This window comes from Caulobacter sp. AVps16, assembly GCF_058681455.1.
The window spans coordinates 2,610,001-2,665,104 of sequence record NZ_CM178739.1 but is presented as its reverse complement, the minus strand read 5'-3'; the positions used below and the strand labels follow the sequence as shown (position 1 = coordinate 2,665,104).

The window sequence follows — 55,104 nt, the reverse complement described above, 5'->3', positions numbered from 1 at the left end:
CAAGCGACGCCGGCCGTCGAAGCTGCAGGACAACCTGGTCTATGGCCTGGTCTGGCTGGCCTGTTTTGCGCCCCTGGCCTGGCTGGCCTGGAAGGGCTTTCAGGGCGACCTCGGGGCCAATCCGATCGAGAAGCTGATCCGGCAACTGGGCGTCTGGGGCCTGCGTCTGCTGCTGGTCGGGTTGGCCATTACGCCCCTGGCCCGGGTTCTGAACTGGCCTCGCCTGGTGCGGTTCCGGCGCACGGTGGGCCTGTTCGCCTTCAGCTACATCCTGCTTCATCTGTTCAGCTATGTCGGGGTCGACCTGTTCTTCGACCTTGGCCAGCTGTGGAAGGACATCCTGAAGCGGCCCTTCATCACCCTGGGCATGGCCGCCTTCGTGCTGCTGATCCCCCTGGCCGTGACCTCGACGAACGGCTGGATCCTCCGGCTGGGCCGGGCCACCTGGCAGAGGCTGCACTGGCTGGTCTATCTGATCGTGCCGCTGGGCGTCGCCCACTACTATCTGCTGGTCAAGGCCGACCATCGCCCGCCGCTGGTCTATGCGGCGGTGTTCGCGGTGCTGATGGCCTGGCGGGTATGGGATCGGGTCAAGAAAACCTCCCCCTGATGGGGGAGGATTTTCTACTTCGCCACACTCTTCGCATAGGCCTGGGCCTGTCCGATCAGGCGCAGCACATTGCCGCTCCAGATCGCCGCGATGTCGGCGTCCGTATAGCCCTTGGCCTTCAGCCGCGCCGTGATCTTGGGCAGGTCGGCCACGTCTTCCAGGCCCTCGACGCCGCCGCCGCCATCCCAGTCGGCCCCGACGCAGACGCCCTTGGGCCCGGTGATCTTCAGGACGTGCAGCATGCTGGCCATGAAGATCTCGAAATTGGCCCGGACCGGCGGATGGAGCTTGTCGACGGCGGCGATCTTGTCGGCCCAGGCCTTCACCTCTGTGGGTGACAGGGTGTCAAAGTCCGGCTGCTTGCCCAGCGCCTCCAGGGCCGCCTTGCGTTCTGGGCTGGTGGGGGTCGCGGCCAGATAGACCGAGTTGATGCAGATCGCGCCGCCGCTTTCGCCGATCCTGCGGATCAGGGCATCATTGAGATTGCGCGGGTGATCATAGATCGCCCGCGCCCCGCTGTGCGAGGCGACGACCGGGCTCTTCGACAGGGCGATCGACTGGCTGACGACCTCGTCGGAGGCGTGGCTGACATCGACCAGTATGCCCAGCCGGTTGGCTTCCGCCAGCCAGCGCAGGCCAAGGGGTGAATAGCCGTTCCAGATCTTGCCCCGGGGATCGGTTGAGCTGTCGGCGAACTGGTTGTTGCGGAAGTGAACCGGACCGGCCATCCGCACGCCGGCCTGGTAGAAGGTCTGCATCAGGGTCAGATCTTCACCGATGGGCCAGCTGTTCTCAATGCTCTGATAGACGAAGGACTTGCCGGCCTTGTTGATCCGGACCGCGTCGTCAGCGGTATAGGCCAGCTCGAACCGGTCGGAATGGGCGGCGACCATTTCCCGGATCTCGACCGCCCGCCGGAGCGCAAAGTCGCGGGCGAAGCGATAGCCTTCGGCCGTCAGCTCGCCCTGGCCCGTATAGATGACATAGAACCCGCCATCGAGGCCGCCCTCGGTCATGCGCGGCAGGTCCACCTGGGTGAAGTCGCTCGATACGGCGTGGCGGTCCAGCATGCTCCAGCCCGGCCGGGCGAAATGTTCCGGCGTATCCAGATGGGTGTCCAGGGTCAGGATCGACTGATGGAGGGCCATGTCGGCCCTGGAGACGCCCGGATTGAGTGCCGGGGCCTTCGTTGGCGGAGCCTTGGGCGCTGCCGTGGCCGGACCGACGGCGGTGAGCAGGAGTGCCGAGCCCAGCAAGGCGGTCAGAAGGCGAGGGGACATGCGGGCTCCGGGGTCAGGCACTGGCGGTGGCTGCGACGGTCAGGGATGGGCTGGGGCGCGTCAAGGCGAAGTCGTCGACCGGCCCTCACATCAGCCCCAGCGCCTTGAAGCTGGCCACGCCGTCCCGACCGACCACCAGATGGTCGTGGACATTGATCTTCAGCGCCCGACCAGCGTCGATGACCTGTTTGGTCATGTCGATATCCGGCCGCGAGGGGGTGGGATCACCTGAGGGGTGGTTGTGCAGCAGGATGATGTTGCTGCTCGACAGCTCAAGCGCTCGCCGCATGACTTCACGGGGATAGACCGGCGCGTGGTCGACGGTGCCGCGGTTCAGCACCTCGTCGGCGATCAGCTGGTTCTTCTTGTCGAGGAACAGTACTCGGAACTGTTCGCGGGGCTCATTGGCCAGGGCGACGCGGACATAACCCAGCAGGGCGCTCCAGGATGAGATCACCGGGCGCTTGACGATCTTGTCGCGACCGGCCCGCAGGGCGGCCTCGTGCAGCAGCTTGATGTCGAGGGCGGCGGTTTCGCCGATCCCCGGCACGGTCATCAGCTCCTCGATACTGGCGGCGATCACCGCGCCGAACGAACCAAACCGGGCCAGCAGGGCCTTGGCCCTGGGCTTGACGTCGCCGCGCGCAAAGGTCCGGAAGAGATAGAGTTCGAGCAGTTCATAGTCGGGCAGGGCGACCAGGCCGCCGGCCCTGGCCCTGGCCCGCAGCCTTTCGCGATGGCCGGCATTCGGATCGCTGGTCGCGGCGCGCCCCGGCTTGCCAAGCCGCTCGACCTCGGGGTCCGGCGGCGAAGGGCTGAGCGAGGCGGCCTGAACCATGATCGCGCGCCCTAGGCCTGCCGGTTCAGGGCAGGCGCAACCCAGATCGGAAGGCAACACCACCCGATGCACCTGCGAAAATGCGCGAGTTTTTCAGCTTCGGTCATGGCGAAAGCTTCGCCAATTCCGTCTGGATTGTCTATCGGAATAATGCGCGCTATGCGCGATCAGCCGCCCAGGATTGCTGGCTGGAACAGGCCGGCCGGCGAGGCGGTAAAGGCCTCATAACCGTCCTCCGTCACGCCGATCGAGTGTTCGCACTGGGCCGACAGCGACTTGTCCCGGGTCACGGCGGTCCAGCCGTCGCCCAGCACCTTCACGGCCGGCTTGCCCAGATTCACCATCGGCTCAATGGTGAAGAACATGCCGGGCTTCAGCACCGCGCCCTGGCCGGGACGGCCGAAGTGCAGGATGTTGGGGGCGTCGTGGAACACCCGGCCCAGGCCATGGCCGCAGAAGTCGCGGACGACGCTGCACCGCTGGGCCTCGACATAGGACTGGATGGCGTGACCGATGTCGCCCAGGGTCGCACCGGGCTTCACGGCGGCCAGGCCGCGGGCCATGCCTTCATAGGTGATTTCGATCAGCCGCCGCGCTCGGGGGCCGACCTCGCCGACGCCATACATGCGCGAGGTGTCGCCGTGCCAGCCGTCGACGATCACCGTGACGTCGATATTGACGATGTCGCCGTCACGCAGGGCCCAGTCGCCCGGAATGCCGTGGCAGACCACGTGATTGCGCGAGATGCAGACCGTCTTGGGATAGCCGCGATAGAACAGGCAGGCCGGGATAGCCTTGTGGTCGAGAATGAACTCGCGGGCCAGGGTGTCGAGATGGTCGGACGAGACACCCGGCACCACGTGCGGGATCAGCATGTCCAGGCACTCTGCCGCCAGCTTGCCGGCGCGGCGCATGCCTTCGAAATCTTCGGCCTTGTGAATCTTGATCGCACCCGTGCGGGTCTCGGCTTCGATCTCAAGGGCGTCGTCAAGGGTCATGGCGTACTCGGGCAGGGCAGGCGGCGTTAAACCGTATCTCGCCATCCTAGCATGAAACTTCAATGGCCGCCTCTGCCAGATCATCGCGCCGGCACGATGCCTTGACAAAGATGACGCGGGCGTCATTTTTGTTCCCGCGCTGGCGTTCAGACCGGCGGCAGCGGGAAGGCGAGCCAGCCATGCAGCAACTACTGACCGGCCTGTTCAGGGTCATGCCCCTGCTGTTCGGACTGGGTTTCCTGGCTCCCCTGCTGGCGCAGATCATCGAACGCTTCGGCTGGACGCTGCCCAATGGCTTCTCGCCGCTGGTACTGGGTCTGCTGGTCGGCGGGCTTTGGGGCGGTTTCGCCACCGTGAAGGGCCGCTGGATATGAGCGCGCCGACCCTCACCGAGGCCGAGGTCGCCGGCCTCGACGAGCGGGCCCTCATCAAGCTCGAGAAGACCGTCGCCGAGGCCTATCTGGGCGGGGTGCCCTGGGGCTCGGTGACCTGGGCCCTGGTCAACACTGCGGTCTGGTTCTCGCTCTGGCCCCTGACCCTGTCAGGGCTTCTGCCGCTCTGGGCGGCCTTCCCGATCGCGACCGTCAGTATCGCCCTGAGCTATCTGCCCTCGCATGAGGCCCAGCACCGCATCATCGCCCGCGAGGGTCAGCCGCTGTTCTGGTTGAACGAGCTGGTCGGCCATATCTCGACCCTGTCTCTGGTGCTGCCCTATGACGTAGCCCGCCTGACCCACTACGAGCACCACAAGCACGCCAATCATCCGGACCTCGATCCGGACTACAGCACCCACGCCGACGGAACCCTGGATTTCCTGCGCCGGACCATCGCCAACCGCCAGCCGTCGGGGGCCGGCGACAAGGCCTATGGCGAGACGCTGATGCGTCTGGGTACCGACGAAGCCCGCCGCGCGATGATTATCGCCGCCGTCTATCGGCTAGGCCATTTTTCGATCCTGTTCGCCCTGGCCTGGAGCGGCCATGCGATCGAGGCGGCCCTGATCTGGTGGCTGCCGCGCCAGCTGGCGGCCACCTACATCCAGTACTTCCTGAGCTTCGCCCCGCATCACCCGGCCAAGGCGATCGGCCGCTATCGCGACACCCGGGCCTTCAGAAGTCCGCTGGGCAATATCCTGACCATGGGGATGCAGTTCCACATCATCCACCATCTCTATCCGCGCATCCCGCTGATGCGGACCCCGGCGGCCTATTGGGCGATGCGGCCGATCCTCAAGGTCCGGGGCTGTGATTTGGGCGCGCTCTAGGAAGAAGGTTGCCGGATCCGCCGCGCCTCTCCTGGCGTGGCGGCGGGCTTGACCTCTTCCAGGAAGCGCGCGTCCAGGCTCGTCGGCCGGTCGCGGCGAACCCGGCAGACGCCCTTGTAGCGGGTCACCCGGCCTGAGGCTTTTTCGGTGACATCGGCGGTAAAGGTCACGTCCCACTCACCGGGCCTGCCGAGCGCCACCGGGTGCATGTCGTTGGACGTGACGTTATTGATCGGCCCCAGCTTGAACTGCTCTTCCAGCTTGGTTGTGCAGGCCTTGAAGGCGAAGACGGCGCGCAGGGCGGTCATCATGCCGCCCTCCTTGCCGCCCTCGGAGGCGCCACAGCCCGACAGGGCCAGGACGGCGCACAGCGCCGTCAGGGTCGAGAATTTCATGTGCTGCACATCCCCCAAGCTCGCGGCGGGAGGTTAGTGAGGGCGGCCGCGAATGCAGCTTAATTCGCCGTCATGTCCGTTAAGGGAGCAGGGTCAGGCGGCGGGCAATGCGGACCGCCTGCGGGCTGAGATCGCAGCCATAGACCAGCACCTCGACACCGGCCTCCACTGCCTGGGCGAGGCCCCGCGCGAAGGCGGGGTCCAGGTCTTCACAGGCCTTGAAGCCCTCACAGTCGGCGCGCTGGACCACGAACAGGGCGACCGCCCGATGCCCTTCGGCGACCTGGGCGGCGAGATCGGCAAGATGCCGGGTCGACCGGGCCGCCTTGCAGTCCGGAAACTCGGCCAGGCCCGGGGTGCGTGACAGGTGCACGTTCTTGACCTCCAGCCAGCAGGGCGGCCGGGCGGGATCGGTCAGCAGGAAGTCGACGCGGCTGGCCTCGCGATACTTCACCTCCGGCTTGACGGTCGCATAGCCCGACAGCTCGGGAATGACGTCGGCCGCCAGGGCCTCGGCGACCAGTCGGTTGGGCAGCAGGGTGTTGACGCCGACCAGGCTGGTCTCGGTCTCCACCAGTTGCAGGGTCCAGGCCAGCTTGCGCTTGGGATCGTCCGACCACGACACCCAGGCGCCCTGTCCGGGCAGGTTGACCCCCAGCATCGCACCGGGATTGGGGCAGTGGGCCGTGATGGCCCGCCCGTCATCCAGCACCAGATCGGCGAAGAAGCGCTTGTAGCGCTGGACGAGTCGGCCGCGAACGAGCGGTTGCGGGAGCAGCATGGCGGCCCTAAGTCGGGTGGGACAAAGATGATGCGAAGTAGGGGAGCGCGACGATGACGGCCAGTACGGATCGGGTGACGGCGGCGGTGCTGATCATCGGCGACGAGATTCTCTCGGGGCGCACCCAGGACGTCAATCTCAGCGCCATCGCCCGCTATCTGGCCACCTACGGCGTCGACCTGGCCGAGGCGCGCGTCGTGCCGGACATCGAGCAGGAGATCGTCGACGCGGTCAACGCCCTGCGCGCCCGCTATGACTATGTCATCACCACGGGCGGCATCGGCCCGACCCATGATGACATCACCGCCGATTCCGTGGCCAAGGCCTTCGGGGTGACCGCTCCCGAACATCCCGAGATCATGGCCCTGCTGCGCGAGCGCTGGGGCGAGCCCAATGCCGCCCGCCGCCGCATGGCCCATGTGCCCGAGGGCGGCGTGCTGGTGAAGAACCCCGTCCAGGGACCGCCCGGCTTCCAGATCGAGAACGTCTTTGTCCTCGCCGGGGTGCCGGCGATCATGCGCGGCATGCTGGGCGATGTCGGCCCGCGGCTGCGCACCGGAGCGGTGGTGATCAGCCGGACCGTTCGCGTCACCGGCTCGGGCGAAGGCCTGATCGCCGCCCCGCTCGAGGCCGTGGCCAAGGCCCATCCGGACATGTCGCTGGGCAGCTATCCGTTCTTTTCGCCGCCGGACATCTATGGGGCCAATCTGGTCGTGCGCGGGCGCGATCCGGCCGAGGTCGATGCCGCAGTCGAGGAGCTGGTGGTAGCGCTGACGGAGGCCGGAGCGGCCCAGATCGAACGGATCGCGCCGGAGGCGTGACCCGACACCGGACTGGTAGGGACAGTGGGACTCGAACCCACACGGATTGCTCCAACGGATTTTAAGTCCGGCGCGTCTACCATTCCGCCATGTCCCCAGGTAGCCGGACGGCCTTACGCCAAGGGGTTTGCGCCGTCGAGAGCGCAGGCAGGCTCTGCCCCGCAAAAACGGGGCGTGACCGCAATGATCGTCGGCGATCCCATCCCAAAACCCTCGTGGGTCATGCTAGTCAGGCTGCATCCCTGGCCGCGCCGCAATACCTGGCGTCGCGTCTGTCCTGTTCCGGAGTCCCACCTTGCGCGGTCTATCCCTTCTGACGGCCCTTCTGGTTGCCGGTTGCGCCGCATCGGGGCCATCGGAACTGCCGCCCGCTGCCCAGATCGCCGGCGCTGACCCCGTGGTGCGGGGCAAGGTTCTGGTCGAGGCCAATTGCTCGGCCTGCCATGCCGTGGGGCCGGTCGGCGACAGTCCACTGCCGAAGGCACCGCCCTTTCGGGTGCTCGGCCAGCGCTATCCCGTGGCCAATCTGCAGGAAGCCTTTGCGGAAGGGATTTCGACAGGCCATCCCCAGATGCCGCAGGTTGTTCTGGAGGCGGAACAGGTCAAGGACCTGATCGCCTATCTGGAAAGCGTCCAGACCCCGGCCGGGACACGCTGATCGGCATTAGACGGACGGGTCTCACATGTTAGCGTCACGGTTCTGAATCAGGGACGGGGACGGAACATGCAGGTTGGACTTAAGGCACTGGCGGTCGCCGGATCGCTTCTGGCGGCGACAGCGGCCCAGGCGGCGCAGGTCGAGGCGCTCAGCGCCGCGCGGATGCTGGATGTGGCGTCGGGCAAATATGTTGAAAACCCGGTGGTCATCATCACCGATGGCCGGATCACGGCCGTCGGCAAAAAGGGCGAGATCGCCGTGCCGGCCGGGGCCAAGCTCATCGACCTGCCGGGCGCAACCCTGCTGCCGGGCCTGATCGACATGCACGTGCACCTCGATAGTCTGGCCGAGGTCGGGGGCTATAACAGCCTGCAATACAGCGACGCCTTCTGGAGCGTGATCCAGACCGCCAATGCCAAGGCCACGCTCGAGGCCGGTTTCACCACCGTGCGCAATGTCGGGTCTGACCGTTTCAACGATGTGGGCCTGCGCGAAGCCATCGATGGCGGTTATGTGCCAGGGCCCCGTGTGGTGACGGCCGGCTATGCCATCGGCGCGACCGGCGGACACTGCGACTCGACCTATTTCCCGCCCTCGATGGCGCAGAAGGGGCCCTATGTCGCCGACGGTGCGGAAGAGGGTCGCAAGCAGGTGCGGGCGGTACGCAAGTACGGTGCCCAGGTGATCAAGATCTGCGCCACCGGCGGGGTGTTCTCGCGCAATACCGAGCCTGGCCAGCAGCAACTGTCCCTGGCCGAGATGAGCGCCATCGTCGATGAAGCCCATATGTGGGGCCTCAAGGTCGCGGCCCACGCCCATGGCGCGGCCGGCATCAAGGACGCCATCCGCGCCGGCGTCGATACGATCGAGCATGTCAGCCTCGTCGACGACGAAGGCATCAAGCTGGCCGTCCAGAAGGGCGCCTGGTTCTCGATGGATATCTACAACACCGACTACACCCAGTCCGAAGGCAAGAAGAACGGCGTGCTGGAAGACAATCTGCGCAAGGACCGCGAAATCGGCGATGTGCAGCGCGAGAACTTCCGCAAGGCGATCAAGGCCGGGGTCAAGATGGTGCTGGGCACCGACGCCGGCATCTATCCGCACGGCCAGAACGCCAAGCAGTTCGCCGTCATGGTCCGCTACGGAGCCTCCCCGCTGCAGGCCATCCAGTCCGCCACGGTCAATGCCGCCCAGGCCCTGGGGCAGGAAAAGGATGTCGGTCAGGTCGCCGTCGGGCGCTATGCCGACATCATTGCCGTTTCGGGCGATCCGCTGGCCGATGTGACGACGCTGGAAAAGCCGGTTTTCGTCATGAAGGGCGGGGCGGTGGTGCGCCAACCCTGAGGGCTTCCGGCGTGAGCGCACGAAAACGCTCACGCCGACCTTCCGGGGACGAATTTTCGTTTCCTTGCCGGCACTCACTGCCTAATCCTGCCGCCCTTCGTCACCGGTGCCCTGGCCAAATGCGGCGGGCGCGACGTCACCGAGAGGGGCCCTGCATGTTTGAGAACACTGTCCGCCGCCGCGCACTGACCCTGGCGGCTTCGGTCGCCCTGGTGGCCCTGTCAGCCGGGATGAGCCTGGCCGCCGGCGCTGAAGTCTATCAAACCCCGCCCGCGCCGATCGCCCAGATCCTCGATGCGCCCCAGACGCCGGGCGTCAGCCTGAGCCCCGAGCGCAAGACCATGGCCCTGCTGGGCCGGGAAAACCTGCCCTCCATCGCGGCGGTGTCCGAGCCCATCCTCCGCCTCGGCGGCTTCCGCATCAATCCGCGCAGCAACGGCCCGATCGAAGCCCGCACCAACTGGCTCAACAGCCTGAGCTTCCAGGACGTCGCCAGCGGCAAGACCCAGGTCGTCGCCCTGCCGGAGGGGGCCCGCTATACCGAGGCCCGCTGGTCGGCGGACGGATCCAAGCTGGCCTTTGTTCTCGACGGCAAACAGGGACTGGAGCTCTGGATTGCTGATCGCCGTTCGGCGACGGCCCGCAAGGTCGAAGGGTTTCTGCTGAATGCGGCCTTCGGGACCAGCTATTACTGGCTGCCCGACGGTCAGTCGCTTCTGGTCGCCGCCATTCCTGCCGGGCGCGGCCCCGCGCCGGTGGCGGATGACTCTCCCAAAGGTCCGATCGTTCAGGAGTCTGCCGGCCGCACGGCCGCGATCCGCACCTTCCAGGATCTGCTGGCCTCCGAGCATGATGAGGCCCTGTTCGACCACTATTTCACCCGCCAACTGGTCCGGGTGAACCTGGCGGACGGCTCCCTGGTGCCCTTGGGTGCGCCCGGCCTCTATTCGGCGGTGACGCCCTCGCCGGACGGTCAGTTCATTCTGACCAACCGGCTGAAGCGCCCCTATAGCTATCTGGTTCCGGCCAGCCGCTTCCCGACCGAGATTAACGTGCTCGACGCCCAGGGAAAGCTGGTCAAGGCTCTGGCCGACCGTCCCCTGGCCGACAATCTGCCGGCGGCCTTCGATGCTGTTTCGGTGGGGCCACGGTCCGTGTCCTGGCGCGAGGATGCGCCGGCCACCCTGGTCTGGGCCGAGGCCCAGGATGGCGGTGATCCGCGCAAGAAGGTGGCGATCCATGACCGGGTCCTGAGCCTGGCGGCACCGTTCACTGCCGCCCCGACCACCGTTGTGGATCTTGACCAGCGCTATGCCGGCATCGACTGGGGCCGCGCCGACTTCGCCATCCTGGCCAGCCGCTGGTGGGAGACGCGCAAGGAAAAGCGCTTCGCCATTGACCCGTCCAAGCCGGGTTCGAGCCGTCTGATCCTCGAGCGCAACTATCAGGACCGCTACAACGATCCCGGCGCGCCGGTCACCCGCACCAATGCCAAGGGCGAGGAAGTTCTCCACTTCACGCCGGACGGCAAGGGCCTGTTCGTTGCCGGGGCCGGGGCGAGCGCCAAGGGCGAGTTCCCGTTCGTCGGCGTGATGGATATCGCGACCGGCAAGACCAGCCGGCAGTGGCAGTCCGCAGCCCCCTATTACGAAGTGCCGGTTGCCTTGGCTGACGAGGCCGGCAAGACCGTGATCACCCGTCGCGAAAGCAAGGACGAGCCGCCGAACTATGTCCTTCGGTCCGTCAAGGGCGGCAAGGCCGTGCCCCTGACCAAGTTTGCCGACCGCGCGCCGCAGTTCGCCGGGGTCAGCAAGCAGACCATCACCTATAGCCGCGCCGACGGGGTGAAGCTGTCGGGAACCCTCTATCTGCCGGCCGGCTACGACAAGGCCAAGGACGGGCCGCTGCCCTTGCTGATGTGGGCCTATCCGGAAGAGTTCACCGACGCCTCGGTGGCCGGCCAGACCGTGGATGCCGGAAACCGTTTCGTTCGCCCTGGCGGGACCAGCCACCTCTTCCTGCTGACCCAGGGCTATGCCGTTCTGGACGGGCCTTCCATGCCGATCATCGGCGTGAATGGGGCAGAGCCGAACGACACCTATGTCGAGCAGCTCACCGCCAGCGCCAAGGCCGCCGTCGATGCGGTGGTGGCCCTGGGCGTGGCCGACAAGGACCGGATCGCCGTCGGCGGGCACAGCTACGGTGCCTTCATGACCGCCAATCTGCTGGCCCACACCAATCTGTTCCGGGCCGGCATCGCCCGCTCGGGGGCCTATAATCGCACCCTGACGCCGTTCGGCTTCCAGGCCGAGCAGCGCACCTACTGGGAGGCGACGGACACCTATACGAAGATGAGCCCCTTCACCTACGCGACCAAGGTCAATGAGCCGATCCTGCTGATCCACGGTCAGGCCGATGACAACAGCGGCACCTTCCCGGTGCAGAGCGAGCGGTTCTATGCGGCCCTGAAGGGGGCCGGCGCCACGGTGCGTTATGTCGTCCTGCCCAATGAGGCGCATGGCTACCGCGCCCGGGAATCGACCATGCACACGCTCTGGGAAATGACCCGCTGGCTGGACCAGTATGTGAAGACCGCACCGCCGCGCGCCGCCGGCAAATAGGGACAGCTCAGACGTGATCGCCTTTGAGGCCGTTTCCAAGACCTATGCCGCCCAGGGACCGGCCAAGACGGGCGGTCACGCCGCCCTGACCGGGGTCTCGCTGTCGGTGAAGGCCGGTGAGGTGTTCGGCGTGATCGGGGCCTCCGGCGCCGGCAAGTCGACCCTGATCCGGCTGATCAATGGTCTGGAACTCCCCAGCGGGGGGCGGGTTGTGGTGGATGGTGACGACGTCGCCGCGCTCGGGGTCGAGGGGCTTCGCAGCCTGCGCCGCCGGGTCGGCATGATCTTCCAGCACTTCAACCTGCTGTCGGGCCGGACCGTGGCGCAGAACGTCGCCTTTCCCCTGAAACTGGCTGGCCGTCCGGCCGGCGAGGTCAAGGCGCGGACGGCCGAGCTGCTGGCCCGGGTCGGTCTTTCCGACCAGGCCCAGAAGTATCCGGCCCAGCTCTCGGGCGGCCAGAAGCAAAGGGTCGGGATCGCCCGGGCCCTGGCCACGGGACCCAAGATCCTGCTCTGCGACGAGGCGACCAGTGCGCTCGACCCCGAAACGACCGAGCAGATCCTCGACCTGATCTCGGGCCTCAATCGCGAGCTGGGCCTGACCATCGTTCTGATCACCCACGAGATGGACGTGGTCCGCCGCGTCTGCGACCGGGTGGCGGTGCTGGAAGCCGGGCAGGTGGTCGAGAGTGGACCGGTCGAGGATGTCTTCCTGCATCCGGTCAGCGCCACGGCCCGGCGCTTCGTCCGGGAAGCCGACGGAGAGCCGGCTGCGGGGGCCATGCTGGCGGGGCGGGTGGTGCGCCTGACCTTCCGGGGCGAAGCGACCTACAGGCCGGTGCTGGGCGAGGTGGCCCGGGCGACGGGGGTCGACTATTCAATCCTCGGCGGGCGGATCCACCGTCTGCGGGAAACGCCCTATGGCCAGTTGACCCTGACCCTGACCGGCGGTGACGTCGAGGCCGCCATCGCCCGCTTCCAGGCCGCAGGCGTACGGGTTGATCCTGTTCTGAGCCAGGGGGCTGATCAATGACCGCATCGAACATCGACTGGTCCGAGATCGGGCAGGCGACCTTCGATACCCTGACCATGCTGGGGGGCTCGATGGTGCTCACCGTGCTGTTGGGCCTGCCCCTGGGGGTGATCCTGTTCCTGACCGGCAAGGGACAGATGCTGGAGAACCGCCTGGCCAACAGCCTGCTGTCCCTGATGGTCAATATCCTGCGGTCCGTCCCGTTCGTGATCCTGCTGATCGTGATGATCCCGCTGACCGTGCTTCTGGTCGGCACCTCCCTGGGGGTCCAGGGCGCGATCCCGCCCCTGGTGGCCGGGGCGGCACCGTTTTTCGCCCGTCTGGTCGAGACCGCCCTGCGCGAGGTCGACAAGGGGGTGATCGAGGCCAGCTTCGCCATGGGGGCCAAGCGCCGGCAGGTGGTGCTGGGGGCCTTGCTCCCGGAGGCCATGCCCGGGATCATCGCCGCAGCCACGGTCACCGCCATCGCCCTGGTGTCCTACACCGCCATGGCCGGCGTGGTCGGGGCCGGGGGGCTGGGCGACCTGGCCATCCGCTTTGGCTACCAGCGCTTCCAGACCGATGTGATGGTGGTGACGGTCGTGTTGCTGCTGGTGCTGGTCCAGTGTCTGCAAATGGTCGGCGACACGGTGGTGCGACGGGTGTCACATCGCTAGAAGGCGGGCATGACCGAAGAAGCGAAGATCTTCACCGCCCCGCCGCGCGAGCACTGGGATCCTGACCTTGCCCACTCTCTGATCGGCAAGACCCTGATGCTGGGCCTGACCTTTCTCGATGACGAGGGAGAGGTCCTTGAGCGACAGCAGTTCTTCGGGGTGGTGATCGAGGCCAATGACCAGACGGGCATAGCCTTGGACCTGCTGGGTGAGCAGGATGGTGACATCTACACTCTGCCGCCCCAGACCTCCGCGATCATCCCGACTCCGCAGGGCGTGACCACCCTGTCCGGCGAGACCCCGGACTTTGTCGTCAACTGGTTCATTCACGGCGCGCCGGATGAGGCCGAGTCCGAGTCCGAGTCCGATTCCGAAGCCTAGGCCTGGTCGAACGGAAACGGCAGCCGTCCGGCCTTGAACAGGATCTCGGGGTTTTCGTCATAGTCGCCCAGCTCGACATCGGCTGAGGCGGCAAAGGCGACGACACCCTCCCGGAGCGGGGCCAGGCGTTCGGCCTTGCGCAGCGCCTCGGCGGCGTCCTTGCAGCCGATCTGCTGCTCGGCCTTCAGGCCCTTGCCGCGCCCGGCGACATAGGCTTGCACGATATAGACGGTTTCCTTGGCCATCCCCACTCAGGCGGCCTGTTCGGCGGCGGGGTCAAGGGACATCCTTGCGGGCTGCTTCAGCCTTCGATTTTCCTGGCCAACGAAATCGCTCAGGCATGTATCCAAAGCGATTCTGACAGGGATCGCCTTTGGTAAGGCCAAGCCAGACGGTGAAAGCAAACTGCACCAAGACACTTCCGCCGGTCGCCACATAAAACCAACGCCAGCCCGACTTGGTGGCCTGGTTGGATTCTCCGACTAGAAGTGGACCCACTTCATCACCAGCGAAGTAAAACGCCAATACAATGGGTCCAAAGGATAGCGCCAAAGCGGCGACACCCCACCAAGCGGTCCTATCGATGTCATGTAAACGGCGTGCATAGACGTACTGCCAAATGCCTAGAATACCGAGGCCCGGTCCAGGCCGGTTGAAAACATAGACACTGATCAAGTGGGCGAAGACGAGAAAGGTAACAGAAAGCCAGTACTCGGGACGTCCCGACCGGTCGCTCCAGCTGTTCCAGAATCGCATGCGACACCTCCCTCTCAGTGCCCGTTTTAGTTGTATTGAGGACGGAGTCAACGAACGGGGTGGTGTACTGTCGCCTCGATCAGGAAAACTGATTTCGCTGCATCGCGGAAACCGGGCAAAACCCGACTTGGTCTATCGCCTTCTGGAGCCGTTCATGGTCGCTCGCCGCGCTATCGTCGCCCTCAGCCTCGCCGCCCTGGCCTTGTCCGCCTGCGGTCAGAAGCCCGACGCTTCGTCGAGCGCCAGCGACACTCTCACCGTTGCGGCCACGGCCATTCCGCATGCCGAGGTGCTGGAGTTCATCAAGCCCAAGCTCGCCGAGCAGGGCCTGAAGATCGAGATCAAGGTCTTCAACGACTACGTCCAGCCCAATACCCAGGTGGCCGAGAAGCGCATCGACGTCAGCTATTTCCAGACGCTTCCGTACCTGGAGACGTTCAACAAGGACCGGGGCACCAATCTGATCGCGATCAAGGGCGTGCATATCGAGCCGATCGGGGCCTATTCGGCCCGGTTCAAGTCGATCGCAGACCTGCCCCAGGGCGCGACCGTGGCCCTCCCCAACGATGCCAGCACCGAGGGCCGGGCCCTGCTGCTGCTGTCACGCAACAATGTCATTACCCTGAAGGATCCAGCCAATCCGCTCGCGAGCCTGAAGGATATCGCCGCCAATCCGAAGGGCCTGAAGTTCAAGGAACTGGAGGGCGCGACCCTGCCGCGGGTGCTGAACCAGGTGGATCTGGCGATCATCAACACCAACTATGCCCTCGACGCCAAGCTGAACCCGTCCAAGGACGCTCTGCTGATCGAGGACAGCAAGAGCCCCTATGTGAACTACCTGGTCGGCCGTCCGGACAACAAGGACGATCCCCGGGTTCAGAAGCTGGCGGCGGCATTGACCACACCGGAGGTCGCTGCGTTCATGGCTCGCAAGTATGAGGGCGCGGTGGTCCCGGCGTTCTGATCGAAGACGAGCGCGAGCCTCGCCTGCCGCATACCCATTTTGGGCAGAAAATCCTTGCAACGCCAAGGGCCTGTGGCACCACTGCATCCTGGCTGAGCTGGGCGATTCTGCGTGCATTGGCCACGATCGGACACAGAGCCGATGGGGACTGGCATGGGCGAGGTGATCTTCCGGAAAACGGCGAGACCTGTTCCGGGCGGTCGACTGGCGATGGCCAGCCGTCGTTGGGGACTGGCCGCCCTGATCACCAGCCTGCTCTGGCTCGCCCTGGTCGAACTGGTTCTGATCCTGCTGGATTGATCCGCCTGGCCCGCGCTGGCCCTAGTCTATCCTGACATTTCAGACTACCTATCAGGCTTCATGCTGAGGGAGGCTTGCCGTGTCCATACCCGCCCAGGACGCTCGGTCGCGGATGCTGGTGCTCGACGTCTGCTCGTCATCGGGTCTGGAAGACTGGTCGCCGGACCTGCAGAAAGCCAAGGTCTATGAGCGGATCCTGCTGGACCTGATCCTGGGCGAGCTGGCCCCCGGTGCCCGACTGGACGAACAGTCCTTGGCGGCACGCTATGAGGCTGGACTGGCGGGTGTGCGCGATGCCCTGGGCCGGCTGGCCCTGGAGGGGCTGGTGATCCGTCGCGCCCGTTCGGGCACCCTGGTCGCGCCGCTGGACCTGGTGGAACTGCGTCAGGGCTATGAAGCCCGGGCCCTGATCGAACCCCATTGCGCGGGGCTGGCGGCCCGCCATGCCTCAAAGGCCGAGGCCCAGGCGATCCTCGACGCCTTCGAGGGCGGAGAAGAGGCGGCACGCAACCGTGACCTGCCGCTGCTGGTGGCGATGGATCAGCGGTTCCATGCCGCTGTGGCCCGCGCCAGCCAGAACCTGTCCCTGGCCCGCATCCTAATCCCCTTGCAGCACAAGGCGGCGCGCTTCTGGGTGTTTTCGTTCAATGGCGCGACCGAAGCCGAGTTGCTGGCGGATATCGAACAGCATCGCGATGTCGCCCGGGTCATTGCCCGCAAGGACGTCGAAGGCGCGCGGGCGGCCATGATGCGGGTCCTGAACGTCACGCCCGAGGCCGTGCAGCGGCCCTCCGTAGACGCCTGATCCACCGCCTTGATCCAGAACAAATGATGCCCGGAAAGGTGAGGCGTTCCGGCAACAGGCGTTCAAAATTCAAACTGAAATGTTAGAAGGCGTTTTGACCGACGTCGCGTAATTCCCAAAAGGTACCGGTCGTCGCCTGGAACGTCCCTCCAGAACGGGACTGGAGCCGCCTGTCATGTCTTTCCGCCGCCTGTTGCTGTCGGTCACGGCCTTCACCCTGCTGGCAGGACCCGTCGCTCATGCCGAAGCCCAGGCGGACGCCCGGGGTGCAGACGCGGTCGACACGGTCCTGGTCCTGGCCCGCGATAAGGCTGGCCTGCTCGAGAAGCAGCCGTCCGACACGGTGTTCGGCATCGACAAGCCCCTGATCGAGACCCCGCGCTCGGCCAGCCTGGTCAGCGATCTGACCCTGGAGCGCTTCGGCGTCGAGACGCTGGATGGCCTGAGTGCTGTGTCGCCGGGCACTCACACGGCCAGCTTCTATGGCGTTCCCGGATCGCTCAACATCCGTGGCACCCTGGCGGAGAACTATTTCCGCGGTTTCAAGCGGGTCGAGAACCGCGGCACCTATTCCACCCCGATCGGTGGCGCGGCCCGGATCGAGGTCCTGCGCGGACCGCCCACCCCGGTCTATGGCTCTGGCAAGGTGGGAGGCCTGGTCAATTTCATCCCCAAGTCGGCGCGGAACGAGGGGCGTTTTCTGGCCCAGGCCGAGGGTGAATTCACCGCCACCTTCGGCAGCTACAACAAGAAGCTCGTCACCGGCCAGTTCGGGGCACCGGTCAGCCTGGGCGCAGCCGAGGGCGGGGTTTATGTCTATGGCGAGGCGGAGGACAGCCACAGCTATTACCGGGGTCTCTATCCGCGCCGGCACCTGATCGAGGCCTCGGCCGATTTCGATCTGGGTCAGGGCTGGAGCACCGCCTTTGGCGGCATGGGCTTCCAGTCAGACGGCGACGTCCAGACCCCGGGCTGGAACCGCCTGACCCAGGAGCTGGTGGATAATCGGCTTTACATCACCGGCCGCGACACCAGCCTTAAGGACAGCGACGGCAACGGCCGCCTGACCCCCAACGAGGTCGGCTACTATCCCTATGCCAGCGCGCTCTACATTCCCTATTACGGCTTCGGGAGCAGTGATCCCGTCCATACGCTCGATACGGGCGTCGGCAAGACCACGCTGAACCGCCGGACGGTCTATATCAGCCCCGCCGACTTCTCGAAGACCACGACCGGCACCCTGTACTTCGATCTGGCCAAGGATCTGGGCGCTGACCGGTCCCTGAAGCTGCAGCTGTTCCATGACCGTCAGGACAATGAGCGGTTCGTCTCCTACGGCTATCCGTCGGCCATCGACGCCAGGGTCAGCGAAGCGCGCCTGACCCTGGCCCTGCCGACGACGGTCGCCCGGATCAGCGGCCAGACCCTGGTCGGCGCTTCGCATCGCAGCTTTGAAGGCCGGCGTCGCGAAAGCTTCAACAGCGGCCTGATTGCCCTCGATCGCCGCGATCTCGCCTTCGGCGCCACGGCAACCGACACCATCGACAGTCCCTTCACGGACGAGCCGGGCGGCGTGGGTCTGCGCTGGGAGAACGACAACCGGTCCGAGTGGACACAGTCGGGTATCTTCTTCACCTCTGACCTTGAGGCCGGGCGCTGGAACCTGATCGTGGGCGGCCGCTATGACCGCTACGAGGTCGAGAGCCAGGATACAGGCTTCCTCAGCTATACGGTCACCGGACGGCAGTCCGCCGGGCGCAACAAGGCCACCTGGAACGCCAGCCTGACCTACAAGACCGCCCTGGGGCTGATGCCCTATGCCAGCTATGCCAAGGCTTCGGCGCTGGAGATGAGCCAGGCCGGTGATATCGCTCCATCCCTGGTGCGCGACGGGTCCTGGCTTTCCAATTCCGACCTGGCCGAGGCCGGGGTGAAGTTCCAGCTGCTCGACGGAACCCTGGTCGGCTCCCTGGCGGCCTACCGCCAGAACCGCACCCAGTTGACCAACAGCTCGCCTCCGACCGTGCAGGGCACGCGCGCCAAGGGCGTCGAGCTTGAGCTCCGCTGGCTCGCGTCCGAACAGCTCAGCTTCACCCTCGCGGGCAACAGTCAGCGGACCACCATGAAGGGTCCAGATCGCTCGTTCCAGTATATCCCGGCCTATACCGCCGGGGTGCCTGGCCCCAGCGCCTATGGCGGGTCCTATGTGGTCTGGAGCTTTGCCAGCCTGCCGGGCCGGGGCGGCGACTATGCCTATACGCTGGTCCCCAAGTCCGTGGTCAGCCTCTATGGAGCCTATACCAGCAAGGGCTATGACTGGGGGCAGGCGGGGGCGACCCTGGGCGTGTCCCATGTCAGCCAGACGGCCGGAACGGTGCAGAATGCGGTGCGCTATCCAGCCTATTCCGTGGTCAACGGGTCGGCCTATGTGACGCGTGGCCCTTACACGGCCCAGTTCAATGTCGATAACCTGTTCGACACCTTCTATTTCACCCCGGATGCCGACACCTATGCCAATCTGGGCGCGCTGCCCGGCAAGGGCCGCGAATGGCGCGTGACCCTCAAGCGGACCTTCTGATCTTGGCCCTACCCGACCTGCGCCGCGTTTCGCTGCTGGCAGGCTTCAGCCTGCTGCTGTTCCTGATCACCGCCGCGACCTACGGGTCGCTGGGCGTGGTGCTGCCGGGAATGATCCGCGAACTCGGGTGGAGCTTCGAGCAGGCCTTTCTCGGTTTTTCCGTCCTCGGCCTGTTCACGGGAGCCTCGTCCTGGCTGCCGGCGATCCTGATCCGCCGGATCGGCGTTCGGACGACGCTGCTTCTGGGTTCGGCGATCCTCGGACTTGGCCTCCTGGGCTTTGCGGGCTCGGCGAGCATTGCCCGCTACTATGCCGGAGCGGCGCTGTGCGGCATCGGCTTTCAGATGGCGGCCCTGATCCCGGGCACCCATGTCCTGTCGGCCCTCTACCGCCGGCGGGCCCTGCCGTTCGGGATCTATTTCACCTTCGGCTCCCTGGGCGGCGTGGCGGGCCCCTGGATGGCGCTGGCGGTCCTGAACGGCGCCGACAATGACTGGCGGCTCTACTGGCTGGTTCAGGCCAGCCTGGCTGTGGTGATCGGGGGACTCTGTGCGGCGCTGGTCGGCGGGTCGAAATGGCTGGCCGAGGCCGCTCATGACGTCGATGCCGAGGTCGAGGCTGAGGCGCGGGAAACCCCGGCCGGTGCCAGGGTCTATCGCACAGCCCACGAATGGAGCGTGAAAGCTGCGCTGCGGACGCCGCAATTCTATGTCCTGGTCGCCGCCTATTTCACCCACCTGCTGGCCGGTGTGACGGTGGCCAGTGTCTCCGTCAGCCACATTGGCGAAGTCGGAGTCGCTGCCGGCCTGTCCGCGGCCGCTGCCGCTGCCATAGGGGCCAAGATGCTGAGTCTGGAGTCGCTGATGCAGACCGCGGCGCGGCTGGGTGGCGGCTTCATCGGTGACCGGATCGATCCCAAATGGCTGCTGGTCGGCGCGCAGGGCATGTTGGTGATCGGTTTGCTGGCCCTGGCCTCGGCCACCAGCACACCCCTGATGCTGCTCTATGCGATCGGCACCGGGGTCGGCTTTGGCCTGACCGTTCTGGCGGTCACGGTCCTGCTGCTGAACTATTATGGCCGCCGCAACAATCTGGAACTCTTCTCCCTGACCTGTCTGGTCGGGGCCGTGTCGGCGGCCGGCCCGTTCATTGCCGGGGCCATGCGCGATCGTCTGGGCGGCTTTGCCCCGACCTTTCAGCTCTTCGCCGCCGTGATCGCCGTGGTCTTTGTCGCCGCCCTGTTCATGCGTCCGCCCGCGGCACCGGAGGATGCATGTAGCGGCCCGGATGGGGCGGAGCAGGGGTGAAGATCGGCCGTTTGCCTCGGCGGTGCTCGTGGTAGGACAGGACATGAACTGGCCCTCGCCCCACCATAAGGATTTTGGCGTCTTCCTGCCTGTAGCCAATGGCGGCTGGATCGTGTCGTCGACGACGCCGCCGCTTGACGGACTCTATCCGCAGAACCGCGCCGCTGCCGTTCTGGCCGACGAGATCGGGCTCGATTTCATCATGTCCATGGCCAAGTTCCGCGGTTTCGGCGGGGCGACAGATCACTGGGGCACGGTGCTGGAATCGGTGACCCTGATGGCCGGGCTGGCCGAGGCCACGCGCAAGGTCAGGATCTGGGCCACCCTGCACCCCCTGCTGCAGAACCCCGCCGTGGCAGCCAAGATGATTGCGACCCTCGACCACATCAGTGGAGGACGCGTCGGGCTCAACATCGTCGCCGGGGCCTACCGCGAGGAATTCGCCCAGATGAGCGCCTGGGACGAAAAGCTGGATCATGATGACCGCTATGCCCTGGCCGAGGAATGGACCCATGTGGTCAAGCGTCTCTGGCGCGAAGACCGGGTCAGCCATCATGGTCGCTTCTTCAATCTCGACGATTGCCAGTCGGACCCCAAGCCCCTGTCGCGGCCCAGACCAGACCTGATCTGCGCCGGCAGTTCCGCCCGTGGCTTTGCCTTCGCCGTAGCGGAGGCCGACGCCTGTTTCATCGGCGGAGCCAGTACTGCGGATCGCCGCGCGGCGAGCCGTCGGGCCAAGACCATGGCGGAGGGGCTGGGCAAGTCGATCCGCACCTATGCCATGTGCACGGTCGTCCATGCTGAAACCGACGCCGCGGCCCAGGCCCTGGCCCGGGTCTATGCCGATGGCCTGGATCTGGATGCGGTCAAGGCCATGCTGCGCAGCTGGGGTGCGCCGGCCGACAGGCTGGATGCGGCGGCCCATCAGCAAGGGGCGTTCATGACCGAGACCGTGGTCGGCTCACCGGCCACCTGTGGTGACAGGATCGCCAGCTTTGTCGAGGACTGCGAACTGGACGGGTTGATGCTGATCTTTCCGGACTATGTCGCGGGCCTGACGATGTTTGGCGCCGAGATCCTCCCGGACCTGAGGCAGCGTTTTTCATGACCTGGGTGCCGCTGGAACCAGGCTGGGTTGCGGCGGAGCGAACGGCGCTGCTGATCGTCGACATGCAGGTCGACTTTGCGGCACCGGAAGGGGTCATTGGACGTCTGGGCGTCGATCTTTCCACCATCGGCCCGGCGCTCGCGGCCGCTGAGCGGCTGGTCGAGGCTGCGCGCGCGGCCAAGGTGCCCGTGATCTTTGTGGGCCTGTCGACGACGCCGGCCAGCGATTCTCCGGCGTGGCGCGAGCGGATGGCGCGCCGGGGCGGCAATCCCGACATCGAGAGTGACCTGTGCCGGGCCGGTCATGCGGGCTCCGACTTCTATGGTCCCCAGCCAGCCCCTGGCGAGCTGGTGATCGAGAAAACCCGGTACAGCGCTTTTCACGGCACCGGTCTTGGCCAGCGTTTGCGAAAGGCGGGTGTGGACACTCTGGTCCTGTGCGGCCTGACCACAGAGTGCTGCGTCGACTGTTCGGCGCGTGACGCCTTCCATCAGGACTTTCACGTTTTTGTGCCGACTGATGCCTGTGCGGCCTATGAACCCGATATCCATGAGGCGGCGCTCAAGGTCATGGGCCTGAACTTTGCGATCCTGACGGACGCGGACGCCGTCATTGCCAGCTGGTCCGGCGTGGCCTGATCCACGAAAAAGCCGCCCCGGTTGCCCGGGGCGGCCCATTCCATCGTCAGAGACTTTGGAAAAATCTTAGAACGCAGCCTTGAGGCTGAACGCCACGCGCTCGTCGAAGATCGAGCCGAGCGAGTTCACGCCGGTGTCCGAGTAACGGATGTCAGCGGTCAGGTTCGGGGTGATGGCGTAGGCGAGGCCAACATTCCAGGTGGCGTAGTCGGTGCCGAACTCGATTTCCTGCTGGCCGAGGGCGCCCGTGAGGGTCAGCTTTTCGGCCAGGGGCAGCGAGGCGTTGACTTCATAATAGAAGGCCTTGCCAGCTTCGAGCGGGAATTCCGGCGAGTAGAACATGGTGACGCCGACGGTTGCCGGGCCGAGCGGACGCGAAGCGGCGGCCTTCAGTTCGAGGTAGCTGAACTGGCCGGGGGTGGCACCCTTGTCGTCGACATAGCCGTAATAGACCAGACCGAAGTCCAGGGCGGTGTCGCCCACGGTCGGCTTCACGCCGGCATAGATGTCGATTTCAGCGGTCGGATCGTCAGTGCCGAAGTCAACGTTCGAGGCCCAGACGCCAGCATAGCCGATGCCGTAGGTGGCATCGACGCCACCGAAGATTTGCGGATCTTCCTGGGTGTTGCTCACGCCGCGGAACACGTAGTCGCTGGCGACGCCAACATTGTAGGAAAGCTTCAGGGTGTCTTGCGCCATGGCGGCGCCGCTCAGGGCAACGGTGGCGGCGGCCGAGGCCAGCGCGATCTTAAAGATGTTCATTGGTCTATCCCCTTCTCTGTGTCGTCTCCCCGGAGCTCGCCCCGAGTGCGACGGCGCCTGCAAGCGCACTATGTCGACGACCAATTAGTCGCTGACTTGCCCGTTGTTGCAATCACAGTGCGCAAAGCGCCAGCACGAACGGCCCGGTTCGCCTAAAGTTTGAACCAAGTGTGACGAATTTGCTGCAGAATGAACGGCCTGGGCCACAGTGAAGGGTTAAGGCTTGATTGACCTTTACCCGTGGCTTTGGCGCCGCGCCCGGACACTAGCGCATGGAGAGACTCGCGCCGCCAAGATGCAGGCCGGCGTCCACCAGCAGGGTTTCGCCGGTGACGTGCCGCGAGGCGGGGGCGGCCAGGAAGACGGCGGCCCCGGCCACATCCTCGGCGGTTGAGGCCACCTTGAGCGGCGTAGCGGCTGCGGCACCCGATCTCAGACGGTCCACCCGGTCGGCGTCCATGGCCTTGCCAAACCAAGGCGTGTCAATGAAGCCGGGGCAGATGGCGTTGACGCGGATGCGGGGCGCGAGGGCCCGCGCCAGGGACAGGGTCATGGTCGTCATCGCCCCCTTGGAGGCGGCATAGGGCACGGATGAGCCGTTTCCGACCACGCCCGCGATCGATGACGTGTTGACCACGGCACCCGGCTGCGGCGCGGCTTCAAGCAGGGAGCGTGCCGCGCGGACCATCTGGAAGGCCCCCACGACATTGACGCTGTAAAGCCGCAGGAAGTCCTCGGCATCGACGGCATCCAGGTCGGCATGGTTCGGCGCGAACTTGGTCACGCCGGCATTGTTGAACAGCGCATCGATCCGGCCGGTCGAATCGGCAGCCTGGGCGATCCGGCGGCAGTCGGCGTCCTGGGCCACATCGCCCCGGACCAAGACCGCCCGGGAGCCTTCAGCCTCGATCAACCGCGCGGTGGCCTCGGCATCCTCGGCATTGTTGGCAAAATTGACCACGACCAGGCCGGCCCCGCGTCGGGCGGTTTCCACGGCTATGGCCCGGCCAAGCCCGGTAGAGGCCCCGGTGACCACCACTGTGAAACCGTCGAAATCCCGTCCCGTCATGGTGCCTCTCCCGTGTTCGAACATCTGTTTGGCAATGTGTAGCGACAGGAGGCCGACTTGTCTCCGGGGACGGACGGGCCTAAATCGCGGCCATGACAGACCTCAACGTCACTCAGCTCGGCCAGATGGTCGAAGCACCGGTCAGCCCCGATGCCGCCATCCTCGAGCGCGTGCCCAATCCGCAATCCGACGTGCTCTATCTGGCGCGCTTCGTGGCACCGGAGTTCACCTCGCTGTGTCCGGTGACCAGCCAGCCGGATTTCGCCCACCTGGTCATCGACTATGCCCCGGGTGACTGGCTGATCGAGAGCAAGTCCCTGAAGCTCTACCTGACCAGCTTCCGCAACCACGGCTCTTTCCACGAGGACTGCACGGTCAAGGTCGCTCGCAAGATCGTCGAGATCGCCGAGCCGCGCTGGTTGCGCATCGGTGGCTACTGGTATCCGCGTGGCGGCATTCCGATCGACGTGTTCTGGCAGACGGGCCCGGCCCCGGAGGGGCTGTGGGTGCCCGACCAAGGCGTGGCCCCCTATCGCGGTCGGGGCTAGAAGGCGGGGCTAACCCTTCAGTCCGGGTGCCATTCCGTCGTGATCGCCGCCACATCCGGCCTTGGCCGTTCCTGGGGCGCTTCGGTGGACGTGCCCAGATAGACAAAGCCCGCCACCTTCTCGTCAGGTGCTATGCCGAGCATAGCCAGGGCGCGGGTATCATAGCTGTACCAGTCGGTGATCCAGTTGGCGCCCCAGCCCAGGGCCGCGGCGCCGAGCAGCATCTGATGGCAGACGGCCGAGGCACTCTGACGCTGCTCCCATTCCGGAATCTCGCCGGGGATGTGGCGTGAGATCACCGCCACGCAGACCGGCGGACGGGTCAGCTTGCGCAGGGCGGCCGTCGCCTTGACCGGATTGGCCTGACTGGCGGCGAGGGGGGTGATCCGTTCAGCGAAGACGTCCTTGGCCGCGCCGCGCAGGATCAGGAACCGCCAGGGCGCGAGCTTGCCGTGGTCGGGCACCCGAGCGGCCAGTCGCAACAGGTCCTGAAGCTGGTTCTCGTTAGGGCCCGGGGCGGTCAGGGTCATGGCCGAGGCCGACCGGCGACGGGCCAGGAAGGCCACAACCTCGGGCGAGGCCTCGATCGGCAGGGCATCGCCAAAGGCCGGAGCGGCGGGAACGGAACCGGTCAAGACGATCTCCTCAAACCGTTGTACTGGACCCTAACTATGGCCGAGCCCCGGTCGCCACAAGCCGCGAGCCCCGATGAGCGACAGTTCTGACCCCGCAAAGCCCGTCTGGCTCAGATCCCATGGCAAACCCTGGGGCGTCACCAGCCAGAAGGTCATTTACGACAATCCCTGGATCAATGTGACGGAGTACCAGGCCGTAGCGCCCACAGGCCGGGCGGCGCTCTATGGCAAGGTCAGTTTCAAGAACCAGGCGATCGGTATTGTGCCCCTGCACGAGGATGGCACAGTCACCCTGGTGGGCCAGAACCGCTTCGCCCTGGCCAATTACAGCTGGGAACTGCCCGAAGGCGGCGCGCCCCTGGGTGAGGAGCCGCTCGACGGTGCCAAGCGCGAACTGGCCGAGGAGGTCGGGCTGCAGGCGGCTGACTGGCGCCAGATCCTGAAACTGGAACTGTCCAACTCGGTGACCGATGAGGTCGGCATCGGCTTTCTGGCCATGGACCTTTCGCCGGCCGACACCGACCCGGATGAGACCGAGGACCTGGCGGTCGCCCGGGTGCCGTTTTCTGAAGCGCTTGATGCAGCGGTCGCCGGCCACATGCCCGACTCCCTCACCGTGGCGCTCCTGCTTCGGGTGCACCATATGGCGGTCAGGGGTGAGCTGCCGCGCGATCTCGCCCGACTTGTGCTAGGCTGACCAGGCCGGGTGAGAGGGCTTGCCGTCCCGCAAAATGGCTAGTGCGTTTTTAAAAAGAATGTTCTAGTTCCGGCAGGCAATGGGAGAGCCCCGATGGCCAAGCGCCTTGAAGTCGTCACCGAGCAGTCGACGCCACCCGTCTGGGCGGCGCTGCGCAACCAGGCCGAACATGCCGCCAAGGCCGAGCCGGCCCTGGCGTCACTGCTGAATGCGGTGATCCTCAGCCACGACAATCTGGCCGATGCCCTGACCTTCCAGTTGGCCCGCAAGCTGGGCGACCAGGAGATGCGGGCCATGACGGCGCGCGAGTTCGCTGCGGAAGCCTTCCACTCGGACCCGGCCCTGGTGATCGCGGCCGAAGCCGACCTGATGGCCGTGTTCGAGCGCGATCCGGCCTGCAAGGGCTATGTCCAGCCCTTCCTGTTCTTCAAGGGCTTCCTGGCCCTGCAGACCCACCGCGTGTCTCACTGGCTGTGGAGCCAGGGCCGCGAGACCCTGGCCTTCTATCTGCAGAGCCGGTCCAGTGAGGTCTTCCAGGTCGATATCAATCCGGCCGCCCGGATCGGCCAGGGGATCTTTATCGACCATGGCACCGGCATCGTCATTGGCGAGACGGCGGTGGTCGGCGACGACGTTTCGATGCTGCACGGCGTGACCCTGGGCGGCACCGGTGCCGATCGTGGCGACCGTCACCCCAAGATCGGCCGCGGCGTACTGCTGGGGGCCGGCGCCAAGGTCCTGGGCAATATCAGCGTCGGCGACTTTGCCAAGGTGGCCTCGGGCTCGGTCGTGCTCAAGCCAGTTCCCCCGCACTGCACTGCTGCCGGGGTTCCGGCTCGCATCGTCAACTGCCCGACCTGCGAGGAGCCGGCCAAGTCGATGGACCAGACCCTGTCCGAGGCCGTTTACGACTACGTGATCTGAGTGCGCACTATCGTCTGGAAAGGCCTGTGGCTCGCCGCCCTGCTGTCCGTCGGCAGTCTTGCTCCGGTCCAGGCCGAAGAGGCCCGAACCGACGGTTACACCGTGGTGAAGACCTATCCGCATGACCCGCGGGCCTTCACCCAGGGTCTGCTGTGGCGTGACGGCTTTCTCTACGAGAGCACCGGCCTGCACGGGCGGTCCTCGGTCCGCAAGGTGACGCTGGAGACCGGCGTGCCCGAGCAGGAACGCCTGATCGACAGCCGCCATTTCGGCGAAGGCCTGGTCGACTGGAAGGATCGGCTGATCAACCTGACCTGGCAGGACCAGATGGGGTTCATCTTCGATCTCAACAGCTTCGAGCGGGTCGGGGAGTTTTCCTATCCGGGCGAGGGCTGGGGTCTGACCCGCGACCAGACGCGGATCATCATGAGTGACGGCTCTTCGGCCCTGCGGTTTCTCGATCCAGAGACTCTGGCGGAGACCGGTCGCATCCAGGTCACCGACGACGGCAAACCTGTGGATAACCTGAACGAGCTGGAATGGGTGAAGGGGGAGGTGCTGGCCAATGTCTGGCAGACCGACCGCATCGCCCGCATTGACCCGGCGACCGGCAAGGTGAAGGGCTGGATCGATCTGACCGGACTGCTCAGCGCCGCCGACCAGGCCGGAGGCCACGTCGATGTGCTGAACGGCATTGCCTATGACGCAGCGACCGACCGCCTGTTCGTGACGGGAAAGCTCTGGCCCAAGCTATTCGAGATCCGGTTGCGCCCGAATGCCAACCGGGCCCCTTAAGCCGCCGATCCGCCGTGAACTGACGCAAGCGGCTTGCGACTCCGGCGCGGAACGCTAGGTTCGCGTCGATACGCGCCACGGCGCCCAACGAGAAAACAGGAGCTCCCCGTGGACGCTGCATCCATCGAAAAGATCGAAAAGCACCTGAAGCGCACCTTCGGTAACCCGCACATCGCCGTGAAGGCGCGTCCGAAGCAGAAGGATTCCGCCGAGGTCGAAGTGGCTGGCGAGTTCATCGGCGTGGTCTTCCAGGACGAGGACGAGGACGGCTCGTTCATGTTCGAAATGGCGATCCTGGCCGAAGACCTCGACTAAGCCATCAGGTGTCGCGCCCGGGCCCTGGCCCCGGCGCGACGCCAGACCACCATGAGCTTTCATCCTCTCGACAGGCCCGTCCTGTCCGCCTTCACCGGTCGGCAGGCGGAGCTCGCGATCCTTAGGGGCGGTGCCCTGAGGCTTCATCCCGACTTTGGCCTGTTCGCCACGACGGTCGATGACACGCCGCAAGCCCTCGCCGATCTCGGCACACTGGTCGCCGACCATGGCGACACCGGCCTGGTCGAACGGCATGTGCCGCCGCCGGTGCCAGGCACCCGGGTCGTCTCCAGCGCCCTGTGCCTGCAGATGACCGCCCAGACGGTCGTGCCGGCGTGGGCCACAGACTTCGAGATCCTCAATCTGTCCGACGCCGACGCGGCCGAGATGCTGGCCCTAGCGACCCTGACCAAGCCGGGGCCCTTCTTCGCGCGCACCCACCAGATGGGCCGCTTCGTCGGTGTAAGGCTTGCGGGCAAGCTCGTCGCCATGGCCGGCGAGCGCATGCGGCCTGACGGCTACACCGAGGCCAGCGGCGTCTGTGTCCACCCCGATCATCGCGGCCAGGGCTATGCTGCCCGGCTGTTGCAGGAGGTCACGGCCCGCATTCTGGCCCGCGGCGAACGGGCCTTTCTGCACAGCTATGCCGACAACACCACGGCCATAAGGCTCTACGAGTCCCTGGGCTATCGCGGACGGGCCGAGGTGATCTTCACGATCCTGACGCGGGCCTGAAGCGCGCGTCAGGATCCTTTCAGGCTCAGGCCTCGGCTGTCCTGGCCGCCGCCTTGCGGGCCCAGCGGTAGAGGCTGAACACCGAAATCGCCGCGGCGATCAGGGCCAGGATCATGCCGATGTGCTCGGTCGGGGCGAAGGGCACCGCCAGGGGCTCGCCCTTGTTGGTGGCCACGATCAGGCCGGCCAGGGCGACATTGAACAGGCTCTCACCGACGATGAAGCCCGAGGCGACCAGGACGCCCAGCCGCTTGGCCGGTTCGGCGGTCTTGTCCCTGGCCACGACCTTTTCATAGATCCAGCCGGCCAGGGCACCGACCACCACCGGAGCGGTGACGGAGCTGGGCAGATAGATCGCCAGGCCCACGCCCAGGGGCGGCAGGCTGAACCGGCCGGTGCTGGACTTGCGCAGGACCGCATCGACCATGACCAGTCCGGCTCCGATCAGGGCACCGATTCCCAGCAGACCCCAGTTCAGGTCGCCGCCCAGCACGCCCTTGGCCAGGGTCGAGATCAGGGTCGCCTGGGGGGCTGCCAGGGGGTCATTGGCGATGGCGTGGAGATTGGGCGCGCCGGCGAAACCGTTCGAGCGGTTCAGCAGTTCGAGCACGAACGGAATGACGATCGACCCGGCCATGACGCCGATCACCAGGGCGACCTGCTGCTTCCACGGGGTGGCGTCGACCAACTGGCCGGTCTTGAGGTCCTGAAGATTGTCATTGGCGACCACGGCGACGGCCAGGACGACGGTCGTCACATAGAGGGCGAAGGCGACCAGGGCCTTGGTCACGTCGGGTCCGATCATGCCGCGGCCCACGGCCCCGACCATCAGCGAGGCCCCCAGCACCGTCAGGATGGCGATGCCCGAGACCGGGCTGTTCGACGATCCGATCAGGCCGGCCATATAGCCGCAGACGGCGGCGGCCAGCATGCCGGCGAACACGACATAGCCGATGCCGATGGCGACGAGGGGCGTGGACAGGCTTTCGATCGGGCCTCCGACCAGGAACTGGGCCAGGAACCAGCCGGCAGGGGCCAGCATCAGCAGGGCGACGAGGCCGACGATGCTGATCGGGATGTCCTGTTCGGAGCGCGGGATGGCCGCGCCGCCGGCCTTGCGGACCTTGCCGGCCTCGAGGGCGGAGGTCAGGCCGCTCCAGATCGGGGCGGCCAGCTTGCCGAGGGTCCAGATGGCCGCTGCGCCGATCACGCCGGCACCCATGAAGCGGACTTCGGTCTTCCAGACGGTCAGAGCGTGCTTGGCGGCATCGGCACCGTCCATCGGATGCAGGCTGGTCATGATCGGGACCAGGATGACCCAGGCGATGGCGAGGCCGGCGAACATGGCGATACCGACTGTGATACCCATCAGATGCCCGGCCCCCATCAGGGCCAGGGAGCTGGACGCGCCGATGCCGGTCGCGCCGGCCCCGGCCTTGAAATAGGCCGAGACCTCGGCGGCAAAGATCTTGGCGGCAGCGAGGGCGGCGAACAGGGCCGAGGCGATGGTGCCTGCGGCGACCGCCAGCAGGCCGGCTTGCCCCTCCGCAGCCCCTTCACGCGATCCGGTGCCGACCTTCAGCACCTCGGCGGCGGCGACGCCCTCGGGATAGGGCAGGTCGGAATTGGTCACCAGGGCCCGGCGCAGCGGGATCGTGTACATGACGCCCAGGATGCCGCCGACGGCGCAGGCCCCGAAGGTTGGCAGGAACGGCACCTCGGCCCACCAGCCGATCATCAGCAGGCCGGGCAGGACGAAGATCACCGACGACAGGGTGCCCGCCGCCGAGGCGATGGTCTGGACAATGTTGTTTTCCTGGATCGTGCCGGTTCTGAACAGCCGCAGCAGGGCCATCGAGATCACCGCCGCCGGGATCGAGGTCGCGAAGGTCAGGCCCACCTTGAGGCCCAGATAGACCTGGGCGGCGGTGAAGACGAGGGTGATCGCGATCCCGAGCAGGACGCCGCGAACGGTAAACTCCGAACGAGGCGTGGTGGCGGCGTCGGCCATGGGGGGATCCTGAAATCGTTAAGGCGGCCGGACCTTGCACGCCCGACCGCCTCCAACTCAAGCCCCTGATGGGCCACCTGTGGCAGAATTAGAGAACGCCGAGCATCTCCGCGACCAGGGGGTGGCGAACGATGTCACGGTCGGCGAGGCGAACCACGCCGATATTCTCCAGGGCGTCGAACTTGGCGGCCACGTCGGCCAGACCCGAAATGCCGGGCAGCAGGTCGGACTGGTTCGGGTCGCCGGTCACCACCATGGTCGAGTTCCAGCCCAGGCGGGTCAGCAGCATTTTCAGCTGCATGTAGGTGCAGTTCTGGGCTTCATCGATGACCACGAAGGCGTTGTTCAGGGTGCGGCCGCGCATGAAGCCGACCGGGGCGATCTCGATGGAGCCGTCGGCCATCAGGGCCCGCATGCGCCGGCTCGACAGGCGGTCGGTCAGGGCGTCATAGAGGGGGCGCAGATAGGGGGCGAGCTTGTCCTCCATGTCGCCGGGCAGATAGCCGATCGACTCGCCGGCCTCGACGGCGGGACGCGACAGGACGATGCGGGCGACCGAGCCGGCTTCCAGCGCCTCGACGGCCTTGGCGATGGCGATATAGGTCTTGCCGGTGCCTGCAGGGCCCAGGGCCATCACCAGGTTCTTCTTGTCGATGGCCTCCATCAGTTCGGCCTGGCCGGGAGATTTGGGCTTGATGGTTTTCAGGTAGCTCTGGTCTCGATCCGGATTTCGCGAGGCTCCGTCATGCCCAAGGGGCGACCAGCTGTTTCCGCGCTCGCGAATATCGACCGGCAACCGGCGCACTTTTGCGTCGTCACCATAGTGGCCGCTCTCGGTCGCGCCTTCGCGCGCCATACGCTTCAGGGCTCGCTTGGTCATGTAAGCCTCCATTCAGGCATTAAAAAAGGACGAGGCCGTGTGGCGTCGTCCTTGGCGGTGGGGAGGAGATGAACGGAGACGCGTGCGCAACGCGGCGGCTCGGCGCTGGACCGAGAAGGCGGTGGTTCCGAGGAACGCCTGAACGCCAAGAGCGACACCCTGTTCTCCGTTGTCGGGAGCCGGGGGCGAACATCGTCCCCGGTGGGAATCGAAGTGATTTCTCCCTTCGAATCGCCCGACTAGAATGATGCTAACGTGGTTTCTCAGATGTTAATCAAGCGACGATTTCAAGAAAACGGGGTGTACGGATGACTGTCTATTCCTTGGGCGCCCTAAGCCCCACGCTTCCCGCGCCAGGCGAATACTGGATCGCTCCGACGGCATCGGTCATGGGACATGTCATTCTCAAGAAGAATGCCAGTATCTGGTGGGGCGCCATTGCTCGCGGGGACAACGATCCGATCGAGATCGGCGAAAACAGCAATGTACAGGACGGGTCAGTACTTCACACCGATCATGGCGCGCCACTGACCATCGGGGCGAATGTGACTATCGGCCACATGGTGATGCTGCACGGATGCACGATCGGTGACGGCTCGCTGATCGGGATCGGAGCAATCGTTCTCAATGGCGCGAAGATCGGCAAAAACTGTCTGATCGGCGCGGGGGCCTTGATCACCGAGGGCAAGGAGATCCCCGACAATTCGATGGTCATGGGGGCTCCGGGCAAGGTGGTGCGCGAGATCGGCGAGCAGCATGCCCTGATCCTGCAGGCCTCGGCCCTGCACTATGTCGAGAACTGGCAGCGCTACAGTCGCGACCTGACCGTGTCCGGTGCCTGATCGCAGGAGGGCTTGACCCCCGCCGACGATCTCTCTCGAATGGTCGGGCCCCCGGCAGGAAAATCGCCATGACGTCATTCTATGATCGCCACATCCTGCCGCGCGTTATCGGCTGCGCCTGCGGTGCGGGGGCCATTGCCAAACAGCGGGCCAAGATCGTGCCGCGCGCGCAGGGCCGGGTGCTGGAGCTCGGGATCGGCGGGGGGCTCAACCTGGCCTTTTACGATCCCTCGCGCGTCACCAGCGTGACCGGGGTGGATCCGTCTCAGGGCCTGAGGGACCGGGCCCTGGCGGCGCCGCGACCTGCAGGTCTGAACGTCGAGGTCCTGGACGGGGAAGCCGAACAGCTCAGCTTCGAGTCCCACAGCTTTGATACGGTGGTGTGCACCTTTACCCTGTGCTCGGTACACCAGCCGCCGGCCGTCCTCTCCGAGGCCCGACGGGTTCTGAAACCGGGCGGCCGGTTCCTGTTCTGCGAACATGGCTTGGCCCCCGATGCCAAGGTAGCGCGCTGGCAGAAACGGCTTGAGCCGATCTGGACGCCCCTGGCCGGCGGTTGCCGCCTGACCCGTCCCGTGGCCAGCGGGATTACCGCCGCCGGCTTTGTCCTCGACGAGATGCAGGCCTTCTACATGCCCAAGGCACCCCGGCCGCTGGGCTGGTGCGAGCTTGGCGTCGCGCGGGCGGCCTGATCGCAATATCATCCAAGGTCCAAGGCGCGGCCTGACCGCCCAGGAGAACCCATGTCATTGACTGATACCGCGAGCGCCAATGCCGCCCAGATCGACTACTGGAACACGGCGGTCGGTCAGACCTGGGTCGAGCATCAGGCTCAGCTGGACCGCCTGATCGCACCGCTGGGCGCGGAAGCCATGCGGGTTCTGGCCCCTGCAGCGGGCGAGCGGATCCTGGATGTCGGATGCGGCTGTGGCGAGACCACGCTGGAACTTGCTGCGCGCGTCGGCCCCGGCGGAGGGGTGGTGGGCGTCGACATCTCGGAGCCCATGCTGGCCGTGGCCAGGGCCCGTGACCTTCCGGTCAATGCGGTGGAGCCGCAGTTCCGTAATAGCGATGCGCAGGTCGCTGACCTGGGCGCGGCCGCTTTCGACGCCATATTCTCGCGGTTTGGCGTGATGTTCTTCAGCGATCCGGCCGCGGCCTTCGCCAATCTCCATCGCGCGGTCAGGCCGGGCGGCCGCCTGGCCTTTGTCTGCTGGCGACCCTATGCGGAAAATCTCTGGATGCGGGCGCCGATGGACGCCGCTCAGCCGTTTCTGCCGCCCATGCCGGCCTCCGACCCCCTGGCACCGGGGCCTTTCGCCTTTGCTGATCCCTTGCGCGTGCGGTCCATTCTGGAGGGTGCCGGTTTTTCAGACGTGACCCTTGACCCGTTCGACACGCTGATCGGCGGATCTTCGGTCGCGGAGACCCTCCGGCTGAACTTTCGGGTTGGGCCCCTGGGCTCAGCCCTCAGGACCGCGCCTCACCTTGCCGCTAGCGTCAGCCAGGCCCTGGAGGCCCTTCTGGTGAGCTATGATACCCTGCAGGGCGTTATGATGCCGGCCTGTGTCTGGATCGTGCAGGCCAGGCGCTAGGCATCAGGCTGGGCGGAAAAGCGTCAAGGGGCTCGCACCCCTGGAGGCCCTCTGGGGTTGATAGCCTTATCGGGGTCTTGGAAAAAGAACGCTAAAACAGCGGTTTAGAGCGCCTCCCGGTCCGATGGCTGTTTCATGCCTGTCGGAAAACGCTCTAGCCTTGCGTCCAGCGGAAAGCCGCGTCACTCTCTGCCTTAACAACGATAACATTCAGGGAGGGCGTCGGGGTCATGGCCAGCGAACGCTTCGATTACATCGTCATCGGTGCCGGTTCCGCCGGCTGCGTCCTGGCCGCGCGACTGACGGAAGATCCCAACATCAAGGTCCTGCTGCTGGAGGCCGGCGGCAAGAACACCTCGATCCTGGTCAAGATGCCGGCCGGCGTCGGCGAGCTGATCAAGGCCAAGGGCGATCAGAACTGGGGTTTCTGGACCGAGGAGGAGCCGCACCTCGACAATCGCAAGCTCTGGTGGCCGCGCGGCAAGGGCCTGGGTGGATCCTCGGCCATCAACGGAATGATCTATATCCGTGGCCATGCCCGCGACTATGACCAGTGGCGGCAGATGGGCCTGTCCGGCTGGTCCTATTCGGAGGTGCTGCCCTATTTCAAGCGCTCGGAAACCCACCATGCCGGTGGCGACGCCTATCACGGCGGTCAGGGCCCGCTGCACGTTTCCAAGGGTGAGTCGCCCAGCCCCTTCTATCCGGCCCTGATCGAGGCGGGACGCCAGGCAGGGCACAAGACCACCAAGGATTTCAACGGTTACCAGCAGGAGGGCTTTGGCCCCTATGACCTGACCATCCGTGACGGCAAGCGCTGGAGCGCGGCGGCGGCCTATCTGTCCGAGGCCCTGTCACGACCCAACCTGACCTGCGTGACCGAGGCCCGCACGACCAAGATCCTGATCGAGAAGGGCCGCGCCGTCGGCGTCGACTATGTCGTCGGCAAGGGGGGCGAGGCCCGGACGGCCTATGCCGATGCCGAGGTGCTGCTGAGCGCCGGCGCGGTGCAGTCGCCCCAGATCCTGCAGCTGTCGGGCATCGGTGCGCCGGATCTCCTGAAGGCCAACGGCATCGCCGTGGTTCAGGAATCCAAAGGCGTCGGAGCCAATCTGCAGGACCATCTCGATGTCTGCCTGTCCTGGACGACGAAGAACCTGACGACCGCCTATTCGGCCAACAAGGGCCTCAACAAGCTGGCCACGGGCCTGTCCTACATGCTGTTGGGCAAGGGTCTGGGCCGCCAGCAGTTCCTGGAAAGCGGCGCCTTCCTGAAGTCCCGCCCGGACCTCGACCGTCCCGACCTGCAGATCCATGGCGTGCTGGCCATCATGCAGGACCATGGCAAGGTCGTCGTCGAGAAGGACGGCTTCACCCTGCATGTCTGTCAGCTCCGCCCGGAAAGCCGCGGCGCGGTGGGCCTGCGTTCGGCCGATCCGTTCGATGATCCGACCATCCTGGGCAACTACCTGGCCGCCGACGAAGACCGCCGCGCGCTGCGCGAAGGCGTGCGGATGGCGCGCGAGGTTGCGGCCCAGGCGGCGCTGGATCCCTATCGCGACGCTGAATATGCGCCGGGCGCGGATGTGCGGGCCGACGCCGATATCGACGCCTGGATCCGGGCCAAGTCCGAGACCATCTATCACCCGGTCGGCACCTGCCGCATGGGCGCGGCGGGCGACGCCATGGCGGTGGTCGATGATCATCTGCGCTTGCAGGGGATCGCGGGTCTGCGGGTGGTGGACGCCTCGGTCATGCCGACCCTGGTGGGCGGCAACACCAATGCCCCGACCATCATGGTCGCAGAACGCGCCGCCGATCTGATCCGTGGCAAGGCGACCCTGGCCCCCGTCGATGCGCCGGTGTTCGAGGATGGGCGGGCGGCAGCGGCGTGATCGGCTAGCCATGCAAAAGCGCCCCCTCGGCCGTTCCGGCCTTTCGACTGCCCCGTTGGTGTTCGGCGGCAATGTCTTTGGCTGGACGGCGGATGAAGCGACCTCGCATCGTCTGCTCGACGCCTTTGTCGGCAGCGGCTTCAATGCCGTCGATACGGCCGATGTCTATTCGGCCTGGGTGCCCGGACACGAGGGGGGCGAGTCCGAAAGCGTCATCGGGCGCTGGCTGAAGGCTCGGGGGAGGCGCGACGATGTGCTGATCCTGACCAAGGTCGCCATGTGGCCCAAGCAGCCGGGCCTGTCGGCCGCCAATATCGAGGCGGCCGTCGAGGGCTCGCTGCGCCGACTGCAGACGGACTATATCGACCTCTACCAGTCGCATCAGGATGACGCGGCGACCCCAGTCGAGGAGGCGCTTGAGGCCTTTGGCCGACTCGTGAAGGCCGGAAAGGTACGGGCTATCGGGGCCTCAAATTTCTCGCCGGACCGGCTCGCCGGGACCCTTGCGGCCTCTGAAACCAGGGGCTTGCCGCGGTATGCGACGATCCAGCCGAAGTTCAATCTCTATGACCGCGACCAGGTCGAGGGCGAACTGGCCACCCTGGCCGCGGCGGAGGGCCTGGGCATCATTCCCTTCTACGGCCTGGCTGCGGGCTTCTTGACGGGCAAGTACCGGTCCGAAGCCGACCTTGAGGGACGCGCGCGGCGACACACGATCAAGCGCGACTATATGAACGACAAGGGTGTTCGGGTTCTGGCTGCCCTGGACAAGGCCGTCGAAGCGACCGGAGCCACGCACGCCCAGATCGCTCTGGCCTGGGTCATGGCCCATCCCGCCATCACCGCCCCCATCGCCAGTGCCACCAGCGTGGCCCAGCTGGAGGAGCTGATGGGTGCGGCCAGCCTGGTTCTGCCGGCCCAGGTGATCGCCGATCTTGACGCGGCCGGACGGGACTAGGCGCCGTGAGGGCTGAGCTGATCGAGGAAAGCCTGGCCCTGGCTGCCGAGCGCTGCGCTGACCTGACGCCCCTGGTCTATGCCAGGCTGTTCGCGCAACAGCCCCAGCTTGAGCCGCTGTTCTGCATGGACGGCAATGGCCAGGTGCGCGGCGAGATGCTGTCTCAGGTGATCCGGGCCATTCTCGACTTCGTTGGCGAGCGTCAGTATGCGGCGACCCTGATCCAGTCCGAGGCGATGAACCACGCCGGTTATGATGTCTCGCCCGAGGTCTTCGGGACGTTCTTTGGGGTGGTGGCCGACACCCTCCGGGAGGTTCTGGGCGAGGACTGGACGGCCCCGATCGACGAAGCCTGGCGCGGCCTGCTGATCGAGCTGGACTACTACGTCACCCATACCAACCAGTTCGAGACCGCGAGAGCCTCAGGCCTCTAGGCGATCCGGCGGCCGTTCAGGGTCGCCAGCCGCAGCCTGGCCCCCTGCTGATTGCCGAGACCCAGCGGCTGGATCTGACGAACGCCCAGCTCATAGGCCGGTCGCCCTTCCAGGCGCGCGGTCATGGCGATCGGCTGATAGAGCCCCAGGAATCGATCGGTTTCGCCGTTCACGCCGCGCAGCGGGGCAAACAGCACTTCCATCCCGACCGAAGGGACGCCCTGGGCGCGAATGTCGGCGGTGACCACCACGGGCTGGCAACGGCGACGGGCGATCTCCAGGGAAGACTTGACCTCCAGCCGATGCGACAGGGCCCAGAGGCTGAGCAGGTCTTCGCCGCGCAGGTCGCGGGCATGCAGATCGTTCAGGAAGCCGCCGGCCAGCCGGAACGGCACGCGCCCCAGTTTCTCCCGCCCGGCGATGAATACCTGGGGCAGCAGGTCGGTAAAATCGCCTGGATTGATGTCGGCCCGCGACGGCGCGGGCGCATCGCCTTTGCGATCACGCCAATAGTCTATCAACCGTTCCGTGCTTGGATGGAACATCGTTGTCCCCTGGCGGGTCCTTCCACGGCTGTTTTTTGCCGCACGGGGCTTGCTAGGAGATCCGGGCCAGAGCCCGATCGTCCCGTTTTGGCGCAAGCCGGCGTCGGCGACGGAGGACGGCCCGATTCTTGCTGGCCGAACGGTCGGACGACGTCGTGCGAAGGGAAACGCCATGAAGGCGCCGAAACGATCGATGCGCGGGCCGCTTTGGGGCCTTGGTGCGCTGCTGGGCAGCCTGATGGTGGGGGGCGCGGCCTATGCCGCCGGCTGCACGACGGGTTGCCCGCCGCCGCCGCCGACCTGTTGCCAGCCTCCTGCTCCGCCGCCCAAGCCGCCGAGACCGCCTTCGCCGCCCTGCTGCACGCCGGGTCACAACGTCAATATTCCGGGCGTGAACATCAATGTCGGCGCGACGGTGATCGTCAACGCCAATGCCAATGCCAGCGCCTCGGCGGGGGCATCAGCCGGTGCGACTTCCGGTGCCGGCGGCGGTGCGAGCTCGACCGTCTATTACGGCGGCGGCAGCCATGGTGGCTACTATTCCGGTCCGATGTCGACCGGCTACATTCAGGGACTCAATGTCGAGGGCGTCGAACAGCGTCGTCGCACGGCCTATGAGGCGACCCGGACCAAGCTGCGTCGGGTGGTTATCCGCGCCGTTTGCCTCGACGACCGCGACGTGCCGCATCCGGCCTCGCAGGTCACGCCCGATCGGGATATCGACGACCGCTATGACGGTGAGCTCTATCGCTGCATCGCCGGCTCGCGCATGCAGTATGTGATCGGCGACTATGACGGCGCGATCGACATCAGCACCGGCGGCCGCGGGGCCCAGTCCTATATCTGCGCCAAGAATGAAGCGCTCTACTATTCGCCGGGTACGGGCCAGGCCGGCCAGGCAGGCACCCTGTCCTGTCGTCCGCAACGTCCGGCCCGTGACTGCAACGAGCGCTCGCTGCTTCGCCGGTTCGGTGCCGGGGTCAAGATCCTGACCCTGCTGACGACCGAGACCTATACCGCCTATCGCGAAGAACAGGTCCGCGAGGCCAGCACCTCCTCGATGAGCTTCAGCCTCGATGGTGGCGTCGGCGGCGTGGTCTACTAGAGCCGAATTCCGAGCTTCCAGAGTGATCGGGCCCTCCCTCCGGACAGGCGGGAGGGCCTTTTTCGTCTATTTGCCTTCCGGCTTGACCAGCACGGTCCAGGATCTGTCCGCTCCGAGGAAGGTGCGTGCAGCCCTCTGGACATCAGCGGCCTTGACCCGCTCCAGCCCGGCGATCACCGAGCGGGTCGCGTCCAGGATCCGCGGATCAGCCTGGGCCCCCGACAGGTTGCCAAGCCAGTACTCGTTGGTGACCCGGGATTTCTCGATCTGGTCGATGCGCGGCTTCTTGGCGCGATCCAGTTCGTCCTCGGTGACCGGCTTGTCGCGCAGATCGGCGGCGATCTGGCGGATCGAGGCCATCACGCCGTCCAGCTTTTCAGGCGGAACCTCGACACTGACCGACAGATAGCCCCAGTCATTGAAGACGACACTGTGGGTCGCTCCGGCTGAGGGCGAATAGGTCGCCCCCTGCTTTTCGCGCAGCTCATCGGTCAGACGCAGTTGCATCACCTGGGCCAGGACCGAGGTGTCACGCGACCGCTGCAGGTCCGAGAACAGGTCGTCGGTGCGCCAAGCCATGAACAGCTGGGCCTGGTCGGCGCGGCCCTTGTGGGTCAGCACGACCGGCGTCGCGGAAGGGTCCGGGAAGGGCACCTCGCGCGCCGCCGTCGGTTCGGTCCGCCCCGAACGTGCGGGCAGGGCCCCAAAGGTTTCGGCCACGGCAGCTATGGCCTTGTCGACCGTGATATCGCCGACCACCACAACCTCGATCTGTCCACTGCTGAGCGGGCCTGCGACGGCCGCCTTCAGGGTGTCGAGCGAGGCGGAGGCGATGTCCGTACGGGTCGGGAAGGTCCAGCGCTTGTCGCCCTTGTGCAGCAAGCCGCTGAGCTCCCGGCCGATGACGCCACCGGTCGTGGTTTCCAGCTGGTCGTGGATGGTGCCGTAGTAGGTCTTCACCCGGGTAAAGGCTTCCGGTCGCCAGCCCGGTTCCTGGGCGAAGGCGGCCAGAACCTGCAGTTCGGTGGCGACATCCTCGGGCCGCGTGCGACCACTGAGGGTGAAGGCGTCGTCCTCGATGCCCAGGCCGGCATTCCAGATCTTGCCGTTCAGGACCCGCTCCATGTCCTGGGCGCTGATCTGCTTGAGGCCCCCCTCGATGAAGGCCGAGCCTGACCACAGGGGGCTCTGGCTGGTGGTGGGCAGGTCCAGCAGGCCATTGGCAATGCGGGCCTTGATCAGCACCTGGTCGTCGCGGAACTTGGTCGGCTTGACGGTCAGGCGTACGCCGTTCTCAAAGCGCACGAAGACGGCGTCCAGGTCGCTGATATCCTTTTGCTCGACGACCTTGCCGATCGAGCCGAAGCTGGCATAGGGCCAGGCCGTGACGCCGGGACCGGCGGGGGCCTGGACGGCGACCTTGCCGGAGTCCGCATAGGCCGCCAGCACCGTGGCCTCTCCCCCCTCGATGGCAGACGGGGTGGGGATCAGGATCAGGGGACCCTGGCCCGTGAAGGCGGCTTTCAGAACGGCGCTGACCTGGTCGGCCGTGAGGCCTTTGACGATCTCGTCGAAGGCGGTCAGGTTCTGGCTCGGGCTGGTGACGGTTTCGCCGTCGGTCAGGCTGCCCACAATGCCTGCGGCCAGGGCCGTAGAGCGCTGGGTGGCCTCGCCCGAGGCGGCGGCGACCAGGGATGCGCGCAGGCTGGCGATCTCACGGTCCAGTTCGTCCTGTCGCACGCCAAACTGCAGGACCCGGCGCTGTTCCTGCTCCAGGGCCGCCAGGGCCTCGCGCCATCGACCGGGCTGGGCCGTGGCACCCAGGGTGGTCATGCGCACGGCACCGTACTGGTCGGACGCGAAGGCCCCGCCGGCGATGAACGGGGGATCCGCAGCGCGGCTCAGGGCCTGCATGCGGCGGTTCAGCACCGCAAAGCCGAGGTTGCGCAGGGTATCGCGCACATCGACGGCCTTGGTCTCGATCAGGCCGTCAGGGGTCGAGGCCCAGGAGAGCTGTACCGCGAGCGGCGCGCCCGGCTCGACGATCAGGCGGACAGTCTGACCGCGTTTGGCAACCTTGCCCAGGTCAGGGCGTTTGCCGGCGGGGCCCTTGGCCGTCCAGTCGCCGAACCGGGCCTTGATCTTGGCTTCCATGGCGTCGAGATCGAAATCACCGACGGCCACCAGAACAGCCCGCTCCGGCCGATAATAGGCCTCGTAATAGTCGCGGATGCGCTGGGCCGGGGCCGTCTTGAGGACCTCGGTCTTGCCGATCGGAATGCGCTTGGGCGGTAGCTGGCCCTCCATCTGGAAGTCCATCGACTTGATGGCCACGCGATAGCCGGGGCTGTCGCGCGTGCGTTCCTCGGAGAGGACGACACCGCGCTCGCGATCGACCGCCTCGGGGGCGATGGTCAGTTCGCCGGCCGTCTCCCGCAGCAGCATCAGCGAGCTGTCCACAGTGGTGTCGTCGGTCTTGGGCAGGTCCAGCTGATAGATGGTCTGATCCAGGCCGGTGGAGGCGTTGGTGTCGGCTCCGAACGCCAGACCGTGGCGCTCAAGGATCTTGATCATTTCGCCTTCGGGCACGTTCTTGCTGCCGTTGAAGGCCATGTGCTCGAGGAAGTGGGCCAGGCCCTGCTGATCGTCGGCCTCCATCAGCGAGCCCGTGTCGAACCACAGCCGAAGGGCGGCCTGCTGGGGCGGAGTGGCGTTCTTCATCAGGGCGTAGCGCATGCCGCTGGGCAGAACGCCGAACCGCACGCGGGGGTCTGGCGCAATGTCGGAGACCTCGTGTGCCCACTGGCCGGGCTTCAGGGAGGCCCGGGTGGGTCCTGCAGGTACTGCCGGTGCCGAGTTGGAGCCCGCTCTTGCCAGGGACGGCAGGGACGGCAGGGATAGCTTTGGCAGGGCAGAGCAGGCGGCGAGGGACAGGCCGACGGCGGCCAGCAGCGTCAGGCGCGAAGCGCGAATCATAGACAGCCTAGGGTTAGGTGCGGATTTTGAAGCCTCACCTTGGGCGTCTCTGAAGGCGCAAGCAAGGCAGCCAGCGCCCTGCGAAAGTCTTGATCAGGCGGCGGCGACGTCACCGGTCTGGCGGCGAAGGCGCCAGAATCGGATCGTGCGCAGGGCGGCCTCGCGGGGCAGGGCGCCATAGAGTTCGCCATAGGCCTTGGCCTTGCCCATCACGTCATCCGACGGTTCCAGGATCAGCAGGGCGAAGGTCAGGAACAGGGCGCGATCGAAATCTGCGGCCTTGCAGACCACGGCCAGGGCGTCCAGTTCGTGCCGCTCCAAGATATGGCGGGCGGTGTGGAAGTCGATATCGGCCATGTCGGCCAGGGCCACCAGGAAAAGGGTGGTGTTCTTGGCGCGAAGCATGGCGGCGAGGGCCGCAGCCGTCGCGCCACCCTTCGCCTTGATGGCGCGGAACTCGTGCTCAGCCTGGGCATGGTCCGCCGGCAGGGCACCGTCCCCGGCGGCGACGCGCTTGCGGCCGGCGTCGAGGGCCGCTTCCAGCGTCGCGGGATCAACATCGGCATTCTTGGCCATGATCCGCTCGCGCAGCCTGGCCTCGACCATGAAGTACATCTCGTTCAGCAGATCGACGGGCAGGCCGTGACGGTCGACCACGGCCTCGTGCAGGGCCGGATTGGCCGCCGCACGGTCGACGACCGCTTCGTGCGCCTGACGGGACAGCACGGCACCTTCGTTCCGCAACAGGACGCCCAAGGTAGTATCATCGCCGTGCTGAACGATGGCATCCGAAACCGCACTGGGAACGCTGGTGCGCTGGGAGATGGCGCGCAGATGATCCTGGCCACGGGTGCGCGCCACCTCCAGCAGATCGTTTTCCGACAGGCTCGAAGAGTTCTTCAGGATCGGCTGGGCGACAGCAATGCTGTCCATGGCCAGGGTCCGGCTGATGCCCCGCGGCGCGGCGGGAGCCTGGCTCAGGCGTTCGGCCAGCTCGATCCTGACGGCTTCTTCCATGTCACCGGCCAGTTGGCTCATGACGTCGTCGAATAGCCCCATCTGGACCGGGTCGTGACTGTCGCCTGTGAAGAACAGGTCCGTCACGCCACGCAGAAGCTCGCGCCGCCTGGCGCTGGACGGTTCATCCGCCAGGGCGATCAGGTCGTGAAGCTTGGATTGCATCACAGCGTGCCGTCCAATCCGCTGCGGTCAGCGTCTTCACGGCCGCGGGCCCCCTGCGCCATCCACTCGGCTGAGCCGTGGCGGGGTTCGTCATCCTTCAGTCGCGGCGCCTCCTCAGAGGGTGCGATGAAGACCATTCCATTGGGCTGAAGCCTCGGTAGGGCGTCAGGCTGCAGGCCGTACTGACGGCCGACCGAATAGGTCCGGGCCATGCTGGGGAGCAAGCCCGGTGGCTGAGCGCTGTCGGGCAGGCCGTTCAGGGGGGAGGGCACAGTCTGGGGTGCGGTGGCGGCCAAGGTTTGGCGCTGCGGGGGGGCGGACGGGGCCGGTGCGGGAGCCGGCGAACCCGACTCCGGCAGGGCCCTGAGATTCCGCCAGGGCTCTGACATCGTCGCCTGGGCGGCTACCGGGGCCGCGGCGGGCTGAAAGGCCTGGACCTGGGCCGGTGGCCGCATGTTGAGCGGTGCAGTGGGCACCGGTGGGGCCTGGATCGATGCGGCCCGGCCCGTAATCGGCTCCTGCTTGCCGGCCCAGCCGAGGATGGGACCAGCATAGCCTGATGCGGCGCTCAGGGCGGGGGATGCCCGGCTCGGGCGCGGTCCATAGCGGCTCTCGCGCGTGTCCTCGGCGCGTGCGGCGGAAGCGACGCTGACAAGAACGGCGAGGATGACCAGGGAACGCATCGGGGAGACTGCCGGAGGACTTCAGACTCCAGCCTTAGGCCTTGTGGCTTAATCTTGACCTAACGCCCGCGCCAAAGGGCCAGAAGGCGACGCTCGACCAGTTCCATCAGGGCGTGCAGGGCGACGCCCAGCAGTGCCAGGGTCAGAAGGGCGGCAAATACCCGAGCAGTTTGCAGGCGATTGTAGGATTCCAGGATCCGCCAGGCCAGACCCTGGGCACCGCCAGACCCCGCCACGAATTCCGCCACGACGGCACCGATCACGGCTAAGCCCGCCGCAACCTTGTGGCCTTCCAGCAGGGCCGGGACGGCCGAGGGCAGTCGCAGGCGCCAAAGGCGCTGGGCGGAGGTCGCGCCATAGAGGTCGAACAGGCGCGCCAGATCGGGATCCACGGCCTTCAGACCGGAGAGGGCACCCGAGAAAATCGGAAAGAAGGCCACCACGGCGGCCAGGCCGATCACCGCCCGCTCTGGATGATCGATACCGGCCCAGATGGTCACCAGCGGGGCGATGGCGACGAGGGGGGTGACCTGCAAGGTCACGGCGATGGGCCGGATGGCGTCTTCCAGCAGCGGACTGAGGCTGACCGCCAGGGCCAGGCCGCACGCCAGGAGGCTGGCCATGACCAGGGCCAGGAGGGCAGTCGAGAGCGTTCCCCAGGCCGAGGCGAGCAGAAGGGGCCAGCTCGCCACCAGGGCCGCCCCGATCGCGCTGGGAGGCGGCAGCAGATAGGCCGGCACGGCCAGGCGGGCGCAGGTCAGTTCCCAGATGGTCAGCAGCAGACCGATCAGGACCAGCGGCGACAGGATGGCCGAGAGGGTCTTCATGCGGCCCGCGCTCCGGCCTGGGCCAACAGGCCGGAAACAGCTTCAACGGCCTGGCGGAAGGCTTCGGTGGTGCGAAAGCCGGTAGGGCGGACCAAGGGCCCCTGGATGGTGACCTCACCGGCAATACGGCCTGGGCCCGGGCTCATGACGACCACGCGGCCGGCCATATAGACCGCTTCCTCGACATTGTGGGTGACGAAGATCATCGCCGGCCCCAGGCTTTCGGCCAGGGTCAGCACATCGTCGGCCAGGGCGCGGCGGGTGATTTCATCAAGGGCCGCAAACGGTTCATCCAGCAGCAGCAGGCGCGGGCCCGTCACCAGGGCGCGAGCCAGCGACACACGCATGGCCATGCCGCCGGACAGCTGGACAGGACGCGCCGCCAGGGCCTCGCCCAGTCCCACCCTGGTCAGGGCCTCCTGTGCGGCAGTCATGGCCGCAGCGCGGGGTGTACCGGCGAGTTCCAGAGGCAGGGCGACGTTGGCCTGGGCGCTGAGCCAGGGGGCCAGGGTCGGGGCCTGAAAGACCACGGCGGTCTCGCCCTTGCCGGCGGCGCGGGTCACAGTTCCGCGGGTGGGTTGTTCCAGCCCGGCCAGCAGGCGAAGCGCTGTCGACTTGCCGCAGCCGGACGGTCCGACCAGGGCGACCACCTCGCCAGCGCGCAGTGAAAGGTCGACCGGTCCAAGGGCGCGGCCTCGACCCGGATAGTCAACTTCGACGGCTGAAAGCGCGGCGATGGACTGGGTCATGGGCCCTTGGGCAGGAATTGCAGTGTGTAGGCCCGCTTGTAATCCATGTCCTTGGGATAGACGCCCTGGTCGGCGGCGACCTTGAAGAACTCGGCCCAGCGGGCGTCGGTCATGCTGCCGATCCCGTCCTTGCCCACGATGCCATAGGCCCGCATCTTTTCCCGGGCCTGATCCAGCACATCCTGGGTCATTTCCGGATTGTCCTTGAGGATGGCGGCGTCACCGGGTTTGGCGTCCCCGTAGAGATAGGACTTCCAGCCCGCCGCCGTGGCGTCGACAAAGGCCTGGGCTGCGGCCGGGTTCTTGGCGATGAAGCTGTCCGGCATCAGGGCCATAGACGCATAGGCCGGGTAGCCGCTGTCAGCCAGCAGGAACACCGCCGGCTTGATCTTGCCTTCCTTCTCGATCAGGTAAGGCTCGCTGGTGGCATAGCCCTGCTGAATGATGCGCTTGTCGGCCAGGAACGGCGCGGCGCTATAATTGTATTTGCGGACCTGATCATCGCTGAAGCCGTACTTCGCCTTCAACCAGACCCAGAAGGCGGTGATCGAGGCGTCGGCCAGCAGGATCGGCCGGCCCTTCATGTCAGCGATCGAATTGATGCCCTGGCCGGGATGGGCGATCAGCACCTGCGGGTCCTTGTCCATGAAGGCCGCCACGGCCTTCACCGGCGCCTGTTCCTTGGCCAGGTTCATGACGATGAAGCTGTTGGAGCCGACGCCGACGTCCACGGCCCCCGTGGCGAGCAGCTGCGGGACATTCACGCCGGGACCGCCCTGGATCAGGGTCACATCCAGACCGCGTCGGGCATATTCACCCGTGGCCAGGGCCTGGTAATAGCCGCCGAGTTCAGCCTGGGCCCGCCAGTCGGTCGCCAGTTTCATCGCCGTGCGGCCGGGGGCGTCGGCCGGCTCCTGGCTGGATGGCGAACAGGCGACGATCAGGGCGCAGACAGCCAGCGCGGCCAGGCGGCGGAAACCCATCAATCCCTCCAGGACTAGAGCGCCTCAGGCGAACGCTGTTCGACTAATCGATGCTTGTGGGCGCGGTCAACCAACGATCGACCTTGGCGTACAGGACCTCGCGCTGGATCGGCTTGGCGATGTGATCGACCATGCCGGCGGCGTAGCAGCGCTCGACCTGTTGGGGCAGGGCGTCTGCGCTCATGGCGATAATCGGAATCTTGCTGGCGGGCGAGTGGAGGGCGCGGATGGCGCGGGTCGCCGCCAGTCCATCCATCAACGGCATATGGATATCCATCAGGATCATGTCATACTCGCCGACCGCAGCGGCTTCGACGGCCTGCTGTCCATTCTCGGCGATGTCGACCTTGCAGCCGGCCAGGAGCAGCAGGGCGACCCCGATCTCGCGATTCATCGGGTGGTCATCGACCAGCAGGATGCGCGCGGCGCTGGGTGCCGCCGTCGGACGGGCCTCGGGCGCGGCTACGGGCTCGGCAACCGGTGCCGTAACCTCGATCCAGAAGCAGGACCCTCGACCGGGCACGCTGTCGACGCCGATTCTGCCGCCCATCATCTCGACCAGGGTTCGGCTGATCGCAAGGCCCAGGCCCGCGCCGCCATAGGTACGGCTGGCGGACCCGTCGATCTGTGAGAAGCGCTGGAACAGCAGGGCCTGCTGCTCGACGGAAATGCCGACACCGGTATCGGCGATTTCGAAGCGCAGCCGATCCTCGTCTTCGCCGGCCTCGACGATCAGGCTTGCATCGATGCGCCCCGTCTCGGTGAACTTTACGGCGTTGTTGAGCAAATTTAGCAGGACCTGGCGTAGGCGGGCATCGTCGAGATCATGCAGGGCCTCGAGCGGGTCGATGATCTCGACCTCGATCGTCAGCCCCTTGGCGCGGGCTTCCGGTGCCATGATCGCGACGGTGTCCCGCAGCAGGGCGGCGGCGGAGGTCGGCTGGGGCGACAGCTCCACCTGGCCGGCCTCGACCCGCGAAAAGTCGAGGATGTCATTGACGACGGTCAGCAGCGCGCCACCGGCATTGTCGATCAGGTTCACCTGGCGTCGCGCATCCGGCGGCAGGTCGTTACGGGCGGCGAGTAGCTGGGCGAAGCCCAGCACGCTGTTCAGCGGGGTGCGAATTTCGTGGCTCATGGTCGCCAGGAACTCGGTCTTGGCCTCGGTCGCCGCCAAGGCCCGGGCCCTGGCCGCCCGTGTCAGCTGTTCCCGGCGGACGAGCAGGCGCTTGAGGCGTTCCTGCTGGGCCAGGGCCAGGCCGGTCGCCAAGGTTGTGCCGAATAGCAGGAAGACAAAGACCTGGACGATGCGGGCCGGATTGGCGTCTGCCCAGCGTAGACCCACCGCGAGATAGCCTGAGGAGGCCACCAGCGGGATGGCGATGCAGGCCACGACGAGAGAGCTTTCCGCCGCGCCGCGCGCGCCCAGACGGAAGGCGGCCAGCATGGCCAGGGGGAAGATCATGAAGGGTGCCGGTACCCCGTCCGGATAGAAGCAGATCGCGGTCATCACGGCGATCGAGGCGTAGATCGCCAGGCGTTCGCGCCTTGACCGGTGGAAGGCGCGCCGGTGCTCGGCATCGAGGAGGACCAGGATCGCGGGAAGCACGACGGCCAGTCCGAGACCGCTTCGCGCAAACCAGGCCCAGAGGATCGTCAGGAAGGGCGCACCGGTGATCACCGAGAGCGGAAGGGCGGCAAGCACCGCAGCGATCGTGGCGATGGGTGCGCCCAGGGCGACAAGCATGGCCAGCTGCCGCATGTTGCGCAGGCGCATGACGCCATTGGAGAAGCGGCTGACGACAATCCAGACCGCAAAGGCCTCCGCCACGTCGATGGTGGTGTAGAGCAGGGTCTTGGTCAGGCTGTCGCCGACCATCTGGCTCGTGGCGATATGGAAAAACACCATAACAAGGGTCAGGGCGATGCGCCGTGGGGCGTTGAGCGCCATGAGGCCGACCGCGAGCAGCCCATTGGCCGGCCAGAAGGAAGCCACGCCCAGGGCGGTGCGAGTCAGGTACTCGCTGAAGGCCAGACTGGCGACAATAGCCACAGCCAGGCCCAGTAGCAGAGCATCCTGCCGCTGACGCTCAAGTTGTGCCAACTCTTGCCGCATACTCTTCCTGTCCCCCCAGCTTGATACGCTTGCGCGTGTCTAAGGTTGCGGCCAATTCAGTTGCTGTGGCGCTTTGTCGCAGATGCGGCGCACCATCAACTCAAGTCCAACTTGTGGTCGCCCCGTCTCTACTTCGACGGGCGCTTGAGGATGCATAAGGTTCGCTGGGATTCAAGCGCGGGTCTTTACTGAAAACCATAAGGGCACTGGCTGGTACGCCGTTGCCCAGGCCGTACCAGTCGTCGCTGAGGAGCCGTTCAGCCGACCATGGCCTCGCGCTTTTCCTCGAGCGCCAGCCAGTCCTCTTCGGCCTGGGCCAGGTCACTGCGGGCCTTGTCGAGGGCCTTCATCACCTTGTCGAAACCGGCCGGGTCCCGTGCATAGAAGTTCGCGTCCGCCAGCCGGGCTTCGAGGTCGCCGATGATCCCGGGACTGGCGGCCACCAGGGCCTCGCATTCCTCCAGACGGCGCTGGTCCTTGTAGGACAGCTTGCCGGCCTTCTTGGGCGGCGGGGGCGGTGCGGTCACGACCGCCTTGTGCGAGCCGGTCCCGGTGGCAAAATCGCCGGCGGCCCCGCGGGCCCCCTTGAAGAAGTCGGGGCTCTGGTCGATCAGGTCGCTCCAGCCGCCCGGCGTTTCCAGCACCTTGCCATGGCCATTCATGGCGATGGTCGAGGTCGCCAGCCGGTCGATGAAGTCGCGATCGTGGCTGACCAGGATCAGCGTCCCTTCGAAATCGGCCAGCAGTTCCTCGAGCAGGTCCAGGGTGTCCATGTCGAGGTCATTGGTCGGCTCGTCGAGAACCATCAGATTGGTCGGCGAGGCCAGGGCCCGGGCCAGCAGCAGGCGGTTGCGCTCTCCGCCGGACAGGCTGGTGACCGGCTGGCGGAGCTGGGCCTCGGTGAACAGGAACTCCTTGGCATAGCCGGCCACGTGCTTGGGCACGCCGCGCACCAGGATCGAGTCGCCGCCGCCGGGGGTCAGGAAGTCCCACAGCGTCATCTTCTCCGACAGCGCCATGCGGTTCTGGTCGACATAGGAGATCTCGAGATTGGTCCCCAGCTTGATGTCGCCGGCGTCGATCTCAAGCTCGCCCAGCAGCATGCGCACCAGGGTGGTCTTGCCCGCCCCGTTGGGACCGACCAGGGCCACGCGATCACCGCGCAGGATGCGGGTCGAGAAGTCCTCGACGATCACCCGGTCGCCGAAACGCTTGGTGACGTGCTTGGCCTCGACCACCCGCTTGCCCGAGGTGCCGGAGGACTCGACCGCCATGGTCATGCTGCCGCGCTTGTCGGCCTGCAGGTCACGCTTCTGGCTGCGCAGGTCCATCAGGGCCCGGCGGCGGCCTTCATTGCGGGCCCGACGTCCCTGAACGCCGCGAGCCAGCCAGGCGTTTTCCTTTTCCAGCTGCTTGTTGAGCCGGCGTTCCTCGTCGGCCTCGGCCGCCAGCACCTGTTCGCTCCAGACCTCGAACTCGGCGAACCCCTTGTCGAGGCGGCGGACCTTGCGGTGCTCCAGCCAGAAGGTGCGCTGGGTGACGCGGTTGAGGAAGGCGCGGTCGTGGCTGACGATCAGGGCCGCGCACTTGGAATTGGCCAGCTCTTCTTCCAGGGTCTGGATGGCGAAGATGTCGAGGTGGTTAGTCGGCTCGTCCAGCAGCAGCACGTCCGGCTGCTCGGCAAAGGCGCGGGCCAGGGCCGCGCGCCGCCGCTCGCCGCCGGAAAGGCCCTCGGTCCCCTTGCTGTAGTCGAGCCCGAAATCAGCCAGGGTGGCGTGGGCTTCATAGTCCTCCGCGCCGCCGGCGGTGCAGTAGTCCAGCAGGGTTGCGCCGGTGATCTCCGGTTCCTGGTCGACGAAGATGATCTTGGCCCCGGGCTGCACGGAGCGCTCGCCGCTGTCGGCCTCGATACCCTTGGCGGCCAGGATCTTCAGCAGGGTGGATTTGCCGGCGCCATTGCGGCCCACAAGGCAGGCGCGGATCCGCGGCTCCAGTGCCAGGTCGACACCATCGAACAGGGGCTTGGCCCCGTCGGCCAGTCGGACGTCCTTGAGGGCGAGAATAGGCGCGCGGGCAGGGGAAGCCATAAGGTGCTCTTAGTGGGGAGGCGTCGGGATATCGCGGAGGATGCGGCCTATATCAGGGATGGCCGGGAAAAAACGACAAAAACCGGCCAGGCCGCAGCAGACCGCGAGCCATGGCCTCGCCCATAGTCCCGGCAGGTCCGGGGCGTCCTGAAGCCGGACCCGCTGCCGCGACCCGATATCAAGGGCCGGCTAGTGGTTGGGCGAGCTCACATAGAAGCTGGCATTGTTGCCGGTAGCCGTGGTGATGCCGCTGATCGAGCGGGCCGAACCGGCGGTCGTCGTCGTGCGGGCACCGACCTCGGTGCTGTTGACCTGATTGTTGCGGATGGTCATCTGGCCGCTGCACTGCGAACAGGCATAGGCGGTCACCGCATTGCCCATGGCCGTCGCCGTGGCCACGGCATCATAGCCGTCATGGCCCTCGAACAGGGCCAGGGCTTCGACGCCGCCGCCCTCATTGGTCTGTATGTTGTCGAGCACCACTTCGGGCCCATAGTTGCCGACCAGGGCGGAATTGCCGACGCCATGGGCACCGACCTGGGCGGCGCTGAACTGGTAGGACGTCGCCTCGGCCTGGGCGCGGACATAGGCGGCATTGTACTGGTTGCTCGCGACATCCAGCAGCGGGCCTTCATTGGTCGCGGAAAGATTGTTGCCGCTGGCAGAAGCTGCCGTGCTGCTCAGATAGCTCGAGCCATAGGCCGTGAACTTGCTGGCCTGGGTGATGCCGGCATTGGACTGCTCGGTGATCACGCGCGCGGCCGACTGCTCGGTTCCCGAGAGGGTGATGTTGTTCCCTGTCGCCGTGCCGGCGACCGCCGCCGTGCCGGTGATCGCGCCGGCGATCGAACCGCCATCGGCCAGCACATTGGCCGTATTGCCCTGGCTGACCCGCACGCCCATGGCGGCATTGATCAGGGTCAGGCCCTGGCTGTTGCCCTGAGCCAGGGTGCTGATCGACACATCCTGAAGTTCGGCATGATCCGCTTCCAGCTGGCTGCGGGCCGTGACCCCGGCGGTGTTCAGCTGGGTCACCCGCCCCGTGAGGGTGCCATTGTCGGCCGCCGCCGTGCCGGCATTGCCGACCGCGGTGCTGGTGATGTGGCTGCGGGCACCGCCATTGAGACCGAGATTGACCACGCCATGGGCCAGGACCTGACCGGAATTGTCCTGGTTCGAGGTCAGGACGGCGTCGGTATCCCGTACCGAGACCAGGGCGCTGTTGGCCGGCGCAATCGTGCTGGCACTGAAGCCGTCGGTGACGGTTTCAACGTTCAGGGTCTGCTCGGCAAAGACGTCGCCCAGATTGATCTGGTTGTTCAGAACCGTGCTGGGCGCGGTCTGGCTAGTAGCGACCCCGCTTAGCATTGCGCAGATCGGGATCGCTGCGAGCGTTCCAGCGAGACGGGTCTTCGCGGGTCTGCGCATTGTTGGTTCCCAGATTGTTGTAGGCGGGCGTGAAGGCTCCCGTCTGTCCGACGGTGGGGTCGCCCAGCGGGTCGTAACGCATGCAGCCCTGGGGGCCGGGCATGCCATAGAGATTGGCGCTGAACTCAACGACCGAGCGCTCGATAAGGGCGCGCACCGCCAGCTGGACCGGCTCCAGCGCGCCTCGGCCGCCCGAGATATCGAACAGGTTGCCATTGAGGAAGTCGAAGACGCCCAGGCTGACCTCGCGCCCGACCACCTGCTTCTGGTAGGCGACGACATCGACCACTTCCAGGGTGCGGGTATTCACCAGACGCAGGTCCAGGGCGATGTTCATCACGAACACCCGGCGCTTGAAACTGCCCTTCAGGCCGTCGGTGTCCTTGTCGCCGGCATAGGCGTCAACGCCGGCCGAGCGGATATTGTAGTTGAGCTCGGTAATGCCGCCGACCACATAGAAGTCCGAACCCGGCACCTGACCGGCCAGGATGCGGCGATAGTCGACCGGTACGTCAGCGGCGGGATTGGGACGGTCGCTGATCAGCTTGTTGTTGGCGTATTTCAGTTCGAACTCAGACACCGAGGTGTCGAAGCGCTCGACCATCGGCATGCCGGCCTTGGCGAAGGCGGACATGGCCAGCAGGGAGGCCCCCTGGGTGACCTTGCGGCCCGAGCCGTCGGACTCTTCCTTGCCGGTATAGTCGGCGATGCGGCCGATCGCGATGCGCGGAGCCGCAATGCGGTTCTGCTTGGCATACTGGCTCAGGCAGACCAGGGCGGCGGAATAGTCGGTCGGGTTGGCGGTGACCGGTGCCGTGCCGATCGGCTTGGCGTAATTGCCTTCCATCGAGACCTTGGGCACGCTCGTGCCGCAAGCCGTCAGGGCGCTGCAGGCCAGGGCCATGATGGCCAGGGATAGGCGCTTATTTCCCATCGGTGACGCCCTTCACCGAAGATCCTGCCGAGATATTGCCGGTGTTGGTCTGGGTCGAGTTGACGATCACCGTATTGTTGTTGCCCTGGGTGATGACCGTCAGATTGTTGCCGATCGCCGTCGAGCTGCTGTAGCCGCGACCGCCGACGCCCGAATAGGCATCCAGCGATCCCGAGGAATGGCTGGACGAAAAGACGCTCTGGTCGGCGCCGGTCAGCATCACGCCGTCAACGATGATGCGGTTGCCATTGGCGTCCCGGGTCGAATAGTCGACCACGCGGTTTTCCTGACCGGCGATGCGACCATAGCCGGCATTGAAGGCGGCGGAATTGCTCGACATGGTCTGGGCGAGGGTCGCGACCGGCGCGCTGAGCCCTGCGACGACAGCGACAAGGCCTGCGCCGACGACGATGCTGTTTCTGATCTGCCAGGCCATGGGAGCCTCCGCGACTGCCGACGCGAAGGTGCAAGCAACCCCCGTGCCAAATTCATACAGCTTCCGGTCTAGAGCCAAGGTCTCGCAAAATGGTTAAGCGATAGGCAGTGCGACTCTGAAACGCGCGCCGCCGTCCTAAGTAAGAGTGCATGACCCTCGATCGTCCCGAAGAACCCCGCGAACCGATGTTCAATGCGCCCTGGCCGGCCTTGCTGGCGGCGGCGAGCATCCTGCTGTCGCATCTGGTCCTGGCCGGTGCCAGCCCGGATACGATCTACAGCCTGGCGCTGGAGCCGGTTCGCATCTGGCGCGGGGAGGTGGCCGGGTTGGTCACCTCGCTCTTTGTGCATGGTGGCTGGATTCACGCCCTGATGAATGCCGCCTTTGCCCTGGCCTTCGGGGCACCGGTCGCCCGCCTGCTCGGTCTTGGCCTGAAGGGCGGGAGTGTCTTCGTCCTGCTCTATATAATGTCGGGTATGGGTGCGGGCCTGGCCTATGCCGCCCTTCACCCTGGCTCGACCGACCTGGTGGTCGGAGCCTCGGGAGCTGTCGCCGGCCTGATGGGCGCGGCGGGCCGACTGATGGATCGTCCCGGGGTGCTGAGCAGCCCCTTCGCACCGCGCGCCCTGTCCCTGGCCCTCAGCTGGTTGGTCATCAATCTGGTCATGGCAGCCTTTGGGGGCTTTCCGGGCCTGACGGGGGCGGTGGCCTGGGAGGCCCACCTGTTCGGCTTCGTCGCCGGGGCCCTTCTGGTCTCGCCGGCCTCCTGGCTGGCAGCAAATTCACACGGCCATTGATCCCCGCACCGCTTTGCGAGACCCTCTCCCCACAAGAATGAACAAGGGAGGTGCTCAGTGCTGGTTTCTCAGATCCTGAAGGACAAGGGCGATCTGGTGTTTACGGCCTCGCCCCAGGAAACGGTGGGTGCTGCTGCGGCCCTGCTCCATACCCGCCGGGTTGGGGCCATGGTCGTGGTCGATGCTGATGAGGCCATTGTCGGCATTCTGTCGGAACGCGACATTGTTCGCGTGATCGCCAAGGAGGGGGGCGGAGCCCTGACCAAGCCGATCGCCACCTGCATGAGCGCTGATGTGATCTTCGCTCAGCCAGAAGAGTCGATCGATGTCCTGCTGGAGCGGATGACCGACCGCCGGATCCGCCACCTTCCGGTGGTCCGCGAGGGACGCTTGGTCGGCATCATCTCGATCGGCGACCTGGTGAAGTACAAGATCAATGAAGCCCAGGCCGAAGCCGAGGGGCTGAAAGCCTATATCGCGGCGGGCTAGGGCGTTTTCCGGCCGGTGTGAAACAGCAATCGGATCGAAGGGCGCTCAGACCCCTGAGCCAGTGCGCGGTTCAGCCGCCCGGATGACTCCGTCAGGCCGGAATGGGCTCTAGCCGCCGAGCAGTTCTGCGCCTTCGCCGGCAACGGCGTCGGCCAGGCTGTAGCCTTCCAGGACCTGGGCCGTGACATCGCGGGCCCTGAGCAGGGCTTCACGCAGGGCGCAGGTCGCCAGATCACGGCAGTCCTCACAACGACGGAAGGCCGTGCGACTGACGCAGGGGGCGAGGGCCAGGGGGCCGTCGACCAGCCGGATGACCTCGGCAAAATTGATCTCTGCGGCGGGGCGGCCGAGCAGATAGCCGCCGAACTTGCCGCGACGGCTGACGACCAGGCCCTCGCGGGCCAGGGTCAACAGGATCGCTTCCAGAAACTTGCGTGGTGCATCGGCCCGGACCGCCAGTTCGCCGGCGGTAACCTGTCCGTCCTCGCGGGCCAGTTCGATCATTGCGCGCAGCGCATAACGCGCCTTCTGGG

Annotated in this window: 57 protein-coding genes and 1 tRNA gene (2 of these 58 cut by a window edge); 32 read left to right on the top strand and 26 right to left on the bottom strand. The window is 66.2% G+C overall.

The annotated features are described in order from the left end of the window. Nucleotides 1-610, top strand: partial view of a protein-methionine-sulfoxide reductase heme-binding subunit MsrQ gene (gene msrQ / locus ACW17U_RS12800; RefSeq protein WP_492052874.1) — the 3' portion only. Its footprint begins 5 nt before the window's first position; only the last 610 of its 615 coding nucleotides appear in the window; its start codon lies beyond the left edge, outside the window; it ends in the stop codon at nt 608-610. 14 nt (nt 611-624) lie between these two features. Here msrQ and ACW17U_RS12795 read toward each other — a convergent pair whose 3' ends face one another. The 3 genes from ACW17U_RS12795 to map all read right to left on the bottom strand — a co-directional run bounded on the left by ACW17U_RS12795 (nt 625) and on the right by map (nt 3,726). Continuing rightward, nucleotides 625-1,890, bottom strand: a complete 1,266-nt coding sequence (locus ACW17U_RS12795; RefSeq protein ID WP_492052872.1) for a dipeptidase — start codon at nt 1,888-1,890, stop codon at nt 625-627. Between the two features lie 85 nt (nt 1,891-1,975). Further along, nucleotides 1,976-2,728 carry a RadC family protein gene (gene radC, locus ACW17U_RS12790; RefSeq protein ID WP_492052870.1) on the bottom strand — a complete coding sequence of 251 codons (753 nt, stop codon included), beginning with the start codon at nt 2,726-2,728 and terminating at the stop codon, nt 1,976-1,978. A 167-nt stretch (nt 2,729-2,895) separates the two neighbouring features. Further along, nucleotides 2,896-3,726 (bottom strand): type I methionyl aminopeptidase, encoded by an 831-nt coding sequence (gene map, locus ACW17U_RS12785; protein WP_062144651.1) that lies wholly within the window; start codon nt 3,724-3,726, stop codon nt 2,896-2,898. 179 nt (nt 3,727-3,905) lie between these two features. On the opposite strand from map, the gene ACW17U_RS12780 reads away from it, so the two are divergent. Then, complete coding sequence (locus ACW17U_RS12780; protein WP_062144654.1) at nt 3,906-4,100, top strand: hypothetical protein; 195 nt, start codon at nt 3,906-3,908, stop codon at nt 4,098-4,100. Then, nucleotides 4,097-4,990 (top strand): fatty acid desaturase, encoded by an 894-nt coding sequence (locus ACW17U_RS12775; protein WP_492052867.1) that lies wholly within the window; start codon nt 4,097-4,099, stop codon nt 4,988-4,990. Before ACW17U_RS12780 ends, ACW17U_RS12775 begins: the two co-directional genes overlap by 4 nt. Here the strand turns inward: ACW17U_RS12775 and ACW17U_RS12770 are convergent. Together ACW17U_RS12770 and sfsA are read right to left on the bottom strand one after the other, a co-directional pair. Continuing rightward, nucleotides 4,987-5,385, bottom strand: coding sequence for a hypothetical protein (locus tag ACW17U_RS12770; protein WP_492052866.1), 399 nt, complete (start codon nt 5,383-5,385; stop codon nt 4,987-4,989). The genes ACW17U_RS12775 and ACW17U_RS12770 overlap by 4 nt on opposite strands. Before the next feature lie 79 nt (nt 5,386-5,464). After that, nucleotides 5,465-6,166, bottom strand: coding sequence for a DNA/RNA nuclease SfsA (gene sfsA / locus ACW17U_RS12765; protein WP_492052864.1), 702 nt, complete (start codon nt 6,164-6,166; stop codon nt 5,465-5,467). 53 nt (nt 6,167-6,219) lie between these two features. Between sfsA and ACW17U_RS12760 the strand changes: the two genes are divergently transcribed. Continuing rightward, nucleotides 6,220-6,987, top strand: coding sequence for a competence/damage-inducible protein A (locus ACW17U_RS12760; RefSeq protein WP_062144672.1), 768 nt, complete (start codon nt 6,220-6,222; stop codon nt 6,985-6,987). Nucleotides 6,988-7,000: 13 nt separating this feature from the next. Here ACW17U_RS12760 and ACW17U_RS12755 read toward each other — a convergent pair. Then, nucleotides 7,001-7,084: transfer RNA gene (locus tag ACW17U_RS12755), tRNA-Leu, on the bottom strand. 198 nt (nt 7,085-7,282) lie between these two features. On the opposite strand from ACW17U_RS12755, the gene ACW17U_RS12750 reads away from it, so the two are divergent. The 6 genes from ACW17U_RS12750 (at nt 7,283) to ACW17U_RS12725 (ending at nt 13,683) form a co-directional block, all read left to right on the top strand. Continuing rightward, complete coding sequence (locus ACW17U_RS12750) at nt 7,283-7,645, top strand: c-type cytochrome (RefSeq protein WP_084745754.1); 363 nt, start codon at nt 7,283-7,285, stop codon at nt 7,643-7,645. Between the two features lie 66 nt (nt 7,646-7,711). Beyond that, the gene (locus ACW17U_RS12745; RefSeq protein WP_492052861.1) at nt 7,712-8,992 is read left to right on the top strand and encodes a Xaa-Pro dipeptidase; all 1,281 of its coding nucleotides are present in this window, start codon (nt 7,712-7,714) and stop codon (nt 8,990-8,992) included. Nucleotides 8,993-9,147: 155 nt separating this feature from the next. Continuing rightward, the gene (locus tag ACW17U_RS12740) at nt 9,148-11,613 is read left to right on the top strand and encodes a S9 family peptidase (protein WP_492052860.1); all 2,466 of its coding nucleotides are present in this window, start codon (nt 9,148-9,150) and stop codon (nt 11,611-11,613) included. 13 nt (nt 11,614-11,626) lie between these two features. Then, nucleotides 11,627-12,646 carry a methionine ABC transporter ATP-binding protein gene (locus ACW17U_RS12735; RefSeq protein ID WP_492052858.1) on the top strand — a complete coding sequence of 340 codons (1,020 nt, stop codon included), beginning with the start codon at nt 11,627-11,629 and terminating at the stop codon, nt 12,644-12,646. Beyond that, nucleotides 12,643-13,302, top strand: coding sequence for a methionine ABC transporter permease (locus ACW17U_RS12730; RefSeq protein WP_492052857.1), 660 nt, complete (start codon nt 12,643-12,645; stop codon nt 13,300-13,302). Before ACW17U_RS12735 ends, ACW17U_RS12730 begins: the two co-directional genes overlap by 4 nt. A 9-nt stretch (nt 13,303-13,311) precedes the next feature. Next, entirely contained in the window at nt 13,312-13,683 is a 372-nt protein-coding gene (locus tag ACW17U_RS12725; protein ID WP_492052855.1) for a hypothetical protein, read from the top strand. On the opposite strand, the gene ACW17U_RS12720 is transcribed toward ACW17U_RS12725, so the two are convergent. Further along, complete coding sequence (locus ACW17U_RS12720) at nt 13,680-13,928, bottom strand: hypothetical protein (protein WP_166504136.1); 249 nt, start codon at nt 13,926-13,928, stop codon at nt 13,680-13,682. The genes ACW17U_RS12725 and ACW17U_RS12720 overlap by 4 nt on opposite strands. 31 nt (nt 13,929-13,959) lie before the next feature. After that, nucleotides 13,960-14,439, bottom strand: coding sequence for a DUF805 domain-containing protein (locus ACW17U_RS12715; protein ID WP_492052854.1), 480 nt, complete (start codon nt 14,437-14,439; stop codon nt 13,960-13,962). A 154-nt stretch (nt 14,440-14,593) separates the two neighbouring features. Here ACW17U_RS12715 and ACW17U_RS12710 point away from each other — a divergent pair, with 154 nt between their 5' ends. From ACW17U_RS12710 to ACW17U_RS12680, 7 genes are all read left to right on the top strand, one after another. After that, nucleotides 14,594-15,403: a MetQ/NlpA family ABC transporter substrate-binding protein gene (locus tag ACW17U_RS12710; protein WP_492052852.1), complete on the top strand. Its 810-nt coding sequence runs from the start codon at nt 14,594-14,596 to the stop codon at nt 15,401-15,403. Between the two features lie 153 nt (nt 15,404-15,556). Beyond that, nucleotides 15,557-15,703, top strand: a complete 147-nt coding sequence (locus tag ACW17U_RS12705; protein ID WP_492052850.1) for a hypothetical protein — start codon at nt 15,557-15,559, stop codon at nt 15,701-15,703. A gap of 112 nt (nt 15,704-15,815) precedes the next feature. Next, nucleotides 15,816-16,508 (top strand): GntR family transcriptional regulator, encoded by a 693-nt coding sequence (locus ACW17U_RS12700; protein ID WP_062144692.1) that lies wholly within the window; start codon nt 15,816-15,818, stop codon nt 16,506-16,508. A gap of 175 nt (nt 16,509-16,683) precedes the next feature. Beyond that, a complete protein-coding gene (locus ACW17U_RS12695; protein WP_492052848.1) occupies nt 16,684-19,086 on the top strand; it encodes a TonB-dependent siderophore receptor in 2,403 nt (800 codons plus the stop codon). A gap of 2 nt (nt 19,087-19,088) precedes the next feature. Then, entirely contained in the window at nt 19,089-20,393 is a 1,305-nt protein-coding gene (locus ACW17U_RS12690; protein ID WP_492052846.1) for an MFS transporter, read from the top strand. A gap of 43 nt (nt 20,394-20,436) precedes the next feature. Further along, nucleotides 20,437-21,501, top strand: coding sequence for an LLM class flavin-dependent oxidoreductase (locus tag ACW17U_RS12685; RefSeq protein ID WP_492052845.1), 1,065 nt, complete (start codon nt 20,437-20,439; stop codon nt 21,499-21,501). Beyond that, nucleotides 21,498-22,139, top strand: coding sequence for a cysteine hydrolase family protein (locus ACW17U_RS12680; RefSeq protein ID WP_062144702.1), 642 nt, complete (start codon nt 21,498-21,500; stop codon nt 22,137-22,139). The genes ACW17U_RS12685 and ACW17U_RS12680 overlap by 4 nt, the downstream gene beginning before the upstream one ends. Before the next feature lie 66 nt (nt 22,140-22,205). Here ACW17U_RS12680 and ACW17U_RS12675 read toward each other — a convergent pair whose 3' ends face one another. Beyond that, complete coding sequence (locus ACW17U_RS12675; protein WP_492052844.1) at nt 22,206-22,901, bottom strand: TorF family putative porin; 696 nt, start codon at nt 22,899-22,901, stop codon at nt 22,206-22,208. A gap of 265 nt (nt 22,902-23,166) precedes the next feature. Then, complete coding sequence (locus ACW17U_RS12670; RefSeq protein ID WP_492052842.1) at nt 23,167-23,994, bottom strand: SDR family NAD(P)-dependent oxidoreductase; 828 nt, start codon at nt 23,992-23,994, stop codon at nt 23,167-23,169. 68 nt (nt 23,995-24,062) lie between these two features. Here ACW17U_RS12670 and queF point away from each other — a divergent pair, with 68 nt between their 5' ends. Continuing rightward, nucleotides 24,063-24,518, top strand: a complete 456-nt coding sequence (gene queF / locus ACW17U_RS12665) for a preQ(1) synthase (protein ID WP_492052841.1) — start codon at nt 24,063-24,065, stop codon at nt 24,516-24,518. A gap of 17 nt (nt 24,519-24,535) precedes the next feature. Here queF and ACW17U_RS12660 read toward each other — a convergent pair whose 3' ends face one another. Continuing rightward, the gene (locus tag ACW17U_RS12660; RefSeq protein WP_062144713.1) at nt 24,536-25,153 is read right to left on the bottom strand and encodes a nitroreductase family protein; all 618 of its coding nucleotides are present in this window, start codon (nt 25,151-25,153) and stop codon (nt 24,536-24,538) included. A 73-nt stretch (nt 25,154-25,226) separates the two neighbouring features. Here ACW17U_RS12660 and ACW17U_RS12655 point away from each other — a divergent pair, with 73 nt between their 5' ends. From ACW17U_RS12655 to ACW17U_RS12635, 5 genes are all read left to right on the top strand, one after another. Then, nucleotides 25,227-25,850: an NUDIX domain-containing protein gene (locus tag ACW17U_RS12655; RefSeq protein ID WP_492052839.1), complete on the top strand. Its 624-nt coding sequence runs from the start codon at nt 25,227-25,229 to the stop codon at nt 25,848-25,850. A 93-nt stretch (nt 25,851-25,943) separates the two neighbouring features. Continuing rightward, nucleotides 25,944-26,774 carry a serine O-acetyltransferase gene (gene cysE, locus ACW17U_RS12650; protein WP_492052838.1) on the top strand — a complete coding sequence of 277 codons (831 nt, stop codon included), beginning with the start codon at nt 25,944-25,946 and terminating at the stop codon, nt 26,772-26,774. Continuing rightward, nucleotides 26,775-27,569 carry a glutaminyl-peptide cyclotransferase gene (locus ACW17U_RS12645; RefSeq protein ID WP_492052836.1) on the top strand — a complete coding sequence of 265 codons (795 nt, stop codon included), beginning with the start codon at nt 26,775-26,777 and terminating at the stop codon, nt 27,567-27,569. Between the two features lie 108 nt (nt 27,570-27,677). Further along, nucleotides 27,678-27,884 carry a DUF3126 family protein gene (locus ACW17U_RS12640; RefSeq protein ID WP_062144725.1) on the top strand — a complete coding sequence of 69 codons (207 nt, stop codon included), beginning with the start codon at nt 27,678-27,680 and terminating at the stop codon, nt 27,882-27,884. Nucleotides 27,885-27,935: 51 nt separating this feature from the next. Further along, the gene (locus ACW17U_RS12635) at nt 27,936-28,619 is read left to right on the top strand and encodes a GNAT family N-acetyltransferase (protein ID WP_492052834.1); all 684 of its coding nucleotides are present in this window, start codon (nt 27,936-27,938) and stop codon (nt 28,617-28,619) included. Between the two features lie 25 nt (nt 28,620-28,644). On the opposite strand, the gene ACW17U_RS12630 is transcribed toward ACW17U_RS12635, so the two are convergent. Together ACW17U_RS12630 and ACW17U_RS12625 are read right to left on the bottom strand one after the other, a co-directional pair. Beyond that, nucleotides 28,645-30,630 carry an OPT family oligopeptide transporter gene (locus ACW17U_RS12630; protein WP_492052832.1) on the bottom strand — a complete coding sequence of 662 codons (1,986 nt, stop codon included), beginning with the start codon at nt 30,628-30,630 and terminating at the stop codon, nt 28,645-28,647. Between the two features lie 88 nt (nt 30,631-30,718). Beyond that, the gene (locus tag ACW17U_RS12625; RefSeq protein WP_166504138.1) at nt 30,719-31,522 is read right to left on the bottom strand and encodes a PhoH family protein; all 804 of its coding nucleotides are present in this window, start codon (nt 31,520-31,522) and stop codon (nt 30,719-30,721) included. Between the two features lie 296 nt (nt 31,523-31,818). Here ACW17U_RS12625 and ACW17U_RS12620 point away from each other — a divergent pair, with 296 nt between their 5' ends. The 6 genes from ACW17U_RS12620 to ACW17U_RS12595 all read left to right on the top strand — a co-directional run bounded on the left by ACW17U_RS12620 (nt 31,819) and on the right by ACW17U_RS12595 (nt 37,234). Next, nucleotides 31,819-32,352 carry a gamma carbonic anhydrase family protein gene (locus ACW17U_RS12620; protein ID WP_492052831.1) on the top strand — a complete coding sequence of 178 codons (534 nt, stop codon included), beginning with the start codon at nt 31,819-31,821 and terminating at the stop codon, nt 32,350-32,352. Nucleotides 32,353-32,420: 68 nt separating this feature from the next. Further along, nucleotides 32,421-33,044, top strand: coding sequence for a class I SAM-dependent methyltransferase (locus ACW17U_RS12615; protein WP_492052829.1), 624 nt, complete (start codon nt 32,421-32,423; stop codon nt 33,042-33,044). Nucleotides 33,045-33,095: 51 nt separating this feature from the next. After that, the gene (locus tag ACW17U_RS12610; RefSeq protein ID WP_492052827.1) at nt 33,096-33,947 is read left to right on the top strand and encodes a class I SAM-dependent methyltransferase; all 852 of its coding nucleotides are present in this window, start codon (nt 33,096-33,098) and stop codon (nt 33,945-33,947) included. A gap of 230 nt (nt 33,948-34,177) precedes the next feature. Beyond that, nucleotides 34,178-35,842: a choline dehydrogenase gene (locus tag ACW17U_RS12605; protein WP_492052825.1), complete on the top strand. Its 1,665-nt coding sequence runs from the start codon at nt 34,178-34,180 to the stop codon at nt 35,840-35,842. A gap of 10 nt (nt 35,843-35,852) precedes the next feature. Further along, nucleotides 35,853-36,800: an aldo/keto reductase gene (locus ACW17U_RS12600; protein WP_492052823.1), complete on the top strand. Its 948-nt coding sequence runs from the start codon at nt 35,853-35,855 to the stop codon at nt 36,798-36,800. 5 nt (nt 36,801-36,805) lie between these two features. Continuing rightward, nucleotides 36,806-37,234, top strand: coding sequence for a globin (locus ACW17U_RS12595; protein WP_062144750.1), 429 nt, complete (start codon nt 36,806-36,808; stop codon nt 37,232-37,234). On the opposite strand, the gene ACW17U_RS12590 is transcribed toward ACW17U_RS12595, so the two are convergent. Continuing rightward, entirely contained in the window at nt 37,231-37,779 is a 549-nt protein-coding gene (locus ACW17U_RS12590; RefSeq protein ID WP_062144753.1) for a PAS domain-containing protein, read from the bottom strand. The genes ACW17U_RS12595 and ACW17U_RS12590 overlap by 4 nt on opposite strands. A gap of 172 nt (nt 37,780-37,951) precedes the next feature. Between ACW17U_RS12590 and ACW17U_RS12585 the strand changes: the two genes are divergently transcribed. After that, the gene (locus tag ACW17U_RS12585; protein ID WP_492052821.1) at nt 37,952-38,884 is read left to right on the top strand and encodes a hypothetical protein; all 933 of its coding nucleotides are present in this window, start codon (nt 37,952-37,954) and stop codon (nt 38,882-38,884) included. Between the two features lie 66 nt (nt 38,885-38,950). Here ACW17U_RS12585 and ACW17U_RS12580 read toward each other — a convergent pair whose 3' ends face one another. From ACW17U_RS12580 to hfaA, 11 genes are all read right to left on the bottom strand, one after another. Continuing rightward, entirely contained in the window at nt 38,951-41,860 is a 2,910-nt protein-coding gene (locus ACW17U_RS12580) for a M16 family metallopeptidase (RefSeq protein WP_492052820.1), read from the bottom strand. 93 nt (nt 41,861-41,953) lie between these two features. Further along, nucleotides 41,954-43,042, bottom strand: coding sequence for a DUF2336 domain-containing protein (locus tag ACW17U_RS12575; RefSeq protein WP_492052819.1), 1,089 nt, complete (start codon nt 43,040-43,042; stop codon nt 41,954-41,956). Beyond that, entirely contained in the window at nt 43,042-43,725 is a 684-nt protein-coding gene (locus tag ACW17U_RS12570; RefSeq protein ID WP_492052818.1) for a hypothetical protein, read from the bottom strand. The genes ACW17U_RS12575 and ACW17U_RS12570 overlap by 1 nt, the downstream gene beginning before the upstream one ends. Nucleotides 43,726-43,784: 59 nt before the next feature. Next, nucleotides 43,785-44,552 carry an ABC transporter permease gene (locus tag ACW17U_RS12565; protein ID WP_492052817.1) on the bottom strand — a complete coding sequence of 256 codons (768 nt, stop codon included), beginning with the start codon at nt 44,550-44,552 and terminating at the stop codon, nt 43,785-43,787. After that, complete coding sequence (locus ACW17U_RS12560; protein WP_492052815.1) at nt 44,549-45,301, bottom strand: ABC transporter ATP-binding protein; 753 nt, start codon at nt 45,299-45,301, stop codon at nt 44,549-44,551. The genes ACW17U_RS12565 and ACW17U_RS12560 overlap by 4 nt, the downstream gene beginning before the upstream one ends. Further along, nucleotides 45,298-46,284, bottom strand: coding sequence for an ABC transporter substrate-binding protein (locus ACW17U_RS12555; RefSeq protein WP_492052813.1), 987 nt, complete (start codon nt 46,282-46,284; stop codon nt 45,298-45,300). Before ACW17U_RS12555 ends, ACW17U_RS12560 begins: the two co-directional genes overlap by 4 nt. Nucleotides 46,285-46,327: 43 nt before the next feature. Then, nucleotides 46,328-48,400, bottom strand: a complete 2,073-nt coding sequence (locus ACW17U_RS12550) for a hybrid sensor histidine kinase/response regulator (RefSeq protein ID WP_062144776.1) — start codon at nt 48,398-48,400, stop codon at nt 46,328-46,330. A gap of 257 nt (nt 48,401-48,657) precedes the next feature. Beyond that, complete coding sequence (locus tag ACW17U_RS12545) at nt 48,658-50,487, bottom strand: ABC-F family ATP-binding cassette domain-containing protein (protein ID WP_492052811.1); 1,830 nt, start codon at nt 50,485-50,487, stop codon at nt 48,658-48,660. 189 nt (nt 50,488-50,676) lie between these two features. Further along, nucleotides 50,677-51,915 carry a holdfast anchor protein HfaD gene (hfaD, locus tag ACW17U_RS12540; protein WP_492052809.1) on the bottom strand — a complete coding sequence of 413 codons (1,239 nt, stop codon included), beginning with the start codon at nt 51,913-51,915 and terminating at the stop codon, nt 50,677-50,679. Next, the gene (gene hfaB / locus ACW17U_RS12535) at nt 51,833-52,849 is read right to left on the bottom strand and encodes a holdfast anchoring protein HfaB (protein WP_062144785.1); all 1,017 of its coding nucleotides are present in this window, start codon (nt 52,847-52,849) and stop codon (nt 51,833-51,835) included. The genes hfaD and hfaB overlap by 83 nt, the downstream gene beginning before the upstream one ends. Beyond that, entirely contained in the window at nt 52,839-53,285 is a 447-nt protein-coding gene (hfaA, locus tag ACW17U_RS12530; protein WP_062144788.1) for a holdfast anchoring protein HfaA, read from the bottom strand. The genes hfaB and hfaA overlap by 11 nt, the downstream gene beginning before the upstream one ends. A gap of 149 nt (nt 53,286-53,434) precedes the next feature. Between hfaA and ACW17U_RS12525 the strand changes: the two genes are divergently transcribed. Both ACW17U_RS12525 and ACW17U_RS12520 read left to right on the top strand, forming a co-directional pair. Further along, the gene (locus tag ACW17U_RS12525) at nt 53,435-54,082 is read left to right on the top strand and encodes a rhomboid family intramembrane serine protease (RefSeq protein ID WP_492052807.1); all 648 of its coding nucleotides are present in this window, start codon (nt 53,435-53,437) and stop codon (nt 54,080-54,082) included. A 57-nt stretch (nt 54,083-54,139) separates the two neighbouring features. Further along, nucleotides 54,140-54,571, top strand: a complete 432-nt coding sequence (locus ACW17U_RS12520) for a CBS domain-containing protein (protein ID WP_062144794.1) — start codon at nt 54,140-54,142, stop codon at nt 54,569-54,571. A 108-nt stretch (nt 54,572-54,679) separates the two neighbouring features. Here the strand turns inward: ACW17U_RS12520 and ACW17U_RS12515 are convergent, their stop codons facing one another. Beyond that, nucleotides 54,680-55,104: the 3' portion of an RrF2 family transcriptional regulator gene (locus ACW17U_RS12515; RefSeq protein WP_492052805.1), read on the bottom strand. It continues 7 nt past the right edge of the window; only the last 425 of its 432 coding nucleotides appear in the window; its start codon lies beyond the right edge, outside the window; the stop codon is at nt 54,680-54,682.

Coding starts and splice junctions, on each gene's coding strand:
- ACW17U_RS12795 (WP_492052872.1), bottom strand. CDS start 1,890: ATGTCCCCTCGCCTTCTGACCGCCTTGCTGGGCTCGGCACTCCTGCTC.
- radC (WP_492052870.1), bottom strand. CDS start 2,728: ATGGTTCAGGCCGCCTCGCTCAGCCCTTCGCCGCCGGACCCCGAGGTC.
- map (WP_062144651.1), bottom strand. CDS start 3,726: ATGACCCTTGACGACGCCCTTGAGATCGAAGCCGAGACCCGCACGGGT.
- ACW17U_RS12780 (WP_062144654.1), top strand. CDS start 3,906: ATGCAGCAACTACTGACCGGCCTGTTCAGGGTCATGCCCCTGCTGTTC.
- ACW17U_RS12775 (WP_492052867.1), top strand. CDS start 4,097: ATGAGCGCGCCGACCCTCACCGAGGCCGAGGTCGCCGGCCTCGACGAG.
- ACW17U_RS12770 (WP_492052866.1), bottom strand. CDS start 5,385: ATGAAATTCTCGACCCTGACGGCGCTGTGCGCCGTCCTGGCCCTGTCG.
- sfsA (WP_492052864.1), bottom strand. CDS start 6,166: ATGCTGCTCCCGCAACCGCTCGTTCGCGGCCGACTCGTCCAGCGCTAC.
- ACW17U_RS12760 (WP_062144672.1), top strand. CDS start 6,220: ATGACGGCCAGTACGGATCGGGTGACGGCGGCGGTGCTGATCATCGGC.
- ACW17U_RS12745 (WP_492052861.1), top strand. CDS start 7,712: ATGCAGGTTGGACTTAAGGCACTGGCGGTCGCCGGATCGCTTCTGGCG.
- ACW17U_RS12740 (WP_492052860.1), top strand. CDS start 9,148: ATGTTTGAGAACACTGTCCGCCGCCGCGCACTGACCCTGGCGGCTTCG.
- ACW17U_RS12730 (WP_492052857.1), top strand. CDS start 12,643: ATGACCGCATCGAACATCGACTGGTCCGAGATCGGGCAGGCGACCTTC.
- ACW17U_RS12725 (WP_492052855.1), top strand. CDS start 13,312: ATGACCGAAGAAGCGAAGATCTTCACCGCCCCGCCGCGCGAGCACTGG.
- ACW17U_RS12720 (WP_166504136.1), bottom strand. CDS start 13,928: ATGGCCAAGGAAACCGTCTATATCGTGCAAGCCTATGTCGCCGGGCGC.
- ACW17U_RS12715 (WP_492052854.1), bottom strand. CDS start 14,439: ATGCGATTCTGGAACAGCTGGAGCGACCGGTCGGGACGTCCCGAGTAC.
- ACW17U_RS12710 (WP_492052852.1), top strand. CDS start 14,594: ATGGTCGCTCGCCGCGCTATCGTCGCCCTCAGCCTCGCCGCCCTGGCC.
- ACW17U_RS12705 (WP_492052850.1), top strand. CDS start 15,557: ATGGGCGAGGTGATCTTCCGGAAAACGGCGAGACCTGTTCCGGGCGGT.
- ACW17U_RS12700 (WP_062144692.1), top strand. CDS start 15,816: ATGCTGGTGCTCGACGTCTGCTCGTCATCGGGTCTGGAAGACTGGTCG.
- ACW17U_RS12695 (WP_492052848.1), top strand. CDS start 16,684: ATGTCTTTCCGCCGCCTGTTGCTGTCGGTCACGGCCTTCACCCTGCTG.
- ACW17U_RS12685 (WP_492052845.1), top strand. CDS start 20,437: ATGAACTGGCCCTCGCCCCACCATAAGGATTTTGGCGTCTTCCTGCCT.
- ACW17U_RS12680 (WP_062144702.1), top strand. CDS start 21,498: ATGACCTGGGTGCCGCTGGAACCAGGCTGGGTTGCGGCGGAGCGAACG.
- ACW17U_RS12675 (WP_492052844.1), bottom strand. CDS start 22,901: ATGAACATCTTTAAGATCGCGCTGGCCTCGGCCGCCGCCACCGTTGCC.
- ACW17U_RS12670 (WP_492052842.1), bottom strand. CDS start 23,994: ATGTTCGAACACGGGAGAGGCACCATGACGGGACGGGATTTCGACGGT.
- queF (WP_492052841.1), top strand. CDS start 24,063: ATGACAGACCTCAACGTCACTCAGCTCGGCCAGATGGTCGAAGCACCG.
- ACW17U_RS12655 (WP_492052839.1), top strand. CDS start 25,227: ATGAGCGACAGTTCTGACCCCGCAAAGCCCGTCTGGCTCAGATCCCAT.
- cysE (WP_492052838.1), top strand. CDS start 25,944: ATGGCCAAGCGCCTTGAAGTCGTCACCGAGCAGTCGACGCCACCCGTC.
- ACW17U_RS12635 (WP_492052834.1), top strand. CDS start 27,936: ATGAGCTTTCATCCTCTCGACAGGCCCGTCCTGTCCGCCTTCACCGGT.
- ACW17U_RS12630 (WP_492052832.1), bottom strand. CDS start 30,630: ATGGCCGACGCCGCCACCACGCCTCGTTCGGAGTTTACCGTTCGCGGC.
- ACW17U_RS12625 (WP_166504138.1), bottom strand. CDS start 31,522: ATGGAGGCTTACATGACCAAGCGAGCCCTGAAGCGTATGGCGCGCGAA.
- ACW17U_RS12620 (WP_492052831.1), top strand. CDS start 31,819: ATGACTGTCTATTCCTTGGGCGCCCTAAGCCCCACGCTTCCCGCGCCA.
- ACW17U_RS12615 (WP_492052829.1), top strand. CDS start 32,421: ATGACGTCATTCTATGATCGCCACATCCTGCCGCGCGTTATCGGCTGC.
- ACW17U_RS12610 (WP_492052827.1), top strand. CDS start 33,096: ATGTCATTGACTGATACCGCGAGCGCCAATGCCGCCCAGATCGACTAC.
- ACW17U_RS12605 (WP_492052825.1), top strand. CDS start 34,178: ATGGCCAGCGAACGCTTCGATTACATCGTCATCGGTGCCGGTTCCGCC.
- ACW17U_RS12600 (WP_492052823.1), top strand. CDS start 35,853: ATGCAAAAGCGCCCCCTCGGCCGTTCCGGCCTTTCGACTGCCCCGTTG.
- ACW17U_RS12590 (WP_062144753.1), bottom strand. CDS start 37,779: ATGTTCCATCCAAGCACGGAACGGTTGATAGACTATTGGCGTGATCGC.
- ACW17U_RS12585 (WP_492052821.1), top strand. CDS start 37,952: ATGAAGGCGCCGAAACGATCGATGCGCGGGCCGCTTTGGGGCCTTGGT.
- ACW17U_RS12580 (WP_492052820.1), bottom strand. CDS start 41,860: ATGATTCGCGCTTCGCGCCTGACGCTGCTGGCCGCCGTCGGCCTGTCC.
- ACW17U_RS12575 (WP_492052819.1), bottom strand. CDS start 43,042: ATGCAATCCAAGCTTCACGACCTGATCGCCCTGGCGGATGAACCGTCC.
- ACW17U_RS12570 (WP_492052818.1), bottom strand. CDS start 43,725: ATGCGTTCCCTGGTCATCCTCGCCGTTCTTGTCAGCGTCGCTTCCGCC.
- ACW17U_RS12565 (WP_492052817.1), bottom strand. CDS start 44,552: ATGAAGACCCTCTCGGCCATCCTGTCGCCGCTGGTCCTGATCGGTCTG.
- ACW17U_RS12560 (WP_492052815.1), bottom strand. CDS start 45,301: ATGACCCAGTCCATCGCCGCGCTTTCAGCCGTCGAAGTTGACTATCCG.
- ACW17U_RS12555 (WP_492052813.1), bottom strand. CDS start 46,284: ATGGGTTTCCGCCGCCTGGCCGCGCTGGCTGTCTGCGCCCTGATCGTC.
- ACW17U_RS12550 (WP_062144776.1), bottom strand. CDS start 48,400: ATGCGGCAAGAGTTGGCACAACTTGAGCGTCAGCGGCAGGATGCTCTG.
- ACW17U_RS12545 (WP_492052811.1), bottom strand. CDS start 50,487: ATGGCTTCCCCTGCCCGCGCGCCTATTCTCGCCCTCAAGGACGTCCGA.
- hfaD (WP_492052809.1), bottom strand. CDS start 51,915: ATGCGCAGACCCGCGAAGACCCGTCTCGCTGGAACGCTCGCAGCGATC.
- hfaB (WP_062144785.1), bottom strand. CDS start 52,849: ATGGGAAATAAGCGCCTATCCCTGGCCATCATGGCCCTGGCCTGCAGC.
- hfaA (WP_062144788.1), bottom strand. CDS start 53,285: ATGGCCTGGCAGATCAGAAACAGCATCGTCGTCGGCGCAGGCCTTGTC.
- ACW17U_RS12525 (WP_492052807.1), top strand. CDS start 53,435: ATGACCCTCGATCGTCCCGAAGAACCCCGCGAACCGATGTTCAATGCG.